Below are 45,717 nucleotides of genomic sequence, written 5' to 3' on the forward strand. Positions count from 1 at the left end.
ACCGGCCCACGGCGGGGCGGGGGATTCGTCCATCCTCACGGCGTTCGGCGTGTTCCAGGGCATGCGGGCCTCGGCCGAGCGCGTGTACGGAACGCCGTCGCTGCACGGTAAGCGCGTCGGCGTCGAAGGGGTCGGCAAGGTGGGCCACCGCCTGGTCGATCTCCTGCGCGAGGACGGCGCCGAGGTCGTGATCTGCGACGTCGACCCCAAGGCCGTCGACCGCGTGCGCCTGCGCCACCCGGAGGTCGACGTGGTGGCCGACGCGACCGAGCTGTCCGGATCCGACATCGACGTGTTCGCGCCGTGCGCACTGGGCGGCGCGCTCGACGACGCGACGGTCGCCAGGCTCCGGGCGAAGATCGTCTGCGGCGGGGCCAACAACCAGCTCGCCCACCCGGGGGTCGAGAAGCAGCTCGCCGAGCGCGGCATCCTCTACGCGCCCGACTATGTCGTCAATTCGGGAGGGGTGATCCAGGTCGCGGATGAGATCGAGGGCTTCGACATGGAACGAGCCAGGGCGAAGGCCGCCCAGATCTACGACACGACTCTGAAGATCTTCCGAATCGCTGCCGATGAGGGCGTTCCTCCCGCCGTCGCAGCGGATAGGCTAGCCGAGCGCAGAATGTCGGAAGTCGGGCGTATTCGGGCCATTTGGCTGGGCCACTGACGCCCCACGCCCATACGGCGTACCGAGCTGGGCACAAAACAGGTACGGTAATAGGCGAACGATAGGCTGACGCCCAAAGAGAAGCGGCGTCAGTGTGTGGTGCGTTAGCGACGAGGGGTCGGGGACGACCCCACACGAGGGGGTCGAGCCAATGGGGCGCGGCCGAGCAAAGGCCAAGCAGGTCAAGGTTGCTCGCCAGCTGAAGTACAACAGCGGTGGCACGGATCTTGACCGTCTTCGCGATGAACTCGGGGTCGGAGACTCCAGCAGCAATGACGACGCCGACGACCTCAACGATGAGCTGGCGGATCGCTATGCCGATTACGCCGATGACTATGGCGCCGGAGACGACGACGACGACCGTCCTCCCGGCCGTCGATAGCCGTTCCTGGTTGACGTGACGAGGGCCGGCGCCCGCGCTGGATCCTCCTTCACGCTCGTCGGGCCCCACGGGCAACCGTGGGGCTTTCGTCACGTGGTCGCCTTTCCCATGGTCGTCCTTTCCAGGAAGCCCGCGATCACCTACGCGTGGGCGCCCGGTTCGAGGAAGATCGCGTCTCCCCGCCCCCAGAGCACCAGCGCGGGCGGGCGATGCCGGCGTAGCCAGAGGTGGCGAGGGCCGGTCGGATGATCTAATGGGTCAACGCCTGGTTGTAGCATTAGCGGCATGGAGCTGCTGACAGGTGAGCCCCTGGCCCTGGACCTGGTCAACACGCGGACCCGTGACCACGACGCCCTGGCCCGGGCCGCCGACTTCAACGACTGGCTGGCCAGGCAGTCCGACCGCCTCACCCTGCCGGACGCCCCCTTCCCGGCCGCCGACCTGGCCGCCGTCCGCCGGCTGCGCGGCCACGTGGAGGCGGCCCTGGACGCCGCCCGCCAGGCCGTGCCCGCGCCGCCCGCCTCGATCGCGGCGATCAACGACGCCCTGCGGCTCGCCCCGCCGTACCCTCAGCTGGAGCCCCGGGGAGTCGTCTTTGCGAGCGTCACGCGGCGGGACGGCGCGGTTGTGAGCCACCTCCTCACGCAGCTCGCCGAGGCGGCCGTGGACCTGCTGACGGACCCCGGCGTGGGCAAGGTGCGCTCGTGCGAGGCCCCCGACTGCCGGCTGCTCTTCCTCCCGGCCCACCCCCGCCGCCGCTGGTGCTCACCGACGCTCTGCGGCAACCGGATCCGCGTCGCCCGTTACTACCAGCGGCACAAGCCGGATCACTCCCAGACGTAGAGCGCGGCGCCCAGGAGGGCGACGGCGAGCGCGCAGGCCCAGCCGCGCACGTGGTTGAAGCGGGTCCAGCGCGGCGAGTAGCCGGCCCAGTCGAGCTCGCCCGCGTCGATCGCGTTGTTCAGCGGCACGTTGACCACGCTCGTCACCACGATCGAGCCGAAGAAGGCGACCAGGGCGGCCGCGACGGCCAGGATGCCCGGCAGGCTGCCGGGCCCGGCCACGAACAGCAGGATCCCGGCGACCAGCGCGATGAGCGGCGCCAGCGTGAACGTGGACAGGAACGCCGGATTGAGGATCTTCCGGTTGACGCTGCGCATGACGGCTTCCGCCTGGTCCTTCTCGACGGCGTCGAGGGCCGGCATCACCGACGTGGAGAACGCGAAGTAGACCCCTGCCATGAGGCCGTTGAGCACGAGGGCGAGGATCGCCGCGATGGCCGCGAGTAGGTCCATGCGGCAATGATCCCCTGTGGGGGAAATCTTTTCCACGGGGTTGTCGCCGGCTGTTGCTACCCTGCCGGGCATGCTGGAGATCGGTGACGTCGTGGCCATGCCGCTGCCGCTCGGCGGGTTCGGCGCGTGCCAGGTGACGGCGGCGGGCGACGAGCTGACGGTGTGCGTGTTCGACTGGCACTCCGACGCGGTGCCCGCGCTCGACGACCTGCGCGGGGCCGGCCCGCTGATCATCGATCACCACAGCTGGGAGGGCGTGCCCCAGATCCTGTCCGTCGACGCCTCCGCCCCGCTGCCTCCCGGTTTCGTCTGGCTCGGGCGGTTTCCGGTGGGCGCCGGCATGCTGCGCTCGACCAGCGCGTACGGCGGGTGGCCCGCCCTGAGCGTCCAGGTCGTCCTCCAGCGGCAGTGGGACCTGCGGGTGCCCGACGAGGTCAAGGCCGCCTACAAGAACGCCGCTCCCGGGCAGATCGAGGCCGACTTCGGCGCCCGGCGCATCCGCAGGCCCGCCATGGTCTCCGGGCTCGACCTGCGGGAGCTCCACGGCGAGGTGCGCTGGGCCGGGCTGGACGCGCTCCCCCGGGTGACCTCGCTGACCTGGGCCGGGCCCGACCGCGGGCTCGCCGCCGCGCTGTCGTCCCGGCCGATCGTCACCGCCCTGCACTGGGCCGGCCCGCCCGAAGAGGTCGATCTGGGCGGGACGCACCTCAACGAGCTGACGTTCGCCGAGGGCTCGCCGCGCCGGCTCGTCCTGCCGCCCACCCTGACCCGCCTGCGCCTGGGCGCGGACGGGCCGCCGCCCGAGCTCGTCACGGCCGCCGCCGGCGGGCGGTGGATCCGCCTGACGACCCGCTCCGGCGTCCCCGCCGGGCTGAGCGGGGTGCGCGAGGTGGCGTTGGAGGTGGCCGGCGACGTGCCGCTCATGGCGCTGGACGGGCTCGCCGAGCTGGAGTCGCTGCGGATCCAGTGGCTGCGCCCGCACGGCGGGCTCACCGGCACGGCCGCGTTCCCCAGGCTGCACACGCTGGAGCTGATCGACGCGTACGGGGTCGAGGCGTCGATGCTGCCCCCGCCCGGCGGAGCCCTGCGGCACCTCGGCGTCGCCTCGCTCAGGAGCAGCCAGAGCGGGCCCATCAAGCAGCGCTACCGGGGCTCGTCGGTAGAGGTCCGGCTGCGTGGGGCCAAGTCGGACAAGTGGCTGGCCGCCAACATCGACAATCCGCTGCGTAACTGGGTCGACGACGACCGGCGGGCGGGGGCGGCGGCGTGCCGGGCGTACACCGTGGCCTCCGAGGCCATCGGGCGGCTGAGCGCCGACGATCCGGGCGGGGTGGCCGACGCCAGGCAGACGCTGCGGGAGTTCGTCGACAGGCTCAACGACCTCGACGGCCGGCACGGGCTGATCGACACGTTGCGGCGGGAGGAGGCGGGCGACGCGTTCGTGGCGCTGGCGACGCGGGCGGGCGTGCCCGCGGGCGAGGCCGGGTCATGGTTCGACGAGTGGCGCGATTTCTGACGCCAGCGTCTGGCCCGCCTCGACCGCCTCGCGCAGGCTCCTGGCCAGCGTGTCCGCCTGCTCGGTCAGGTCGCGCAGCCCCTCGGCGTCGCCGGTCTGCGCCAGCAGGTCCCGATACCTGTCGTTGCTCTGCTGCAGCTCCTGGGCGCGCAGGGCCGAGTCGGCCGCCTTGACGCGGCCGGCGTAGACCTCCAGCTCCCACACCCGCTCGGTGACCGCCGCCACGGATCGCCGCAGGGCCTCCCGCTGGGGTTCGAGCACGGCGGCCAGCTCGGGCGTCATCATCTCCGCCCGCGCCTCGGCCTGCTCGGCCCGCAGCTCCGTCTGCGTACGCAGGAGGCGGGCGATGTGCCACATCCGCTCGGGGAGCACGACGTCGTTGGCGACGGTGTCGAGCAGCCCCAGGCGGTTCACCCGGGAGCCGGTCACCTCCATGACCGCCTGTCTGGCCCGGGCCAGCAGGGTGAGGGCCGGGGAGTCCAGCTCGGTGGGACAGACGTGCCGCTCGCCGCCTTTCCGCTCCGGCTCGGGCAGGGAGAGGCCGATGTAGAACAGGGTGACGAGGAAGACCACCAGGCCCGCCATCGCCGCCGACTCGTGGTCGGTCCGCAGGGCCCCGACGGCGAACAGCGCCCCGCTCAGCCCCGTGACCCCCGCCGCGGCGGCGAACAGTCGTCTCATCCACCGCGGCGGCGCGGGGTCCCGGCGGCCGAGCAGCAGCGCCCGGACACCGAAGATCCGCCACCGCTCCCGCCGGGAGGCGGCGGGATCCACGATCGGCTCGTCCATACGCGACGCCTCCCCCACTAGGCTGCTCTTCGAGCACACCGCGTGCGGCCCCGCCGGATCCACCAGCCGGGTGTGCGGATGTGGTGCAGATGTCGTGCAGCTACCCTTTCAGCCGTGTCCCGACTTCCTGAGATGTACGTCGCGGTGGACGTGGAGGCCGACGGGCCGATCCCGGGCCCGTACAGCATGATCTCCCTGGGGATGGCCGTCGCAGAGCGGCCCGATCTGACCTTCTACACGGAGCTGCGGCCGATCTCCGACGACTTCGTGCCCGAGGCGCTGGCCGTCTCGGGGCTGGATCGCGACCGGCTGCTGCGCGAGGCGCCCGCGCCCGAGGTGGCCATGGCGGCGGCCGCCCGCTGGGTCGACGGCCTGCGGAAGGTCGGCCGCCCGGTGTTCCTCGCCGCGCCCGCGGTGTGGGACGGGATGTTCGTGCACTGGTATTTCGTGCGCTTCACCGGCAAGAACCCGTTCGGGGTGACCGGCTCGGGCGTCGACCTGCGGAGCTACTGGATGGGGCAGACCGGCTGCGAGTGGTCCCAGTCGGGCAAGCGGACCATCAAGCGGCGGCTGGGGCTCGAAGGGCTGCCGCACACGCATCACGCCGGGGAGGACGCGGCGGAGCTGGCGCAGGTGTTCGAGGCGGTCATTCTCACGAGATCTTCAGAATCCGCACAGGAAGCTCTGAGGGATCCCGGAGAACGTTAAGCAGAACGGACATTCCCCCCTCGCTCGTATCGGACGGTGGTCCCGCATGACCTCGACCTCGGTGAAGCCCGCTGCCCGCTCGACGGGTCCTGCGGTGGTGCGTCTCGGCCTCCTGGCGCTCGTCGCGATCGGCATCCTGGGCGCCGCGCTCGAGCTCGCCTTCGAGCGCCACTGGCAGAGCCCGGTGCAGCTGATCCCGTGGGTGGCCCTGGCGCTGCTGGGGTCCGCGCTCGTGCTGCTCGCCCTGCGCGACTCCGCCCGGGCGGTCACGGCGGTACGGGTGATCGCGGTCGTCGTGCTGCTCGCCTCGGCGTACGGCGTCTTCATGCACGTGTCCGTCAACCACGGCGCGGGCGCGGCCGACCCCACGTGGGACGCCCTCTCCCCGCTCACCCAGTGGTGGTACGCGCTCACCAAGTCGGTCGGCCAGGCGCCGCCGCTCGCCCCCGGCATGCTCGCCCAGAGCGCGCTGCTCCTCACGCTGGCCACGCTGACGTCCAGGACCCGATCGTCAGTGAACGGCGACTGAACGTTCGCAACCCGGAACCTTTCCCGCATCTTTCGCGTCACACCCAGACAAAGCGCGCGTGACTCGGGAGGCTGGTGAGGTTGGAGTGGCGTTAGGTCGTACATTCATAGCGGTGGTCGCGGTGGCGGCCACCGTGTTCAGCGCTGACGGGGCCGCGGCGAAGACGGAGCCCGCGCCCAGGGCGGAGCCCCGGCCGGCCGTTCCGGCGGTGGCCGTGTCCACGCCGGTGTCCGCGCCCGCCGCGGCGGAGCCCGAGTGCCTACGGATCAAGGGCGCGGAGGCCTGCGTGGGGCCGGACGGGAGCGACCGTCCGGGCATCACGATCGAGGACACGGCGAACGACGAGCGCCACGCCACCGTGGAGTACTACCTCAACGGTTACCTGGGCACCAAGTACGTCATCCACAACCTGGGACGTAAGGGCGAGGTCCGGGGCAACCGAGAGATCGGGAAGATCGTGACGTTCCGGGCGGCGGTTTACGAGGGCAACCACCGGGTGCGGGTCGGGCGATGGAAGACCGTCCGCAGCGTCACGAAATATCCGATAAAGCGGGAAACGCGGGTCACCCCGGCCGTCGCGCGGTCCCGGTCCAAGGCGTGCACCTCCACTAAGGGCGCCGCCACCCTGTGCTTCAACGAGCGGAATACGGTCGTCTTCGCCTGCGACACGAGCGCCGACCAGTATCAGGCCCGCGCCGAATACTTCATCGCCGGGGACCCGACCGCGCGATTCGAGATCCACCAGCTGGCAGGGACGAACACCTGCGGCAAGGCCGAGCACGGGGACCTCGCCGTCAGCATGTACCGTGCCTCGCTCTTCAACCACAACCGGCGGGTCGCCACGAGGTTGTACAAGTACAACTAGATGATCTCCCGGATGGCCGCGTCCGCGTACACCTCGAAGAAGCGGTCCGAGGTGCGGGCGGGCGCGGCGCAGGTCGCCATGAAAGTTTCAGCGTTTTTTGACGGGCGCGGCGGCGGACCTCATGATCATGATGCCTCCTGGTCAGGAGGAGGCGTCGAGTGAATTCCGCTATCCATGGCGAGGTACGCCGATGCCCAGCACGCTGTTACGAGCCGCGTCCGCCCTCCTGCTGACGCTGACCGCACTCAACGCCCCCGCGGCGTACGCCGACGACGTCACCCCGGTAGCGGTGACCGTCAACGCGCGCGCCGCTCTCGCCACCGTTCCCGGAACCGGCATCGGCTCCAACCATGCGATCTGGGACACCAATCTCGGGACCGACGACACCGCCGACCGGCTCAAGGACGCCGGTGTGAAGATGCTGCGCTATCCCGGCGGGTCGTACTCCGACATCTACCACTGGGCCGACCACACCGCCCCCGGCGGCTACGTGGCGCCCAACACGGACTTCGACACGTTCATGCGCGGCGTGCGCCGTACCGGGGCGCAGGCCATGGTGACCGCCAACTACGGCACCGGCACCGCCGAGGAGGCCGCGGCCTGGGTCCGCCAGGCCAACGTCACCAAGGGCTACGGCATCAAGTACTGGGAGATCGGCAACGAGAACTACGGCAACGGCCACTACGGCTCCGCCTGGGAGGCCGACAACCACGCCGACAAGAGCCCGGCCGAGTACGCCCGCAACGTCGTGGCCTACGCGGACGCGATGAAGGCGGTCGACCCGACCATCAAGATCGGCGCGGTGCTGACCACGGCCGCCAACTGGCCCGACGCCATCACCGCCGACGGCGACAGCGGCACCTGGAACAAGGTCGTCCTCTCGAACGCCGGATCGAAGATCGACTTCGTGATCGTGCACTGGTACCCCGGCGCCCTCGACAGGGCCGGCCACGTGACCGACATGATCCAGCTCACCCGCCAGCAGCTCGCCAAGTACGTGGGGCCCGGCTCGGAGCGGATCGGCATCGCGATGACCGAGTTCAACACCGGGTCCAGCAGCAATGGCACCAACACCCAGCCCGGCGCGCTGGCCGCCGCCGACGCGTACGCGACGCTGCTGGCCAACGGGGTGTTCACGGTCGACTGGTGGAACGTCCACAACGGCATCGGCACCGTCACCCAGGTCGAGGGGCACACCGACTACGGCGACTTCGGCCTGCTGTCGAGCGGCACGTGCACCTCCGACAACAGCGTCTGCGAACCGGCCCTCAACACGCCCTTCGCCCCGTACTACGCGCTGCAGATGGTGAGCAGGTTCGCCCGGCCTGGCGACCAGTTCGTCCGGGCCGCGACCGACCAGGCCAAGGTCGTCGCGCACGCCGCCCGCCGGCCCAACGGGGACCTGGCGGTCATGCTGATCAACACCTCGAACGACACGTCGTACCCCGTCGCGATCGACTACTCCGGCTACACCCCCGCGGCCGGCGCCCCCACCGTGCTGACCCACACCAACGGCGCGACCGGCATCACCACGTCGGCCACCGGGACCGCGACCGCCCAGACGCTGCCGCCGCTGTCCCTGACCACCCTCGTCCTGCACCCCGCGTCCCCGCAGACGGGCCTGCCCGGCGCCCCCGGCCAGCCGTCGGCCACGCAGGTGACGGACAGGACCGCCACGATCTCCTGGTCCGGCGCCTCCCCCGGCGCGCGGCCCATCGCCAAGTACGAGCTCCACCGCCAGAACGGGGCCGTCAGCGAGCAGCTCGGCGAGACCTCCGGCACCTCGCTCACCGTGGCCAACCTCAAGCCGGGCACCCGCTACACGGTCAACGTGATCGCCCGTGACAGCGGCGGCGGCCTGTCGTGGGCCTCCCCGCCGCTGACGTTCACGACCGGCACACCTGCCTCCAGCTCCTGCTCGGTACGGCTGAGCGTCACCACCGACTGGGCCAGCGGCTACGTCGGCGCCATCGACATCACCAACAACGGCGCGCCGGTCAACGGCTGGACCCTGAACTTCGCCTGGCCCAGGAGCTGGCAGAGCCTGGGCAGCGGCTGGGGCGGCGTCTGGACGCAGACCGGGTCGGACGTGAAGGTCGTCAACGAGGCGGGCAACGGCGCGCTCGCCTCGGGGGCCACCGCCACGGTCGGCTTCGTCGGCAACTACTCCGGCCCGAACGTCCTGCCCGCCGTCTTCACCCTCAACGGATCCGTCTGCACGAGCCAGTGACCGCGCGATCCGGGGCCGCTTCGGCGGCCCCGGATCTCAGGAGGTCGCGGGGCGCCAGGTGGAGAGGATGAACACCACCAGGAGTCCGAATCCCACGGCCTCGCGCCGCGCGCGGATCTGGAACCGGCTCAACAGCACGGCCATGACCAGCACCTCTACGAGGTTCCTCCCGAGCTGCCCCGCGAGTTCCCAGGGCTGCGGCGCGGCGGTGGCCACGCCGCGCAGGAGGCGGACAAAGGCTATCTCCGCATGCCGTCGATGAGTCTGGCTCATGGATGGGGTGAGCGGTCCGCCGTTGTTCCGGCGCCGGCGTCGGCCCACGATGAAGGGCATGAGGCTCTCAGATCCCCCTTGCCGCCCCGGCCGTGTCTGGCTGACGAACGCCCGGCTGTTCGACGGGACCGGCGGCCCCGTCCGGCCGGCCACCGCGATCCTCGTCGAGGACGGGGTGGTCAGGCTGGTCGGGCGGGCGGGCGACGGTGTGCCCGACGGGGCGGAGGTCGTCGACGTGGCGGGCCGTACCGTCCTGCCCGGGTTGATCGACGCCCACGCGCACGTGTTCGCGACGCCGCCCGCGCCGGCCGAGGGGGCCGAACCGCTGTGGCCGGACGTGACCGCGCACTTCCTGGCCGCGCGGTTGCGGGAGACGTTGCGGATGGGGTTCACGACGCTGCGCGACGTCGGCTCGTACGGCGACGCGGTGGTCTCGGCGAGGCAGGCGATGCGGTACGGGGCCTTCCGCGGGCCGCGGTTGCTGACCTGCGGCCGGATCGTGTCGGCCACCGCGCCCGGCGGCCGGTTCTTCGACGGGATGTACCGGGAGGCGGACGGCCCGGACGAGATGCGCAAGGCCGTGCGCGAGCAGGTACGGCGGGGCGCCGACTTCATCAAGATCATGTCCACCGGGGCGCGCTCGGTCGAGCTGGAGGACCCGCGGCCCGCGCAGGTGACCGCGGAGGAGATGGCGGCGCTGGTGGACGAGGCGCACCGGCTCGGGTACCGGGTGGCGGCGCACGCGGAGGGCCTGCCCGGCACGGAGCTGTCGATCAGGCACGGCGTGGACACCGTCGAGCACGGCATGTACCTCCACCGGCGTCCCGACCTCCTGGACATGATGGCCGCGTCCGGGCAGATCCTGGTGCCGACGCTGTCGTGCTACTACGGCGTCGCGGGCCTGTCCGAGGACGGCTCTCATGCGGCGTGGGCGCCGCCGTTGGTGGAGCTCGCCGAGCACAACCTGGCCGAGGCGGGCCGTACGCTCGCGGCGGCCCGCGCGGCCGGCGTGCCGATCGCGCTCGGCCACGACTGGCAGCCGTTCTCCGAGGCCGCCGTCGAGGTCGTGCGCATGGTCCGGCACGGGATGAGCCCCGCCGAGACGCTGGTCGCGGCGACCGCCACGGCGGCCCGCGCCCTCGGGCTGGACGAGCTGGGCACCGTCGAGCCCGGCAAGCTCGCGGACCTGGTCGTGGTGGACGGCGACCCGCTGGCCGATCCGGCGGTGCTGCGCGACCGTACGCGGATCTGGCTGGTCCTTCAGCTGGGCGAGCCCGTGGCCGGCCAGGCGCTGGAGGCGCCGCTGAGCCGCCCGGGCACCTCGGCGAACGCGCGGACCGCCGCCGTCTCCCGCTCGGCCGCCCACACCAGCGCGCTCCCCAGCGGCGGCAGCCCGCGCAACGGGATCACCGACACCCCCGGATGCGTGTAGTAGTCGGAGAGCGAGGCCCCCGTCGGATGGACGATCTCGCCGCGGGCGGCCCCGAGTTCTCCGAGATCGTACGGGTGGCGGCGGGTGATCGGGCGTCCCGCCGGGGTCAGCGGCGGGTACAGCGGGGTCAGCCGGCCGCCCACGCGCGTCTCCATGACGCGGATGGTCTGGCTCACTCGCGACTGGGACAGGTACATCCGCTCGGAGGCCCGGCCGAAATGCAGTTCCTCGGCCAGCGTCAGAAGGATCTCGATCTCCCGGAGCTCCACCGGTTCCCTCCCCTCCTTCCAGGGAGGACCAGACTAGGGAGTGCCCGGCATTTCCGCCTAGCGGCGCCACCCGCCCGTACCGGGTCACCAGCGCATCGAGAGAGCGCGTTCTCGTAATTCCGGCATTTATGAAAGGGCTCCTTCCGAGTGCCGGAAGGAGCCCTTCTCCCTACTGTCTACGCGCGTGTCCACTGCTGGTTGGCGCTGCCCGCGCAGTCCCAGATCTGCAGCCGGGTGCCGTTGGCCGAGCTGGCGTCGGTCGCGTCGAGGCATCTGCCGGACTGGGGATTGACGATCCGGCGGGTGCCGGAGTCGTAGGTCCATTGCTGGGCGCCGGTGCCGTTGCAGTCGTACAGCTGCACCTTGGTGCCGTTGGCGGTGGCGGCGCCGGTGACGTCCATGCACTTGCCGAGCGCGCGTACCGAGCCGTCGCCGTTCCACGTCCAGCTCTGGGCGGAGGTGCCGTTGCAGTCGTAGAGCTGGACGGCGGTGCCGTTGGCGGTGGCGGCGCCGGCCACGTCGACGCACTTGCCGCCGATGCCGGTGATCTGGCCGCCGGACCCGCTCGTGGGCGAGGCGTAGACGCGGACGTAGTCGACCGACATGGTCTGCGGGAAGGTCGTGGTGCCGTCGGGGTAGCCGGGCCAGTAGCCGCCGACCGCCACGTTCATGATCATGAAGAACGGGTGGTCGAAGACCCATCGGTTGCCGCCGAGGTCAGCTGGCGTCCGGCGCTGGTACTCGACGCCGTCGACGTACCAGATGATCAGGTTCGGGGACCAGTCGACGGCGAAGGTGTGGAACGCGTCGGCGAACGCGCCGCCGATCGAGTAGCCCGCGCCGATGCCTCCGGAGCCGGAGTAGCCGGGGCCGTGAATGGTGCCGTGCACGGTGCTGGGCTCGCGGCCGATGTTCTCCATGATGTCGATCTCGCCGCTGTTGGGCCAGCCGACCGATCCGATGTCGTTGCCGAGCATCCAGAAGGCCGGCCAGATGCCCTGGCCGCGCGGCAGTTTCATGCGTGCCTCGAACCGCCCGTAGGCCCTGGTGAAGGTCGCGGCGGTGAGCAGGCGGGCGGAGGTGTACTGGCAGGTGCCGTAGTGGCACTGGTAGTTGGCCGGGTTCTCGCGGCGGGCGGTGATGACCAGGTTGCCGGCGCCGTCCATGGCGGCGTTGCGGGTGCTGTTGGTGTAGTACTGCTGCTCGTTGTTGCCCCAGCCGCTGCCGCCCAGGTCGAAGCGCCACTTCGACTGGTCGACGGCACTGCCGGCGGCTCCGTTGAACTCGTCGGACCAGACCAGCGGTCCTGGGGCGGGGGCGGCGTTGGCGGTGCCCGTCATGGGGGCGAGCAGCGCGGTGAGAACGGCGCCGACGGCGACTAACGCTCTGAAACGGGGGGTGCTGCGGACCATACGGATTACCTCATCGGATCCACTGGACGTAGCTTTACGGAAACCATCCGGCAACATCACGCCGATTGTCAAGAGAGCGCTCTCTCGCGGATGCGGTTTGCCACTCCTGTGCTCGTCAGCCGTTCTCCAGGGTGAGCAGGCCGCGCCGGAACGCGGTGGCGACCGCGGCCGCCCGGTCGTTGACGCCGAGCTTCGTGTAGATGTGCAGCACGTGGCTCTTCACCGTGGCCTCGCTGATGAACAGGCGCGTGGCGACCTCGCGGTTGGTGGCGCCGTCGGCGATGAGCTGCAGCACCTCCAGCTCCCGGGCGCTCAGCGGGTCGGCTGGCGCGCGAACCTGACCGAGGAGCCGGGTGGCGACCGATGGGGAGAGCACGGCCTCGCCCCGCGCCGCCGTACGGACCGCGCGGACGAGCTCGTCGCGGCCGGTGTCCTTGAGGAGGTAGCCGGTGGCTCCGGCCTCGATGGCGGGCAGGACGTCCCTGTCGGTGTCGTAGGTGGTGAGCACGAGGACGCGGGCCGCGATGCCCAGCCTGGCGAGCTCCTTGATCGCCGCGACGCCGTCCATCCTGGGCATGCGGAGGTCCATGAGGATCACGTCGGGGGTCAGCGCCCGCGCGAGCTCGACGGCCTGGACGCCGTCTCCGGCCTCGCCGAGCACCTCGAAGTCGGGGTCGCCGGCGAACATGCCGCGGATGCCGTCGCGCACGATGGGATGATCATCGGCGATCAGCAACCGAATCGGACCCTCACCCACGGGCCACCGCCGGGACGCTCGCGGAGATCGCGGTGCCGAGGCCGGGCTCGGATTCGATCTCCAGCGTGCCCGCCAGGCGGCTCACCCGCCTGCGCATCGAGGTCAGGCCGAAGCCGCCGCCGTCACCGACCCGCTCGGGGTCGAACCCGGCGCCGTCGTCCCGCACGTCCAGGGTGACCAGGTCCTCCATGTACGACAGGGTCAGCCCGACCCGGGACGCGCCGGCGTGCTTGGCCGCGTTGGCCAGGGCCTCCTGCGCGGTGCGGAGCAACGTCTCCTCGACCTCCGGATGCATGGGACGGACCGTACCAGTGACGGTGAGATCCGCACGTACCCCGTTGAGCTCCCCCCACTGGGTGACGACCTGCTCCAGCGCGTCGGGCAGCGGCGCCGCCTCCAGCTGCCCCGGCCCCACCGCGTGCACGGAACGCCGGGCCTCGGCCAGGCTCTCCCGCGCCAGCCCCATCGCGTTGTCCACGTGGCGCCGCCAGTCCTCGGCCCGGTGCGCCGCCTGGAGCTGGGTGATGATGCCGGTCAGGCCCTGGGCGAGAGTGTCGTGGATCTCCGCGGCCATGCGCTGCCGTTCGTCGTGAACGCCTGCCTCGCGGGCCTGGACCAGCAACTGGGCGTGCAGCCCGGCGTTCTCCTGCATGGCGGCTTCGAGCTGCGCCACCATCCGCTTGCGCTCGGCGCTCCGCTCAGCCGTGACCTCGCCGACGAAGCTGAACAGGCCGACCAGGGCCACGATGGCGACGACGAAGAACAGGAAGGCCAGGATCCCGGTCGGGGTGGGCTCGGGCAGACCGCCGTTGTAGGTCGCGACGCTGATCGCCGCCGTGACGGTCACCCCGGCGAACCGCCACTTCCCCTTCAGGTACTGCCACGAGTGGAGATATCCGGCGAAACCGAAGAAGCTCGCGAACCACACCCCTTGCGTACACAGCACCCCGATCAGCACCACCAGCCCGGCCACGTAGAGCACGCCCCGCGGCACCAGCCAGATCCACACTGCAGCGAGCGCGGCCAGGGCGAGCATGGGCCACGGCCTGCCGCCTGTGAGCAGGGAGAGCACCGTGGAGGTGCCGAGCAGGACGTACGGAGCGGCCGCCATGTGGCGTTCCAGCAGCCGCTCCCATCGGTCGAGCCGCCCGGTCATACCTCACTACTCCCAGCGGAAGAACTTGGCCGCAGCGATGCTGATGACCACAGCGTACGCGGCCATCACGGCGAGCAGGACCGGGCTGGGAGCGCCGCCGTCCCAGACGTCCCGCAGGCTCTGCCGGAACGCGCCCAGAGGCGTGAACTCGCCGATGCGGGCGACGACGCCGGGCATCTGATCCGCGGGCTGGATGAGTCCGGCCAGGTAGGCCATCGGGAAGTACAGCAGGACCCCGATCCCGTTGGCGCTCCGGCCGTTCTTGGCCAGGGCCGCGATGAGCAGGCCGACGGCGAACATGGCCGCCGTACCGAACACGAAGACCAGCACCCCGGGCAGCACCTGGGCGGGCAGGTGGGCTTTGAGCACGGTGCCGGCGACGGTCACCAGCAGAGCGCACGCGGTGAGCGCGAGGACGAGTTGCAGGAGGAGCTGGACCACCAGCAGGTTCGCCGGGCGTACCGGTGTGGTGGAGAGCCTGCGCAGGATGCCCCGCTCCCGGTAGGTGGCCATGGTGGTGGGCAGCATGTACAGACCCACCAGGCCGACGGCGATCGCCAGCGCCATCGGCAGGAGCACGGTGTCACCGGGGCCGATCGAGCTTCCGAAGACGACCATGATGAACAGGGGGATGAGCAGGGAGAACATCGCGCCGGGCTCTCGGGTCAGCAGCTTCAGTTCGACAATGGCAAGCTTGGTCATGATCTTCCTCCGTACGTGGTCGGGGGGCAGGGGGACATCAGGGCGCCGAGCACCAACCGGACGGCCATCAGCCGTGCGCACCTCAGCAGGCGGCCCGCAGCCATGCGGACCTCAACAGACCGGACCTCAACGGGCGGACTCCTACGTGCTCGGCCTTTGCACGCTCGGCCTTTAGCGGGGGCCGGGTCAGCCTCTTGGCCGGGGGTTGGCTCTCGGCCGGGGGCCGGGGGCGGACCCTCGGCCGGAGGTTGGACTCTCGACCAGGGGCCGGACTCTCGGCCGGGTCTCACTTGGTCGAGTCGAACGAGCGGCCGGTCAAGGCCACGAACGCGTCATCAAGGGTGCGCTTGTCGATGCGCAGGTCACTCACCAGCACGTGGTGGCGGGCGAGCTGCGCCGTGACCGCCGTGGCGAAGTCGCCGCTCCCAGTGACAACCACCCGGTCCCCCGTCCTGGACACGCCGGTCACCCCGGGCAGCCCGCCCAGCTCGACCATGTCCCCCGCCATCAGCGTGAACCGCATCTGGTGCTCGGCGTCGATCCCGTCGACCAGCCCGGCCGGGGTGTCGAGCGCGACGACCCGGCCGCGGTCGAAGACGGCGACCCGGTCGCAGAGCTCCTCCACCTCGTCCATGAAGTGGCTGACCAGCACCACCGTCACGCCGCTCGCCCGGACCTGCTTGATCAGCTCCCAGGTGGTACGGCGAGCCTGCGGATCCAGCCCCGTGGTCAGCTCGTCGAGGAACGCCACCCGCGGATTGCCCACCAGCGCCAGCGCGATGAACAGCCGCTGCCTCTGCCCACCGGACAACTTCCCGAACCGGCCGTTGCGCTTGTCCGCCAGCCCCCACTCCTCCAGCAGCTCACGCCAGTCGCGCGGCCTGGCGTAGAAGGAGGCGTAAAGGTCGAGCGCCTCCCACACCTTGATGTTCTCCGGGAGCTGTGTGTGCTGAAGCTGCACCCCGATCTCCTCCCGCACCTTGGGCCCGTCCTTGACCGGGTCGAGCCCGAGCACCTTGACCGTCCCGCTGTCGGGCCGCCGCAGCCCCTCCACACACTCGACGGTGGTGGTCTTCCCAGCGCCGTTCGGGCCGAGGATGCCGAAGATCTCGCCCTCCTCCACAGAGAACGACACCCCATCCAGAACCGTCAGGTCCGCGTACATCTTGCGCAGGTCCGTGACCTCGATGACTGCCATGGCTCAAGCATCGTTTTCCCGAGCCCGGGGCGAATCGACCTCCCGGGTCATGCTGAAGGCGAATGCTGCTGACCCGAAAATCCACCAAACGGTTGATGCGCTACACACGCGCGAGCTGAGCCGCGGTGACCGGGCGCATGCCATCGACGAGGGCGAAAACTCGTACCCCACCCACAAACAACCCCTGAAAGGCCAGCGCCTCAGAAGCGCCACACCCGTTGCTCGGAGCGGAAAGGGGACCAGGAAGATCAGCGCGTGGTCGAGAAGCCCGCCGAGATCCAGACGCCGATCGGCACCTGCGTCCTTGGGGCAGCGTGGCGCGAATCGATCTTGGACCAGCCCGACATTCCCGAAGACCCCGATCAACTCGAACTCCAGATCACGACCACCTACCACGCCACCCTCGCCCGCACCGGCAAGCGCTGGACCGCCACAGCCGACAATCTTCCAGGCGGCCACGTCATCCAGGTTCGGGGCGCGACCTGGAGAGAAACCGCGGTCAATGCCATGGCGGCCATATTCGATCTACTCAAGTACAACCCCGACACTGTCGGCTTCTTCTTCACCCCCGCCGACGAGGAAGCGGCACACGTGACGGCGGACGTCCGCGATGCGCGCGCCGCACGCCTCCACGCCGAGCGTGATGCCCTCCGCAATGCCGTCCGCACCCTCATCGACAAGGGCTGGACCACCCGCGACATCGGCAGCGTGCTCGGCCTGTCCCATCAGCGCATCTCCCAGATCGCCCCTCGCACCACCACATAGCTGGGCCGATCGCCCCAGCCCTCCCGTGTTCGGCGCACCGTCTCTTACTGTTTCTTCGCACCTTGGCCGATTTGACGGAGCAGCCACAAATCTGAAAGAGTTACCGTCTTTGGCACACCTGCTTTACAGGGCAGGAAATGCCCTGCCGAGCCATTTAAATTCGCTAGCCACAGCAGGGTTTGCCGAGTCTATGATTTCCGCATGTCACTCAGATCCGCTGTTCCACTTCTGCTGACCCTCAATATCGCCGCCGGATGCGGGGTGGTCCAAAGCAGCGACGCGAACGGCATCGGGTCCTCTAAACCGAGGGCCGCAGTTTCGGAGAGCATCCAGGGACGTTGGTGGACGTGGGCAGCCTCAGAAGACGAGAGCACCAACCCCGTGACGGACACGACCGGAGAGTTCTGCGACCGAAACCAGCCAAAGGATGTGTGGTTTCTCGCCGGGACCTTCGGCGGCACCATTCAGCGGACATGCAACGTACCTGCGGGACGACCGGTGGTCCTCCCGCTGGTGAATCAGGTTGGCACCGAGGAGCAATGCAGGGAGTTCATGGCCACGTCGACGGGCAAGGCGACCCTTGACGGCAAGGTGATCACGCCGGAACGACTGGAGGACGACAACGTCGCCATAACGGGTGTGGCCGGCAATCCGCTGACCGGTGAGGAGGGGACCGTCACGTCCTACGCTTGCGGCGTGTGGGCGCGCCTCCCAGCTCTGAAGCCCGGCCGTCACAAACTGACCATCCGCGGGTCCTCCGGCAATTTCCGCACCGGCGTTGACTACACGCTCATCGTTCAGCCCGACCAGCAAGCATGAGCCATCATGAAAATTCGGTGGCCCTGCCCGGCGCCGACAGCTCTCCGCATTCGAGCACTTCATTAGGGGCGAGATGGACCGTATCAGCAAGATCGCGGTGCATTCCTCGCGCCCCTACCCTGGAAACATGTCGATGCGCGAACTACCGGATCCGGCTTTACCCGAACTGTCAGCACTATGGCGATCCCATTGGCCGGACTGTCCGCCAATCGGCTACGAGCTGAGCTTCGACGCTGACTGCTGGGTGCGCTTCCACAGTCTGCCGGAGTCCAAGCGCCACGCGGATACGGAATCCGAATACCAGACGATACTGCACCGCCACAACACCGTCCTGACCGAGATGTTCGCCGGCCAGGAGGTGTACGTCACCACGGTCACCTACGTCATGGATGAGGGCTTCACCGACCCGGTCGCCTTCGACGCGCACGCGCTCAATCCCGGCTCGCGCCTGTGGACCAGAATGCGGGAGAACGACGACTCAGAGCCGGTCTGCACCATGCACGTTCACGTCGGCCGGCAGCGTTGGAAACCGTACATCCTGGATCCGCTGCTACGCGCGGTCGCCGACTACTTGTGCAACGGCGTCATCATCATGGACACCGACATGCGTCGCCTCTATCACCCCTATGACGGCGGCGCCGATGTCAGCATGGCCGATGTCACCGAACGCGATCGACTCAAGGCCGCTCACGCCGACTGGCTACCGAAGAACCGACACGGGCGCTGATGAGCCCTTGATCACAAGGGCGGGGCGAATACGCGCAGCCGTCCTGCCCAAGAGGGCATGACTGCGGCATCAAGCACGGGGCTCGCTGAACCAGCGCCGAGCCGAGGGCAGGAGAAGCAGTACGACGACGGCCCAGGTGAGTATGCGAGCGCCGAGCACCGCATGCCATGTCACGCTCGAGAAGAGGACCTGGTCGAGAATGGTGGCCCCGATGGCCAGTAGATGCGCGGCGATGATCGCCCAGCGTAGATACGTTCGGCGGCTCGACCATCGGCTCAGCAGCCAGCCGAAAAGGGCGGTGCTTCCTCCTGCATGAGCAAGGCCGGGCAGGAGGCCCCATTCGAAGGTGGAGAAGAAGCCGACCAGCATGAGCGCCAGGCCCACCAGGCCGAATGCCACTTCGAGTGTGATGATGAATTGAGCCGCCTTGAGAGTGACGGGCATCGGGCGTGCGACCGTCTTGTCTGCCGGGTTTCCGACGAGCTCGTCTCCAGGGTTCGTCGCCGCCATACGGAGAAAGTCTCATATGGTCAGCTGTGACGACAACCGCCCGACCGCGACTGTCGCGGCAGACTTTCGGCGCTATACGAGATCATCGGCGGCCGAAGGTTTTGTGGTGGTGAGGCGCTCTCGCTCCTCCCTGACGATCCGGTCGGCCAGGGATTCGTCGGAGATGTCGATGGCGTCGGGGGTTGACTCGGCGAGGTGGCTGCGTCTGGCGTAGGCGTCGAACAACGTGGCCTTGGCGTGCATGATCTCCAGCAGTCGTTCGTCCATGCTGTCGGGCGTGAGAAGGCGGTGCACCTGCACTCGCCGTACCTGGCCCATGCGGTGCGCGCGGGCCACGGCCTGGCTTTCCAGAGTCGGTTTGACCTGGGGTTCGCAAATGATCACGATGGATGCCGCCTGGAGGTTGAGCCCCACTCCGCCCGCCTGGATCTGCGCGAGCAGCACCGCGTGACCGCGAGCCGCCGTGAACGCGTCGACCACCTCCTGGCGGCGTTGCGGTTCCAGGTCGCCGCTGAGTGGCCCGTGAACCGGAGAGTCGACGGCGTGGCCGACGGCGGCGAGCACGTCGCGGAAGTAGGAGAAGACCACGACCTTGAGCTCGGCGTGGGCCGCCTTGTCGACCAGTTCGCGCAGCCGTTCCAGCTTGGCGGACTTCTCCGGTACCGCGTAGGCCGCGCGGCGCATCGTCATGAACTTGCCCGACTCCACCGCGTCCCGGTAAGCGACCGCGTCGGCCGCGCTGAATTCCTCCCACTCGTCCATGTGGACCAGGTCGGGCAGCTCCGTGACCACGTCCTTCTGGTTGCGGCGCAGGTAGGCGGGCGCGACGGCGCGGCGGAACGCCTGTGCCCGATCGAGCGTGTCACCCAGCTCGACCTGGCCGACCAACCCGGGCTGGAGGTGGTTCACGAGGGAGCGGAACTCCTCGATGCGGTTCTCCATCGGCGTGCCGGTCATGAACAGCACCGTGTCGACGTCGTGGCACCATCTGGCGACGGCCTTGGAGCGGCGGGTCTGTGGGTTCTTCACGTAGTGCGCCTCGTCGACGACGAGCGTGCCCACCTGCGGCACGGTGCTCAGCGTATGAAGTCCGTCGAACGTGGTGACCGCGACTCCGCCGCGTTCGAGCCACGCGGAGTGGGCCAGGGGGCGCTCGTCGCCATGGAGCCGGTAGGCCTTGAGCGAACTGCGGGTCTCGATCTCACGCAGCCAGTTGATCAGTACGCTGGCCGGGCAGACCACCAGAGAATGCGTCGTACCCCGCGCGTGTAAATGCGCCAGGACGGCGATCGCCTGGATCGTCTTGCCCAGGCCCATGTCGTCACCGAGGATCACCCGGCGCTGCGCGAGCGCGAACCGGGCGCCGAACGCCTGGTAGCCGCGCAGCGAGACCCGCCGCAGGGTGTCGTCGAGCTCCTGCCCCCTGACCCGCTCAGCCAGGTCGTCGGGCAGGAAGCCCTCGGCCGCGGCCCGATCCGACGGCGCCAGCGCCGAGAGCTCCGCCAGCAGGTTGTAGTAGTCGGCCGCGCGGATCTCGAAATCGATCCACGCCAGCGTCCCGTCCGGCGACGGGCGCAGCAGGTCCGTGGTGGCCTGGGCGATGAGCAGCCTGGTCTCGGTCTCGTCGGTCAGCAGGCCGGCGAGCTGCTCGGCGGCCTGCGCCGCGCGGGTGCGGCGGCGGCTTCCGGACAGGAGCCTGCGGAACCAGTTGCTGATGGGTCGCGCCTGTGGGATCAGCTCGTTCAGTCGCCGCACGACCGCGTCGGCCGTACGGCGGGCGCGCGGCAGTTCGGGGCCTACGGCGACCAACCGGCACAGCGCGACGAGCAGCCGGGTGGTTTCGGCGTCCCGGTTGTCGACGTCGATGTGGGCGGTGCAGGACTGCCTCGTGGCTCGCGCGATGTGCTCGGCTGCCTTTTGCGCCTGCCATCGGGTCTGCTGTCCGACTCCGGGTAGTTTCTGCAGCTCGTACGGCGTCGCCTCCAGAACGCTGAGCACCGTGGCGTAGCCGGCCTCCTGCAGCGCTCCGATCCGCAGCCGGCCACTGGTGACGTCCTTCAGCCGGGACACCGGCATGGCAGCGAGTTCCGCCCTGGCCTGCCTCTCGCGGAGCGGTTCAAGAGCGGCGCGGACCTCTGTGACCGCTCGTTCGTGTTCGGCGATCAGGTCTCGCGCGTCGTTCAGCAGCCGCCGCGCGCGCCCCAGCAGCTCCCGGACATCCGCAGCGGACGGTGATCCCATGGGCCAGACGGTATCTCCTAGGCCCGCGGGACATACAGCATCGGCGGGATGCCCGGCAGCGGCCCCTGCCCCCGCCTGGCCCCGGGTGGTGCCATTCGGTGAGGCGACGACCTGCACGTTCATGTCGTGCACCCGGTATTTGCCGGAGAAGTACGGACGCTCTGCGGCGATCCGGTCAGTGCGGATCAGCGTGCCGTCGAGCACCAGGTAGTGCAGCGCCTGCTGTCCCGGGTTGAGCAGCCGCCGGGCCGGCCCAATCGCCTTGCGGTAGCGGCGGATCACTCCGGCGATGTAGTTCAGCGTTGAACGCGAAAAATCGACGGCGGCGCGATAGAAAGCATCCGAGGCCCCTGATTGTGGTGATCAATCCATCTACCAGGGGTTGCTTACGTCGTCAGGCGAACACCAGGCTCGCGATCATGCTGTGATCAGCAACCCGCCACCAGGCAATGTAAAAAGCCTCACTGTTGTCGCCATCTCAGCCGCGGTCATCCGACGGCCAGGTCCGACGAAGGAGGCTGCTGACCCGATCACCCCAACGCGTTCCCGTCAACACCGGAGTCAGCGATCGTCGCGGCATGAGCCAAGTTGTGGTCTTTCGCGAACGGCGCCTGCCCAGATGGTTCAGCCTGTCTGCAAAGCCGACGCGCACCTAAATACATAATTACGGGCATTCTTTTTTGATGGAACATATCCGAACCTCTGCCACCCAAACAGCACGAATATTTCCTCCCTTTAGACGCCGTCTTAGCGCATAGGGTGAGACGTCGACAATGATTCCATAGATCAATCCATCCGCTGCGGCCTGCCGGAGATCGGGCAGATTCAATCCAAATTTGCTCAGTACGCCACCGTCCGCCTCCGCTAGCTGCGACACCCAGCTACGAAACTGACTGATCGACGAATAGTCAATGCATGGATCGGGTAAGTCTTTGGTTGAACACCCTGTTTGGCCCGACCAATATATCGGCCTAGCTCCTGGCCGTTGGCGTGACAAGAACACGTCCTCTGACGGTCCATCCTCAATGCCGAGACTCCTTTCCGTCTCCGGCCTTTCGAATTCGATCAGGACCGTCGCCATCGTCCCCCGCTTGAATTCATGCGGGGGACTCTCCGCATGAACCCGCCGTACACCTGATCCGAACTCGGCGATAGCGGGCGACAGACCAGTTGGGCGAAGTCTGGTGACATCCCGTACCTCTCCGGACCGGCTGATCAACGCTTTGAACGGTGATTCAAAAGAGAAGGTCTGCCCATCGTTCGGCTTCGGCGCAGTACCCAAGAACTGAAACTCGTAACCTTCCGGCACGGGCTCGAGGTCATGACCCACAAAGCGATACTCGGGATTTGCGACCATAGCCGAGTTGCCAAGCACCGTCCGAAGATGTTCCAGCGACACCCCTACCGACTGGTCAACCGGAAGCAGATTTTCCCCGCAGGACGCCAGCAAGACGGTCAAGCCGACCGCAATTCCGGCAATGATGGTTCGCTTCATGATCCCCCCGAGCCCGTTATCGACCAGACAGTCTGGTCGATGTTCAGGGTGCGGTCCATACCCGCAGTGATCAGGATGGCCAAAATGTCATAATTCCGTGATCCGAATCTATCCGCTGAGCAACAGGCCGTGCCCGCACCCGCATAGGAGTGGATATCGAGCCAGGAAGGACACAGCGATCGATGAGTCGTACAGGGTTGGCTGGGCAATATGAGGGAAGGCCATGGCTGCACGGGGAGAATTCGTAGAGTCGGTCATGGCTTCGCCGGAGTGCCGAGGCATCTGCGGAGGTCGGCCGCCTGCGGCGCTGAGCTCCATACAAACCTCGAATGCCTGGACGACACGCAGTGACCCCCCGATAGGAAGGCCATGAGGGTCGTCCATCGGGCCTATACCATTCGCGGATCAGGTCCTTCACCTCATCCTGCGGAAATGATGTGAGCCCACCGCCCGCCTATCACCCATTCGAGCCGCCGGGCTTCCTCCGCGAGTGCGGCATCCCTCCACATCACACACGCCGCGAGATCGAGTCCAGCTGGCGACCGAGCCGACAGCGCTGGGCCGCAGGTCCTGGCCGGCCAGCTGCCGTCTGCTCCACCGCTAAATCTTAGGGCTGTGGTGAAATTTCTGGATGAATGACGTGGATCGCGATGCGCTGAAAGCCTGTTTCGAAGCCCTTGGCGCCGATGATGTTGAAGGCCGGGCACTCTCGGAAATCACCGAAAAGGTCCCCAACTCGCTCGCTTCCTGGCGTTGAAAAGCGTTTGGCCAGAACTGATCGATACCTGGGCCGCTCCCGGCTCCTTGGAGACGATCCCGGCGGCAGACGAGCTCACTGGCCGCGCGGTGGCGCGGGCAAGGTCAAACACCACGACCAGGCGACCAGCCAACTGCTCCACCGCCACAGCACCGACTACGAGCCGGACGGCGTCCTGCGCGCCCGCCGCAACAAGGTGGCGCAGGTCTGTCGCCGTGCGTCCAGCCCCTGAACGGTGATGTCCCACTCTCGATCACGAGCTGGTGCGCCTCGGCCGCGGCCTCTTAAAGAGCCCGGAGAAGGACGGACCCGATCGCGACGCCAAGGGCAGCCCCGATCGCACCGGTCCACTGAAGGGGCACAGATCCGGGAAATTGGCTACGCATCTCCAACTCTCCAATGATCTCCAGCGCTACGGTGGCCGACGTTGCTGTCAGCGGCTACGCGGGACGATCCCGCGGCCATGCTTCGATCAGCCGGGTCACCAACCAGTGACCCTTGACGAAGGCGAGGTGCTCCGCCGAGACACCTGCGCCGCCGTGCGATCGCCGTAGAGCGCCTGAAGCTTCTCTCCATCTCGACGGCAAGATGCGCGGGACTCATAACGTGGTCCAACCCACGTTCCATCGTGATGTTGCTGTCACAAGTACAAAACGCCCCCGGAGCGACTTTCGCTTCGGGGCATCTTGGCTGTTCAATGCTGGTGGTCAGAGGCACGGCCGACCTTCCGCTCTTCAAGCGGCGCCATCGTCCTGTTCGGCTGATGGAGACCATGGTCAGGCGCGTGCGGACGGTGGCACTGATGCGTCGGCGTGCAGAGAGGTTGCTGTCAGCGCTGCTGCGACCTCTCATGGTCACTCTTTACGGCAAGGCCCGATGAAAGCGATTGTCACCGCCTCACGGCTCAGGATCCTCCCAGAGAACACCGCCGGCCTCTTCCTGCACGCCAGAGCGGGGTTCCACGTGGTCGGCCCGTGAGATGGTGCTGCTCGAACGCCGCAGTGCCGTCATCGCCTGAACGAAGGCGGCCCCGGACAGGGTCGGCGCGAAGCGACTGGTGCAGATACAGGAAATAGCCGACATTTTTTTGCCGAGATGACCCGTGACTATCGGGTAGCACTAACAAAGAGGCACGCGGCAGGAAAAAGGTGTCGAGCGCCGTTTGCGGCCCCAGCGTACGGAAACCAAGCCCTCGGAAAATAGTCCGCCGGGCGCTCTCACGCAACACCAGCCCGATTCGGATAAATGTCCAATTTCAGGACTTAGTACGTCTCGGGGGAGAGTATGTCCAAATTTCCTAATATTGTCTGGCTTCTTGCGGTCGGGGCTGCTCTGACTGGTGGGATCATGCCTGCGGGTCCTCCTGCCATCGCCGCATCCGCCGTCACGAGCCACGCTACTCAGAATCCGGATCCGCTGGCCACCACGCTGGCGCCGCGGGGCGATCGGACCGCCGCGGCGATGCGCGAGTACGTCCGGGACCTGGCCAGAAAGCAGCAGTTCACCGGCTCGGTGCTGGTCGTACGGCATGGGCAGGTGCTGCTGCGTACCGCTGCCGGCGCGGCCGACGCGGAGAGGCACATCCCCAACCGGCCGGACACGGTCTTCCGCATCGCCTCGGTCACCAAGCAGTTCACCTCGATGCTCATGCTGAAGCTGCGCGACCGCGGGTTGCTCGGCCTGGACGACCCGATCTGCGCGCATCTCATCCCGGCATACATCGAGGCCTGCCCGCAGGCGTGGCGGCCCGTCACGATCCGCCAGATCCTCACGCACACGTCCGGGATCGTGAATATCCAGGACCTGCCGGGCTTCTACGCTGAGCTCTCGCAACCGACCACGACCCGGGAGCTCATCCAGCGGTTCGTGCACAGGCCGCTGGACTTCAAGCCAGGGACCAACTGGAAGTACAGCAACGGCGGCTACGTCCTGGCCGGGGCGATCATCCAGGCGGTGACGCACAAGCCGTACGGCACCGTACTGCAGGAAGAGATCACCGGCCCGCTGCATCTCCGGCACACCGGCTACAGCAGGGGCAATCCGCCCGACGGGTACGCGAAGGGCTACTTCACGGTCGGATCACCGGCCCCGCCCACCAACGGCTCCCAGGCGTTCTCCGCGACCGGCATCTACGCCACCGTCGACGACATCGCCCGCTGGGACCGCTCGTTCGGCGCGGATCTGGTCGCGCCGCCCGCCACCGTCAATCAGGCGTTCACGCCACAGGCCCCGTGTCCCCCCAACGGCTGCCTCACCCTGCCGTCGACCGCATACGCCTTCGGCTGGGCCGTCGACCGGCTCCACGGGCACCGGCTCCGGTACCACCACGGACTTCTCCAGGGCTACGCGGCGATGAACATGTACCTGCCCGATGACGACATCGAGGTCGTCGTGCTCAGCAACGTGCAGGACACCGACACGTACGGCATCGGCCGCCACCTCGCCACGATGGCCCTCGAGTCTTCGAAGGCGGGGCGATAGAGGCATGGGGGCCCTGATCGGCGGCCGCGGTGCCGTTGTCGCCTGAGCGAGAAGGCTTGGAAACGAGCTGTGGCGCCGCCCTTGGAGAGTGGCGCCGCAGCTCCGCAGTCCCAGCACTTGGGAGCCGTCGCCATTGAGGCGCGGCTCGTGTGGTGCGCGTCCTATGGCACTCGCGGATCTTGATCCTGGCGACCGGTCGTCAGGGGCGGGGTCGAACTGCCGAGGGAGACCGCGGTGAGGAAACCGCCGACGAACGCATCGCCGAGCCCGATGGTCGTGGGCGCGGCAACATCAAGATCGAAGCCAGGCAGGCAACGAACAACCCCGCCCATTCGGCCTTCCAGAGCCGCGGCGAACTCCACCGACTCCTTTCGCCTCGCCCGGTTCCGCATGAGTTCGTAGTGGTCGTTCGTGTACTCATCGCCGTGGCTGTAGCGGGTGCTGGCGATCAGGATGCCCTCGTTCAGCGGCTCCGCGTATTCGCCGGCTCTCTCGCCGAATGCCGCCGACCAGTACTTGGTATGCACCACCAGGGTCTTCACGGGAATGAGGGCCCGCAGCGATTCGAGGGCGCTCGCCACCTCCGTCACGGAGAGCAGGTTGACGGCGTAGCCCAGGTACGACTGCATCTCGTCTTCGTTCAGCCCGTGAATGTCGACGACTTCCAGAAGCGCGTCGCGGACCCGTTGGCTGAGGCCCGGCTCGTGGAATCCGGCATCCTCGTAGTAGACGACCGCCTCGGCCGGAAGTTGTCGCATGTGGCTTCTCAGCGTGGACAGACGCAGGTCAAGTGTTCGCCGGTCCCGTATCGCATTGAATCCCGAGATCAGAAAGACCCGTGCGTCGCGAAGCAACGAGCCCAGCTCGCCACTAAGCAGCATGGACTCGTTCGCCGGGTCGTTGACGTAGATCAACCTGTTCGGAAATGGCGCACGGATGTCGATGTCACCCGCTCGAACCCGCATGTCCTGGTCGTACTGCACGATCAGGTGCGGATAGAAGGTGTCCTCGTCGCCGCTGCAGATGTAGTCGCAGCCTGCCGGCAGCAGGCGGCGGACGATGTCGTTGATGCTGACCAGGTGCAGGGTGGACGGTACGCCGAACCGGCTCATCTCCATCGCCGCCCGAACGGAGGTTCCGCCCAGGGTCGTTCGTTTGGGGAATCGCCCTGCGAATGCGCTCAGGCATTCGGAGGAGGCGACGAAGTGCTCGCCTCCTCCGCCCTTTTTGAGATAGCTGAGAATCGAAATGACCAGCTCGCGCTCGTTGGTCACGGTGAGCGATGAAGTCAGCTCGGCATTGCGGATCTGGTACTCGTCGACAAGTCGCTCCAAGGTCGACGAGGACAGCTTGAGTTCGTAGTCGACGCATCCCCCCAAGCCCAGGACTACATGGCTGGTCATGTCAGTACAGAGATGCCTTGCCGGCCGCTTCGAAGAGGTCGATCTTCTGCGCGGCCACCACCTTCATCGCCTCGATGCACGGCGGCTGGATGGAGTTCGGCTCACGCAGGCTCTCATCGGCCAGGACCTCGCGCATCTTCATGTGGTAGGCCGCCTTGATGTCACTGGAGATGTTGATCTTGTTGATGCCGAGCTTGACCGACTGCGCGATCTCGTCGTCGGGATTGCCCGAGCCGCCGTGCAGCACGAGCGGGATCTGGACTGAATCCTTGATCTCCTTCAGCAGGTCGAGCTTGAGCTCCGGCTTCAGGGTCTTCGGGTAGAGGCCGTGATAGGTGCCGATGGCCACGGCGAGACTGTCCACCCCGGTTTCCCGCACGAAGGTCACGGCGTCCGCCGGGTCGGTGTAGATGATCGCGTCGCTGCCGTCTTCGGCCTCGCCGTCGGTCTTGCCGATCGTCCCCAGCTCCGCCTCGACCGACAGGCCGACCGCGTGCGCGGTTTCAGCGACCTTCTTGGAGATCGCGATGTTGTCCTCGAAGGACTTCATCGAAGCATCGATCATCACCGAGGTGAAGCCGATCCGGATCGCGGTCAGCATCTCCTGATAAGTCGCGCCGTGGTCCCAGTGAATCGAGATCGGCACGGACGAGCGATGGGCTCGCTGGGTCATCGCGGCGATCACGTCCACGCCGATGTGCCGCACCTCGTCGGGGTGGATCCCGATGAAAAGCGGCGCGTTCTTCTCCTCGCTGATGTCCACGATGCCGTTGAACATCGCGTAGTCGCTGATGTTGAAGGCGGGCACGGCGAAGTTTCTTTCGTGCGCGACAGCCAGGAGCACCTTGCCGGTCGTCAGCATTTCTCTATTTCTCCTTCTGATCAGTAGATTATCGCTGGGGGGCGGGGATGAAGTGTCAGGCTTTGACCGCGCCGGAGGTGAGGCCGCCGATGAATCGCCGTTGGAAGAGGAGGAACAACACGAGCACCGGAATGGACCCCAGGATGCTCATGGCCATCATCTGATTCCACTCGTAGGAGTGCTGGCCCATCAGGAGCTGGATACCGATGGGCACGGTTCGCATGTCATCGGTACGGGTGAGGGTCAGCGCGAACAGGTATTCGTTCCACGAGATCATGAAGGTGTAGACGCCGACGGCGACCAGCCCGGGAACCGAAATGGGCACCAGGATCCGCCAGAGAGCCGTCCAGCTCGACGCCCCGTCCACCTTGACGGATTCATCCAGTTCCCGGGGCAGGGTGTTGAAATACGCCGTCATCATGATGATCGCATAGGGCAGGGTGAACACCATATGCGTGAGGATCAATCCCGGATAAGTATTGTACAGGCCGAGCCCCACCACCAGGCCAAAGTAGGGAATGACGAGTGTGATTGGCGGCACAGCCTGAACGGTGACGATCACGGCGTTTACGGATCGTTTCAGCGGGAAGTTGTAGCGGCTGAATCCATACGCCGCGAGGATCGCCACGAACAATGTCAACACCGTCACCGAAAGCGCGACGATGTAACTGTTGACGAAAAACCTCAGCTGCGCCGCGTCGCCCAGGATCTTTCCGTAGGCGTCGAACGAGAAGTTCTCGGTGATCAGCCGCGGCGGGACCTGGAAGACTTCCCCGTTGGTCTTGAACGACGTCGACAGCATCCACACGACCGGAAGGCCGGCGAAGGCCGCGCCGACGCACAAGCCTGTGAGCACGGCGATCTTCGCGCCGAGGCGCCGCCTTTTGCGGGTGAGCACGGGTGATCACCTCTCCTTTTGCAGGCGAACGTAGAAGAAGGCCAGAATCATCGTGAGCAGCAGGACTATGACGGCGGCGGCGGACGCGGTGGCGAACTCGTAACTGCTGAAGGCTTGCTTGTAGGTGTACGTGCTGAGCATCTCGGTGACATTCAGCGGGCCACCACCGGTGGTCATCCAGATGAGGGCGAACTGCTGAGAGGTCCAGATGAGATCGAGCACGGCCATGCTGAGCAGTACCGGTTTCAGCTGCGGCAGCGTCACATTGCGGAACTGGCGGAAAGAGCTCGCGCCGTCCACGGAGGCCGCCTCGTACAGAATGGGCGAGATTCCCTGCAACCCGGCGAGGATGCTGATCATGAAGAAGGGGAAGCCGGCCCAGATGTTGATGAACGTCAACGCCCAGAGCGCCAGGTTCGGGTCGGAGAGCCAGCCCACTCCCTCCCGCATCACGCCGATCGTGGTCAGGATGTAGTTGACCACCCCCGACGGGTCCAGCATGAGCCGCCAGATGACCGCGATCACGGCGACCGTGAACAGCCAGGGCAGGATGTAGACAATGCGGAAGATGGCTTTCGTCACTCCGCTCAACAACGGCGTGTTGAGCATCGTCGCGAAGGCCAGCCCGAGGCCGAGGTGGGCGGCAGTGCTCACGGTGATGAAGATGAACGTGTTCTTCAGCGCCGCCAGGAAATCGGGATCGGTGAGCACCGTGGTGTAGTTGGCGAGGCCGGCGAAGACCGGGTTCTGCTCGACGATCACGTTGTCCTTGAACGAATAGCTGATCACCATCGCGATGGGGATGATCATCAACACAAAGATCAAGATCAGCGTCGGCGAGAGATAGCCGTACGGGACAACACGCTGCACGGGGAAGGGCCGCGTCCTTCTCCTACGGCCCGCAGAGGATCCCGATGCCGATTTTGCGGCTCCCCGGGAGGCCGCGGGATCGAGTTTCGCGGTTTCCATCGATGTCTCCTTGGCTCGGGGCCGCGCCGCACGGTCGGCGCGGCCCACGAAGTACGGAAGGTCAGAGCACCGGTGCCCAGGCCTGTTGCGCCTTGTTGAGGGCTTCGTCGACACTCTGCTTGCCGGTGAGCACGAGCTGCAGCTGCTCATCGAAGCTGCGCATCAGGTCTTCGGACTTCGGCAACCCCACGAACTCGTTGGCGGGATACCCCGCCTTGTAGATGTCGAAGGCCGTCTTGAACAGCGAGTCACTCTTGCTGAAGTCGGGCTCGGCCGTCTTGTTGCCGGGGAAGCCGTTCGCCAGCGTGCTCAGCTGCGCATTCGCCTGCTTGTCCATCAGGAACTGGACCAGCTTGAACGCCTCGGCCTTGTGCTCCGAGGACTCGGCGACGCCGATGCCCCAGGACGCGTACGGGATGCCGCGCTTGCCGCTGTAGCCGTCCTCGGCCGGGATCGGCACCACCGTGAAGTCCAGCTTCGGATCGTTCTTCTTGATCAGCGTGATGTGCGCCAAGGAGTCGATCATCATGCCGATCTGGCCGGTGGAGAACTTCTCGACCTTGTCCTGCTCTTTCATGGTCAGAGCTCCGGGCGCGATGACGCCCGCGTCGTTCAGGCTCTTGACGTACTCCACGGTGCTCTTGACGCCCGCGCCGGTCAGGTCGGGCTTCCCGTCCTTGGTGAGCATGCTGCCGCCCGATGCCCACAGCCACGACATCACGTCGTTCTGGACGCCGTTGGGAACAGCGGTGTCGAGCGGCAGGGCCCAGCCCTTGACGTTGCCGCCGAGCGCGCTGATCTTCTTGGCCGCCTCCAGGAACTCCGTGCGCGTGCTCGGAGGCGTCTTGATCCCCGCCTTCGCGAGCAGATCGTTGTTGACGAACAGGGGGTAGACGAAGTTGACCACGGGGATCATGTAGGTCTTCCCCTTGATCTGAATCTGGCTCGCGAGCTGGCTCGAGTCGTACTTCGCAGCCGTCATGAGCTCGGACAGATCAGCGATCGCGCCCTGCTTGGCGAAGTCGCTCACCCATGCGCCGTCGAGGCCCACGACATCGGGCAGCGTCCTCGACGCCGCTCCCGACACCAGCTGCTGCTTCGTGGACGCGTACGGACCACTCAGCAGCTTGACCTTGATCTTCGGGTTCTGCGCCGTGAACTCCGACATGAGCTTGTCGAACGATCCCGCCGGCAGCTCCGGCGCCCACCACTGCGCGAACTCCAGCGTGACGGTCCCGTCCCCGCTTGATCCCGCGCTCGATCCCGAGCTGGAACCGCACCCCACGGCCGTGGCACCGATCATCGCCACCGCCATGATCCCGAGTAGTCGCCTCGTCCGGCCCTGCAACCGGGTGCTGCCTCCGGTCATCGCGACCTCCTTGCTGTACAGGTATTACCGGTCTTTGCCGGTTTCCGCCACATTAACAACGCATGACGCGGGCCCACAAGACCTAGTCGTGCAAAGTCCAGCTAGAAACCGCAGAGTCCGGCATGCGAACGGGGAGAGGTGTGCTGGACCAGGAGGCTTCCAGCGCCGGATCCTCGAAGTAGGCAGCATCTTGCCTGGAAGGGGCAACATCATGCGGTAGTCTGCAGTTCTGGACCTGTATCACTCCTCTGTTGCACTGAGCCGTAGCGCAACTACCGCAGAGATGGGAGGGTCAGTGACCCTTAACGAGGACGACCGGCAGCGTCGTCTACCTGCAGGACGTAAAGCCCAACTGGCGGCATACGTCGCAGAGGCCGGGCAGGTCACGGTCAGCGCGCTCGCAGAGCGCTTCGGCGTCTCCATCGACACGATCCGGCGGGACTTGGACCAGCTCAGCGCCGACGGCGTCTTGATCCGCACCTATGGAGGAGCGGTCAGTCAGTCGACCCTTTCCCGGGTCGACCGGGCCGTGGACGTGCGGCTCAAGATGGAAGAAGGTGAGAAGGAGAAGATTGCGGTACTTGCGGCATCCTTGGTCGAAAATGGGTCAATCGTCATGATAAACGGCGGTACGACCACTCTTGCCGTGGCCAGGAACCTGCGCAACCATCGGGACCTGACAGTGGTGACGAACAGCCTGCTCGTGCCCCCGGCGCTGGCGCCCTCAGCCGTCCGCGACGTGTACGTCTTCGGCGGCGCAGTTCGCACTCTCACGCTGGCCACCATCGGCCCCGTCGGCTTCCGGGCGTCCGACGGAAGCGAGCTGGACATCAGCTGCGACCTGGCGTTGATCGGGGTCGGCGCCGTTTCGGCGGCCGCCGGGTACACGACGAGCAACCTCGCCGAGGCGGCGATGATGCGAGAGATGATCTCTCGGGCGGCGCGCGTGGCGATCCTGGCCGACTCGTCCAAGTTCGGCCGCCGGCTCTTCGCCCAGGTGTCCGAGCTCGGGGGCGCCGACTACCTCGTCACAGACTCCACCCCGCCGCCTGATCTTCTGGACGCGCTGACGGAGAACGAGGTAGAGGTGATCACGCCGGAAACCCTCGAAGGCGCCCCTGAAGCCGATCAAGATCCCCAGTAGTTGGCCGCCGCCCGGAATCACTGGCCGTTCCCTATGACATGAGAACGGCCAGTTAAGAGGGACTTGTCTGCGGGCTGTCGCACCCCCACGTGGCGATGATGTCCACGCGTTCAGGGCCGAGCCGCGAGGGGCGCCGCACGATGATGCCCAGAGCTCCGCCAGTCCCAGCCCGCTCTCGCTGGGCTCATTACGGCGCCGACCAGCGGCGGCGCGAGCGCTTGAACCCAGCTCTCAGGCTCCGCAAGCAGCAAGAGCCATTTTCCGCGCGCAGCGCACACTCAGAAGGGCGCGCGAGGCACCATCGACTGGCCGGAGGACCACGTCAGTGCTGGTCGCAGCACGTTCAGGGACGGCAGGGACAACAGGCGCCCTCGCCTCGAAACGGTATCGCTCCCAGTGACTGCGTTGTCACTGTGACGCTAGAGGCTGCACCCATCACCGCGTGATTACTTAACGTACGTGATCACAACTCTAAGTAATCACGCCAGATGAAGGGAGCTCCATGCGCAGCATCCTGACCAAGACCCTCACAGCTCTCATCGCCATCGCGACGCTCGCCGTCGCCGCCCCCGCACCCGCCCAGGCGGAAGACTCGGCCTACTTCGTGATGACCGACATCACCCGCGAGGAGTTCGTCGTCAGGCTCACCGACCCCGGCAAGATCCAGCACGCCCGCGACCTGGTGAACGGCGACACCGTAGACCGCCCGCACATCATCGGACGCATCCTCAAGCGCCAAACCGCCTACAACCCGCGCTGGAGCTACCACCTGAACAGCGACACCGTCGACTTCTTCGACGTGGCGATCGAAGTCTGCGACGCGACGATCCCCTACGTCGAGGATCACCTGGACGAGGCCGGCGGGGCCTTCCTGCCCGGCCTCATCTGGTGCGGCTGGACCACCAGGCTCTTGTACGAAATTCCTGGCCCGCGTTAGCCCCTATCGCGACCCCTGGAGAACCACTCCAGGGGTCGCCCCACGCGTTGACAAGCAGCTTCCACACAGGCTCCTGTGGCGGATCGGGGACGCGGCGTAGCATCAAAAACCCCTGAAGCTCCAGCACCTGGGCGACGGCCAGCATGCGAGCGTGGTACCGGGGCCCTCCGAATTGCTCTCAAAAGCGCCTAATGCATCAACCCGGCGGAATGGACCCCTCGGGAGCTGCGGCACAGCTTCGTCTCGCTGCTCTCAGCTCATGACGTCCCGATCGAGCACATCTCACGCCTGGTCGGCCACCCGAACACCCTCGTGACCGAGATGGTCGACCGCAAGCAGATCTGACCCGTCATGCAGGAAGCGTGATGGACGAGATCTTCCCGCTCGCTCCGGAACCGTAATCACGCAGACGCCCCGGGCGATAATCGCTCCGGGGCGTTTTTGCAGGTCAATTGATGTGGTCAGGGGCGGGGTCGAACCGCCGACCTTCCGCTTTTCAGACGGACCGATCACCTTGATCGGATGCCGGATACCGTGGCCAGAGGGTGGTGGACGGTCGCCGAAGTGAGCCCGTGTGCGGGGACGTTGCTGTCAGGGCTGCTGTCATCGCGCTTGCGGGATCATGACCTTCGTCCGCTACTGTCGCCCGAGTCGATCTACCGGCAAGCGGGAGAACGGAGAGGCCGTCGTGGCGCTGAGACCTCATGCAGAGACGCACCTCCTCGCAGAGGCACTCCGCGCCGGGGCGGTCCTGGCTGCCTCCGGACCGGTCATCTTGAAGACCTCCAGGATCAGCGCGGCAGAGCTGAACGTCGGGATCTGCCGGGGAACCGACTCCGTCGTTCCCTTCCTCATGACGACAAGTCCATGGTGGCAGCTGCTCTCGTGGGCCGAACTCCTGCTGCCGGTGGTCCTGGCCGGTCTCCTGCTGCGCGCCTCACCACGGACCACGCTCCTCGGGGTCGCGGCGATCAGCGCCGTCCTCGCGTTCCGACTGTTCGCGCTCTTCCTCCCGCCCGGCACCCACCCCCTCACCGGTCAGTCCCTTCCCGTTGACGGGCCCTGGCCGTCGATCCTCTGTTACGCCGTGGCTATCGCCGCGCTGCTCCTGGCGGCGCGTTCGCCCCTGCCGCCGGCGCGGAAGGGAGCCGTGTTCTGGGCGGGGGCCATCGTGGCGGCTGCGTGGACGGTCGGCCGGTTCTCTCTCCCGAGCGGTGAGTCCACCTCCTTCGGCTGGTTCGCTTACACACCGCCTGCGGAGCTGTTGTGGCAGCAACCGGGGGCGTGGTCCTGCAAGGCCGACGTGGACGGCGTGCTGATCGTGCTCATCGCCTTGGCTGCGGCGGCCGGCGGCGTCATGGCGGGCCGAACCCGGCACAGGGTCGCGCTGGGGATCGGTGCGCTCTTCGTCTTCGCCGCCTTCGAGGGATTCGTGGCGGTTCTCATCGTCGTGGGCGGCGAATACCTCACGGACGCGGCCATGAGGATCCGATGGCACCTACTGGTTGCAGCGGCGCTCGTCATCGCGACCACTTTCCGGGATCGAACACCGTCGACCGATCCTCAAGAGGCTCACCCGCTGTAGAAGCAGACCGAGAGACGGTGAAGACGAAAACCCCTTCATTACGAGTGAGAACACAACCATCCACAGGCATCCACCCGGGTCCAGGACAGCTGCTCAGGCGACGCGTAGAGAGGCAGCCGTTCCACAACCGTCCATGATTGTTCGGAGCCGTTGTTAGCACTCCTGTTAGCAGGATCGATGCTCAGCCCTCATGCTCCGGTGGCATGCTGCGCGTGAACATCGACCTCAAAGACCAGATCTTCGAGCTCTGCCCTGGCTGTGTGCAGTTCCTCCCTGAGGAGGTGCGGAACCTGCTTGTCGCCAACCGGAGTCGAAGCCTGCTCGGTGATCGCTTCGAGTTGCCGGCCGTATGCCGCGACCCGCCGTAACAAGGTGGCGTAGGTCTGTCGCCGTGCGTCCAGCCCCTGAACGGTGATGTCCCACTCGCGATCACGAGTTCTACGGGCTTGCTCTCTCTTGTGCTCGCGCGCCTCGGCTGCGGCCTCCTGGCGTGCCCGGAGAAAGACGGAGGCGATCGCGACCAGACTTCCGATCGCGGCGCCAAGAGCAGTCCCGATCACACCGATCCACTGAGGGGTCACAAATCCCGGAAATTAGCTACGCATCTCCAACCCGTCAATGATCGCCAGCGCTACAGTGGCCGACGTCGCTGTCAGCGGCTACTCGGGATGGTCCCGCAGCCCTGCTTCGAGTAGCCGAGTCGCCAACCAGTGACCGTTGACGAAGGCGAAGTGCTCCGCCGAGACACCTGCGCCGGCGTGCGATCGCCGCCGTGGATCTGCTCCGTTGGCGAGCAGGAGCGCCGTCATGTCGACATGGAGCCGATCACCTGTCTGCGCGTGGCTGTCCACTTCCACATCGATCGCGTGGTGAAGCAGCGTGAGTCCACCGTGTTCCTCGTGAACACTCACACCTTCATCGAGGAGCCTCTGAAGCTTCTCAGCGTCCTCCATCTCGACGGCGAGACGCGCGGGAGTCATGCCGTGGTCCAACCCGTGCTCCATCACGACGCTGCTGTCACTGTTGCTGTCAGAGACAACCAAAAAGCCCCGAACGATAATCCGTTCGAGGCGTTTTTGCAGGTCAATTGATGTGGTCAGGGGCGGGGTCGAACCGCCGACCTTCCGCTTTTCAGGCAAGCCGAGCACCCGTTCCCGCCAGGCTCATGACGGCGCTGACCAGGCCCCGACCGTCCCCAAGCGTCCGTCAACGTCCGTGATCGTCTGCCGCGGTTGTCACTCAGTTTGTCACTCAGTCACTCCACCAAAGAGGGTAAGCATTCACCGCCTGACGTTCCGGAGCCGGTCGTACCGTTGCACACCTCTGATCGATCACACAACGCGATCAACAGAACCCGAAACGTACAGGCCGTGAATGCTGCCCCATGGTGACCAGCTTGCCGTGTCACCGCGACACCCTCGCCTCTATTTCAGCGTTTCGTAAATCCCCTTCGCCGTCATAGACGGCACCGGCCGACCGGACGCCGCCTCAGTGGCGAAATCAAACCTGCTCAGCTCCGCAGTTCCCGTCCCCGCCTGGTAAGACAACAGATAACACTTACCGTACAGCTCGAACGGAGCGAGCGTCGTCCACCCCGTCGCCCAGTTCTGCTGCCACACATTGCTGTACGAGCCGTCCTGGTCGAACTTGTCAAGACTCGCTTCGCCCGACCCGTTCTTGTACGACAGGAGGTAATACTCGCCGTACGCCTTGAAGGGGACGAGTGTCGTCCACCCCGTCGTCCACCCCTGCTGCCATATCCCGCTGTATGAGCCGTCCTTGTGGAATTTACTGAGGTCCGCGTTTCCCGACCCGTTCTTGTACGACAAGAGGTACGGCTCGCCGTACAGCTCGAACGGAGCGAGCGTCGTCCACCCCGTCGCCCAGTTCTGCTGCCACACATTGCTGTACGAGCCGTCCTGGTCGAACTTGTCAAGACTCGCTTCGCCCGACCCGTTCTTGTACGACAGGAGGTAATACTCGCCGTACGCCTTGAAGGGGACGAGCGTCGTCCACCCCGTCGTCCACCCCTGCTGCCATATCCCGCTGTATGAGCCGTCCTTGTGGAATTTACTGAGGTCCGCGTTTCCCGACCCGTTCTTGTACGACAAGAGGTACGGCTCGCCGTACAGCTCAAACGGAGCGAGCGTCGTCCACCCCGTCGTCCACCCCCGCTGCCATACCCCGCTGTATGAGCCGTCCTTGTGGAACTTGCTGAGGTCCGCGTTTCCCGACCCGTTCTTGTACGACAGGAGATAATACTCGCCGCATAGCTCAAACGGAGTGAGCGTTGTCCAGCCTGTCGTCCACTGTTCTTCCCAAACTTGGGTTATTTGCATAATGGGAGTCTTACTTGATGGTCGGACGGTGTCAACCGGCATGAGCGATCGGCATGATCCGCCTTTCCCGGTCGAGTGAATCCGATGTAAGCATTCACGTCGTGCACAGGCCCGCGGAGGAGGTTTGTGACTCCCCAACGCCACCTGATCGTGCTCGCCAGTCGTGAGCACGGCCGGATGGCACCGCCGCCGACCGCCCATGGCCCTCACAGCCGGCGCCCGCTGGGCCGCTCAGCCGATGCCGATGCCTGTCACACGGTCATTGCGAACAGGTCAAAGCTGTCCAAGGCTCAGGTCACCGCGCAGGACCCACCTCGATGGTGTAACCGACCTCGTAGTCCCACTCACTCCACACGCCTGGCCCTTCAATGATGTTCGGATACTTATCCGCGAACTTCCACGTGAACGGCCCGCTATTATCTTCCGGATAATCGGCTACATTCACTCTCTTTTGCACCACCCCTAGGACGCCACCCTCGGTGAAGGCCGCCGGAGCCTTGGCCAGCGCCCGCGGCGTGGAGGCAAGAATCGCGCCGGCGACCGCGTCCTCAACGGAAGCGACCAGGGGGCCGACCGCAGTTCCGAAGTCTGCGGTAAACGCAGAAAGTACCGCCGGGCGATTCTCGACGTAATAACGATCACTGTAGTCGCTGCTGGCGCGCCGGAATTGAAGGCCGAGTTCGATGAAGTCATCGACATATACGTTGTTGTCGAAAATTGCAGACTCGTCATGAGCGAAAGTATTTCCCCCGTCGCTGCTAACGGCATCCGGGGTGGTCAGAACCGTCATGCTCTTGGAGCCGGACCGGGGGCCGGTGGCCGCTCCGCCCACGACGTAGAACATGTCGGATCCGTATTTGTATTGGGCTTGGTTGCAGTTCACGGATAGCAGCTTGATGATGACACGTTTCTGATTGTCGTTCGACTCTGCCATGAGTTTCTCCTGTCAGGAAATCATCTGAAGCGCGTCCCTACGGTCGACATTCTGTGGGCCCATCTGGCGTTGGACGGTGCCGGACCGCCTTGACGGGGCCGATGAAGCCGGCCCTCCGGCGCCGCGAGCGGCAAGAGCCGTTCTCCGGTTGGCCAAGGGCTTACATGATCGTGCCTAGTCCGATCGATGATTGCAAGGAGTACCCAATCGATGACCCAGCGACTCATCTTGCTGAGGCTGTAATCAAGACAAAGGTCAGCGAGCTTGCTGGTGGGAGCAGGAGGTGAGCACGCGCTCTGGCCGTGGTATCGGGCGGAAGATGGAGCACCCCCATTGGCCCTGATCGCCCGCCTGGCGGGCGTCTCTCCGGGGCGGCCCGCCAGGGCCGAACCTGCTGTAACACCGAGGGCTGCCCCCAGGGTGTTACAGCCGGTCTTCCGCGCGCAGCGCGCTCAGGAGGGCGCGCGAAGCACCATGGACTGGTCGGAGCATAGTTCACTCCCCTGGGATCGCGGCTTGGGAGCGGCTGTTGAGGTCGTCACCGGCTCATGGAGACAACAGGGACAGCCCTCCAGAAGGTCTGTCCCTTGTCTTGGACTGCGTTAGTGCTGGTCGCAGCGGACTCAGGGACAGTAGGGACGGCAGGGACACTGACTGTCGAAGTCGCGTGCTCCAGCTAGCTAGAGGCCCATGGGCTTCATGCCATGAAGCTCCAGCACCTGGGCGACGGCCAGCGTGCGAGGGTGGTACCGGGGCGCGTCCCATGGAACGAAGACGTTGTGCGCGGTCGGGATCGGTTCACGGAAGATCCCCGGTCGATAGAGGTCAGCCAGCACACCGACGGTTTCCACGGCCCTCACGGTGTACAAGGTGAAGTCAACCTGGAGCATGGGGCATTGCTCCAGAGCCTTGGGGACGCAGGTCCAGCACGTCGGCGGAGCGTTGGTCCGGCCGCTGTCCAGGCCAGTGCGCTCAAATACGGTCTTGGTCAGTAGCCAAGGGATCAGACGCGACTCCGGGTCTACCGCCGGACCGCCACACACCTGACAGAGAAGCTTGTTCATGCACCGCCACTCTCGCCGCAGGTTGAGCTTCCTCATTCGCTCGGAGCCACGCAGGTCGGGCTTGTCCAGCAGGTCACGCACTCTGGCGCGGAGGATTCCCAACTCCCAAGGTTTAGCGGTGGGAGGCTTGATCCAGTCGCCAGGCTGGGATGGCTGGTAGGCCAGGCGCAGTCCGCCCGCGCAGGGCTCGAAGGCGATCGGATCTTTCACTAGTTCGTTGGCGAAGGCGATCGTGTACGGGATGGTCGTGTACCCGGTCATGACTGAACTTCTCCGTGTGGAGTCAGCCTGGAGACAAGCTCAAGAACGAAGACGCCCTGGCCGAGGAGTTCGGCACCGGCAAGGCCACTGTTCGCCAGGCGTTGCGGCTGCTGCGTGCCGAAGGGCTCATCGACACGGAGAACCGGCGGGGAAGCACCATACGGACGCCGCCGGAGCTCGCGGTGGTGGGCCTGGAGAAGCCCGCGCGGATCACGGCCCGGATGCCGACTGTCGCGGAGCGAACAACCCTGGGCCTCCCCGAAGGGGAACCTGTACTGGTCGTCACCTACACCGACGGCCGAACTGTGGTGCTTGCGCGGTCGGCGATCGATGCTGGTCCGGCCATGAGCGATCCAGGCGACGACTGAGCCCCGAGCCACCTTGAGAGGCAGGATCGAGGTTGCCCCGACGGCTGGTCGGCCACACGAACACGGTGGTCACTGAGACCGTCTATCGCAAGCAGATCCGCCCCGTCATGCAGGAGGGAGCGACAGTCATGGATGAGATCTTCCCGCTGACTCCAGAGCCGTAATCACGACGGATGTCACGCAGTTTGTCACGCAGACGCCCCGGGCGATAATCGCTCCGGGGCGTTTTTGCAGGTCAATTGATGTGGTCAGGGGCGGGGTCGAACCGCCGACCTTCCGCTTTTCAGGCGGACGCTCGTACCGACTGAGCTACCTGACCTAGAGCGGTCCTGACGGGACTTGAACCCGCGACCTCCACCTTGACAGGGTGGCGAGCACTCCAAACTGCTCTACAGGACCTTGCTTGTCTTGCGTTTCTTGCTGTTTGCGCTCGTTTAGCTTACCAGCTCTTCGGTGGTCTTCGACCAGCCGTTTTCCGGTGCGCTAACCGCTCGCAGTGCCCCCAACGGGATTCGAACCCGTGCCGCCGCCTTGAAAGGGCGGTGTCCTAGGCCGCTAGACGATGGGGGCTCAGGATTCCCTGTCGCCTTCCGTCGGAGACCTCTGAAGCATAGGGGACGATTGCCCTTGATGCCAAAGTGGCTTACCGGCGGACGGCGTTTGTGTGCCAATGTCCGGTCCCGTTGGCGACGGGGCGGTCGTTGGCTCCGGGGAAATCATACGTTGTGGGTCGGGCTCCACGTGACGTTGGATGTACACCGACTGCTCCCCCAGCCCGCCCAGCGTGATGTCATCCCAGGCCTGCATGCGTTTCGTCTCCCTGTCGAAGTACAGGACCGAGGCCTGGACCGGCGTGGGCTGGGCGTGTTCGAGGGCGCGCAGGCCGGCGCCGCCGGTCGAGCCCTGGACGAGGAGGCGGGTTCCGGTTGGGAGCATGCTCGTCTTTCGGCTGTGGGTGTGGCCGGCGAGGATCAGGGGGGCCGCGCCGGAGAAGCCCTTGCCGACGTCCGGGTCGTGTACGGCGATCACGTCCGGCTTCTTCACCTTGGCGAGGTGCGAGCGGGCGTACTGGCCGAGCACGGCCGGGTCAGAGTCGGCGGCCACGGACTTGTCCGGGGTGAAGCGGGGGTCGCCCAGGCCGTAGATCTTCAGGCCCGCCACGGTTTCGGTGGTGTTGTCCAGGACGACGGAGTTCTTCTGCTTCTCGACCGCTTTCTGGGTGACCATCGAGTCGTGGTTGCCGCGTACGTACACGTACGGGACCCCGAGGCGGCCGATCTCGTCCACGAACTTGTTCTCGGCCTTGGTGCCATGGTCGGAAATGTCGCCCGTGTCGATGATCATGTCCACGCTGAACTGGTCTTTGAGCGAGCGGATGACGTTCCAGGCGATGGGGTTGATGTGGATGTCCGAGACGTGCAGAACCCGGATGGTCTTGGGATCGGTCTGGTACAGCGGCAGGTTGGACACCGTGTCGTACAGCTTCGAGACGTTCGTGACAAGTTTGGTGAGTTGCGACCGGTACGACTCGAAGCGGGTCACGATCGACTCGGCGCTGCCCACGAGCGACGGCGCGGCGGCGATGAGGCCCGAGTAGCGGGGCTCGACGAGAGAGCTGGGGCGGAACGTCAGAGCGGCGAGGGCCCCGGTGCCCGCCAGCGCCACGGAGGCGGCCAGAAGGCCCGTCAGGGCCACTCTGGGGCGCCTGAAGACCATCAGGACCGCGATCAACGCCCCGGCCCCCGCACAGAGGAGTGAGCGGATCGCCAGCGCGCGCACGCCGTAGAGGAGGTCGTCCTCGATGAGCTCGGGCAGGCGGTCGGCCAGCCGCGGGTCCTCTATGAGGGCTTTGGCGCGCTCCTGGTCGATGTTCTCGAGCGTGATGCGCAGGCGCAGCGGCGCGTCGTGCGTGCGGAACGTGAGCGTGCCGAGCGGGCTGGCGTCCACGACCGTCTCGCCGTCCCAGGCCGGTCGGAGCGACATCCCGGTCTCGACGGGCCCGACCTGGGCCCGTACGGTGCCGCTGAGGAAGATGCCCAGCCAGGCGCCGACCGCGGCCACGAGGAGCACCGCCGCGGCCCTCGCAGCCCTGGACCGAATGACGGCCTTTGACCCGTGAACGAACTTCATACGCTTTCTTGCCTACCCGAGTGACGGGGCAGAATGGCAAGTGTGATCGAGGTTTCGCGGGAGAAATTCGAGGAACTCGTGGCTGAGGCACTGGACACGATCCCCCCAGACCTCACGCGCGCCATGAGCAACGTCGTCGTCACGGTCGTCGATGATCCGCCGGAGCCCCACCTGCTCGGCCTGTACACCGGTGTCCCCCTCACGGAACGCGGCGACTGGTACTCAGGGGTCCTGCCCGACCGCATCGAGATCTACCGCAATCCGATATGCCAGATTTGCGATACGGAAGCCGACGTCGTCGACGAGGTGCGCATCACGGTGGTCCACGAGGTCGGCCATCACTTCGGCATCGACGACGCTAGACTTCACGAGCTGGGCTGGTAACCCTTTGCTTTTGGTTGGCTTCTTTGGGTTGCGGGTTGCCATAATGATCGGGCACCTTAGGTGACGTAGCGAACACTGTAAGTCAGGCACAGCGGAGTCCAATGGGGGCAATGCGGGCAAGTCGTCCGCCGGGGCGGCATCGCCGTGCTGAGGGACACGCCACATATCGGGAAGTCATCGCCATCAAGGAGTTCAGGGCTCTCTGGTACGGCCAGGGCCTTTCCCTCCTTGGTGACCAACTCGCTCAGGTGGCACTCGCCGTACTCGTCTACGACCGAACACGTTCACCGCTCGCCACGGCGGCCGTGTACGCGCTGACGTACCTTCCGTCGATCGTGGGCGGGCCGTTGCTGGCCGGGCTGGCGGACAGGTTCGCGCGCCGGGCCGTGATGCTGACCTGCGACCTGATCCGGGCGGCGCTGGTGGCCGCGATGGCGGTGCCGGGCATGCCGTTCTGGTCGCTGTGCGCGCTGGTGTTCCTGGTGGTGCTGCTCAGCGCGCCGTTCTCGGCCGCGCGCGCGGCGCTGCTGCCAGAGGTGCTCGAAGGCGACCGGTACGTCATCGGCTCTGCCATCCAGAACATGACGAACCAGGCCGTGCAGATGCTCGGTTTCGCGGCGGGCGGAGCGGTGATCGCGACCATGGGCCCCTACCGGGCGCTCGCTCTGGACGCCGCGACGTTCCTCGGCTCCGCGCTGATCCTGGTGTCAGGGGTGCGCCGCCGGCCTTCCGCGAGCCCCGACGGCTCGAAACCGTCCATGTGGACCATGACCAGGGCGGGAGCCCGGCTCGTGTTCGGGTCGCGGCAGCTGCGGACGCTTGTCCTGTTCGCGTGGTTGTGCGGCTTCTACATCCTGCCTGAGGGCATCGCCGTGCCGTACGCGGCCAAGCTCTCCACGGGGACGCTGTTCGCCACGTGGACACTGCCGGTCCCGGTGATCACCGGGCTGCTGATGGCGGCGATGCCTACCGGGACGGTTCTGGGGGCGTTCCTTTTCAGCAGGTTCGTGCCGCCGCCGCGCCGGCTGCGGCTCATGGGGTGGCTGGCCATGCTGAGCTGCGCGCCCCTGATGGTGACGGCACTGCGGCCGCCGCTGGAGGTGGTGCTCGCCGCATGGCTTCTGTCGGGAGTCGGCGGGGCGTACCAGCTTGCGGCCAATGCCGCTTTCGTCCAGCGCGTACCGGCCGAACGTCGCGCCCAGGCGTTCGGCCTCGTGCAGTCGGGGCTGATGGCCGCGCAGGGGATCGGGATCTTGGCGGGCGGGTTCGCGGCGGAGAGACTCGGTCCTGAGCCGGTGGTCGCGCTGGCCGGGCTCACCGGCTTGATCTGCGCGGCCGTCCTCGCCCTGCTCTGGACCGAGCCCCGCGAACGCGTGCCCGCTCCGGCCTGATCACGACTGCGGCTTCTGCTCGCCGCTCCAGTCCGTCCGGCCGTGGTCCTGCTGCTTGCTGATGAGGTCCTGCACGATGGAGGTGTCGCTGTACTCGTCGGGCATGAGGAGCCAGCCGATCGCGTAGACGCCGACGCCCAGCCCGCCGAACAGCGTCGCGATCGCGAGCGCGATGCGCACCAGGTTGGCGTCGATCCCGACGTACTCGCCGATGCCGGAGCAGACGCCCGCGACGATCCTGCCCTTGTGAGTCCGACGCAGCTTCTTGACGTTGTATTCGCTCATGTCTCAAGACTGCCCCCGGGCCCGGTATTAGCACATCAGGATTCCCCCTGGTAGAACCCTGGTAACCCCCTATATGACGAAGGGACCCGAGATGGACGACCTGCTCCGCCTGGACGACCGGCTCGACGCCGACCAGCGGCTGATCCGCGACACGGTCAAGTCGTTCGTCGCCGACCGCGTCCTGCCGTACGTGGGCGACTGGTTCGAGGAGGCGGTCTTCCCTGCGCGCGAGCTCGCGCCCGAGCTCGGCGCCCTCGGGCTACTGGGGATGCACCTGCAGGGGTACGGCTGCGCCGGGACGGACGCGGTGTCGTACGGGGTGGCCTGCCGCGAGCTGGAGGCCGGGGACTCGGGCCTGCGCTCTTTCGTGTCGGTCCAGGGTTCGCTGGCCATGTTCCCCATCTGGCGGTATGGCTCCGACGAGCAGAAAGAGGAGTGGCTGCCGCGGATGGCTGCCGGGTCCGCCATCGGCTGCTTCGGCCTGACCGAGCCGGACCACGGCTCCGACCCCTCCAACATGCGTACTTATGCCAAGAAAGACGGATCCGACTGGATCCTCAACGGCTCCAAGATGTGGATCACCAACGGCTCCGTCGCCGACGTCGCCGTGGTCTGGGCGCAGACCGACGAAGGCGTCCGCGGCTTCGTCGTACCGACCTCCACCCCCGGCTTCTCCGCCCCTGAGATCCACAAGAAACTGTCCCTTAGGGCCTCGGTCACCTCGTCCCTCTACTTCGACGACGTACGCCTGCCCGCCTCGGCCGCCCTCCCCGGCGTCGTCGGCCTCCGCGGCCCCCTCTCCTGCCTCTCGGAGGCCCGCTTCGGCATCGTCTGGGGCGTCGTGGGCGCCGCCCGCGCCTGCCTGGAGGCCGCGGTGGACTACGCCAAGACCAGGATCCAGTTCGACAAGCCGATCGGGTCGTTCCAGCTGACGCAGGAGAAACTCGCCTGGATGTACGTCGGCACCGCCCAGGCCCAGCTCACCGCCCTCCATCTGGGCACCCTGAAGGACGCCGGCCAACTGGAGCCCCGGCAGATCAGCTTCGGCAAGCTGGCCAACGTACGCGCCGCCCTGGACATCGCCCGCCAGGCCCGCTCCATCCTGGGCGGGAACGGGATCACCCTGGAGTACCCTGTGATCAGGCACATGAACAACCTTGAGTCTGTGCTGACGTACGAAGGGACCCAGGAGATCCATACGCTGGTGCTGGGAGAGGCGCTGACGGGTCTGGCCGCTTACCGGTGATGCAGGCGTCGCGGTCGGGGCGGTAATCTCTGTACCCTTGCTGTTGCGAGGGGCGTTAGCTCAATTGGCAGAGCTGCGGACTTTTAATCCGTAGGTTCCGGGTTCGAGCCCCGGGCGCCCTACCACCTCACACCCCATCCGACCTGCACTTTCTCGATTCTCGACCGTCTTCA

Annotated in this window: 45 protein-coding genes, 5 tRNA genes and 2 pseudogenes (1 of these 52 cut by a window edge); 24 read left to right on the plus strand and 28 right to left on the minus strand. The window is 66.6% G+C overall.

What is annotated here, in order from left to right; translation table 11 throughout:
- The 3 genes from ABZS69_RS53670 to ABZS69_RS53680 form a co-directional block, all read left to right on the plus strand.
- A protein-coding gene (locus tag ABZS69_RS53670; protein ID WP_355388798.1) for a Glu/Leu/Phe/Val dehydrogenase crosses the window boundary here: on the plus strand, positions 1-667 show its 3' portion. It extends 413 nt beyond the left edge of the window; only the last 667 of its 1,080 coding nucleotides appear in the window; the start codon falls outside the window, past its left edge; its stop codon occupies positions 665-667.
- 151 nt (positions 668-818) lie between these two features.
- On the plus strand, positions 819-1,049 hold the full coding sequence (locus ABZS69_RS53675; RefSeq protein WP_355388800.1) for a DUF3073 domain-containing protein: 231 nt from the start codon (positions 819-821) through the stop codon (positions 1,047-1,049).
- A gap of 285 nt (positions 1,050-1,334) precedes the next feature.
- A complete protein-coding gene (locus tag ABZS69_RS53680) occupies positions 1,335-1,892 on the plus strand; it encodes an ABATE domain-containing protein (protein ID WP_355388802.1) in 558 nt (185 codons plus the stop codon).
- Here ABZS69_RS53680 and ABZS69_RS53685 read toward each other — a convergent pair.
- A complete protein-coding gene (locus ABZS69_RS53685) occupies positions 1,877-2,344 on the minus strand; it encodes an anthrone oxygenase family protein (RefSeq protein WP_355388804.1) in 468 nt (155 codons plus the stop codon). The genes ABZS69_RS53680 and ABZS69_RS53685 overlap by 16 nt on opposite strands.
- A 70-nt stretch (positions 2,345-2,414) precedes the next feature.
- Between ABZS69_RS53685 and ABZS69_RS53690 the strand changes: the two genes are divergently transcribed.
- Positions 2,415-3,860 (plus strand): hypothetical protein, encoded by a 1,446-nt coding sequence (locus tag ABZS69_RS53690; RefSeq protein ID WP_355388807.1) that lies wholly within the window; start codon positions 2,415-2,417, stop codon positions 3,858-3,860.
- Here ABZS69_RS53690 and ABZS69_RS53695 read toward each other — a convergent pair.
- Positions 3,831-4,649: a hypothetical protein gene (locus ABZS69_RS53695; RefSeq protein WP_355388809.1), complete on the minus strand. Its 819-nt coding sequence runs from the start codon at positions 4,647-4,649 to the stop codon at positions 3,831-3,833. The two genes, ABZS69_RS53690 and ABZS69_RS53695, sit on opposite strands and share 30 nt — an antisense overlap.
- Before the next feature lie 114 nt (positions 4,650-4,763).
- Here ABZS69_RS53695 and ABZS69_RS53700 point away from each other — a divergent pair, with 114 nt between their 5' ends.
- From ABZS69_RS53700 to ABZS69_RS53715, 4 genes are all read left to right on the plus strand, one after another.
- Complete coding sequence (locus ABZS69_RS53700; RefSeq protein WP_355388811.1) at positions 4,764-5,357, plus strand: exonuclease; 594 nt, start codon at positions 4,764-4,766, stop codon at positions 5,355-5,357.
- Between the two features lie 46 nt (positions 5,358-5,403).
- Entirely contained in the window at positions 5,404-5,886 is a 483-nt protein-coding gene (locus ABZS69_RS53705; RefSeq protein ID WP_355388813.1) for a hypothetical protein, read from the plus strand.
- A gap of 112 nt (positions 5,887-5,998) precedes the next feature.
- The gene (locus ABZS69_RS53710; RefSeq protein WP_355388815.1) at positions 5,999-6,751 is read left to right on the plus strand and encodes a hypothetical protein; all 753 of its coding nucleotides are present in this window, start codon (positions 5,999-6,001) and stop codon (positions 6,749-6,751) included.
- A 190-nt stretch (positions 6,752-6,941) separates the two neighbouring features.
- Complete coding sequence (locus tag ABZS69_RS53715; RefSeq protein WP_355388817.1) at positions 6,942-8,981, plus strand: cellulose binding domain-containing protein; 2,040 nt, start codon at positions 6,942-6,944, stop codon at positions 8,979-8,981.
- Between the two features lie 36 nt (positions 8,982-9,017).
- Here the strand turns inward: ABZS69_RS53715 and ABZS69_RS53720 are convergent, their stop codons facing one another.
- Positions 9,018-9,314, minus strand: a complete 297-nt coding sequence (locus ABZS69_RS53720; RefSeq protein WP_355388819.1) for a hypothetical protein — start codon at positions 9,312-9,314, stop codon at positions 9,018-9,020.
- Between ABZS69_RS53720 and ABZS69_RS53725 the strand changes: the two are divergent.
- Positions 9,313-10,482, plus strand: a pseudogene (locus ABZS69_RS53725) (amidohydrolase family protein); the annotation flags it as partial. The gene ABZS69_RS53720 and the pseudogene ABZS69_RS53725 sit on opposite strands and share 2 nt — an antisense overlap.
- A gap of 32 nt (positions 10,483-10,514) precedes the next feature.
- Here the strand turns inward: ABZS69_RS53725 and ABZS69_RS53730 are convergent.
- From ABZS69_RS53730 to ABZS69_RS53755, 6 genes are all read right to left on the minus strand, one after another.
- Positions 10,515-10,955: a LysR family transcriptional regulator gene (locus ABZS69_RS53730; protein WP_355388821.1), complete on the minus strand. Its 441-nt coding sequence runs from the start codon at positions 10,953-10,955 to the stop codon at positions 10,515-10,517.
- Between the two features lie 176 nt (positions 10,956-11,131).
- Positions 11,132-12,367, minus strand: coding sequence for a family 16 glycosylhydrolase (locus tag ABZS69_RS53735; protein WP_355388823.1), 1,236 nt, complete (start codon positions 12,365-12,367; stop codon positions 11,132-11,134).
- Between the two features lie 115 nt (positions 12,368-12,482).
- On the minus strand, positions 12,483-13,124 hold the full coding sequence (locus tag ABZS69_RS53740; protein WP_355388825.1) for a response regulator transcription factor: 642 nt from the start codon (positions 13,122-13,124) through the stop codon (positions 12,483-12,485).
- The gene (locus tag ABZS69_RS53745) at positions 13,117-14,280 is read right to left on the minus strand and encodes a sensor histidine kinase (protein ID WP_355388827.1); all 1,164 of its coding nucleotides are present in this window, start codon (positions 14,278-14,280) and stop codon (positions 13,117-13,119) included. The genes ABZS69_RS53740 and ABZS69_RS53745 overlap by 8 nt, the downstream gene beginning before the upstream one ends.
- Before the next feature lie 6 nt (positions 14,281-14,286).
- Entirely contained in the window at positions 14,287-14,982 is a 696-nt protein-coding gene (locus ABZS69_RS53750; protein ID WP_355388828.1) for an ABC transporter permease, read from the minus strand.
- Positions 14,983-15,268: 286 nt separating this feature from the next.
- Positions 15,269-16,180: an ABC transporter ATP-binding protein gene (locus tag ABZS69_RS53755; protein ID WP_355388830.1), complete on the minus strand. Its 912-nt coding sequence runs from the start codon at positions 16,178-16,180 to the stop codon at positions 15,269-15,271.
- Between the two features lie 255 nt (positions 16,181-16,435).
- Between ABZS69_RS53755 and ABZS69_RS53760 the strand changes: the two genes are divergently transcribed.
- The 3 genes from ABZS69_RS53760 to ABZS69_RS53770 all read left to right on the plus strand — a co-directional run bounded on the left by ABZS69_RS53760 (position 16,436) and on the right by ABZS69_RS53770 (position 18,491).
- Positions 16,436-16,945: a hypothetical protein gene (locus ABZS69_RS53760; protein WP_355388832.1), complete on the plus strand. Its 510-nt coding sequence runs from the start codon at positions 16,436-16,438 to the stop codon at positions 16,943-16,945.
- Positions 16,946-17,146: 201 nt separating this feature from the next.
- Positions 17,147-17,764 carry a signal protein gene (locus tag ABZS69_RS53765; RefSeq protein ID WP_355388834.1) on the plus strand — a complete coding sequence of 206 codons (618 nt, stop codon included), beginning with the start codon at positions 17,147-17,149 and terminating at the stop codon, positions 17,762-17,764.
- A gap of 127 nt (positions 17,765-17,891) precedes the next feature.
- Entirely contained in the window at positions 17,892-18,491 is a 600-nt protein-coding gene (locus ABZS69_RS53770; RefSeq protein WP_355388835.1) for a hypothetical protein, read from the plus strand.
- A gap of 69 nt (positions 18,492-18,560) precedes the next feature.
- Here ABZS69_RS53770 and ABZS69_RS53775 read toward each other — a convergent pair whose 3' ends face one another.
- From ABZS69_RS53775 to ABZS69_RS53790, 4 genes and pseudogenes are all read right to left on the minus strand, one after another.
- Positions 18,561-19,001, minus strand: coding sequence for a hypothetical protein (locus ABZS69_RS53775; RefSeq protein ID WP_355388837.1), 441 nt, complete (start codon positions 18,999-19,001; stop codon positions 18,561-18,563).
- Positions 19,002-19,073: 72 nt separating this feature from the next.
- The gene (locus tag ABZS69_RS53780; protein WP_355388888.1) at positions 19,074-21,242 is read right to left on the minus strand and encodes a DEAD/DEAH box helicase; all 2,169 of its coding nucleotides are present in this window, start codon (positions 21,240-21,242) and stop codon (positions 19,074-19,076) included.
- 90 nt (positions 21,243-21,332) lie between these two features.
- Positions 21,333-21,452: pseudogene (locus tag ABZS69_RS53785) on the minus strand (IS5/IS1182 family transposase); the annotation flags it as partial.
- Positions 21,453-21,906: 454 nt separating this feature from the next.
- On the minus strand, positions 21,907-22,737 hold the full coding sequence (locus ABZS69_RS53790) for a hypothetical protein (RefSeq protein WP_355388839.1): 831 nt from the start codon (positions 22,735-22,737) through the stop codon (positions 21,907-21,909).
- Positions 22,738-23,368: 631 nt separating this feature from the next.
- On the opposite strand from ABZS69_RS53790, the gene ABZS69_RS53795 reads away from it, so the two are divergent.
- The 3 genes from ABZS69_RS53795 to ABZS69_RS53805 all read left to right on the plus strand — a co-directional run bounded on the left by ABZS69_RS53795 (position 23,369) and on the right by ABZS69_RS53805 (position 25,975).
- Entirely contained in the window at positions 23,369-23,494 is a 126-nt protein-coding gene (locus ABZS69_RS53795; protein WP_355388841.1) for a hypothetical protein, read from the plus strand.
- A gap of 7 nt (positions 23,495-23,501) precedes the next feature.
- Positions 23,502-23,726: a hypothetical protein gene (locus ABZS69_RS53800; RefSeq protein ID WP_355388843.1), complete on the plus strand. Its 225-nt coding sequence runs from the start codon at positions 23,502-23,504 to the stop codon at positions 23,724-23,726.
- 1,115 nt (positions 23,727-24,841) lie between these two features.
- A complete protein-coding gene (locus ABZS69_RS53805; RefSeq protein WP_355388845.1) occupies positions 24,842-25,975 on the plus strand; it encodes a serine hydrolase domain-containing protein in 1,134 nt (377 codons plus the stop codon).
- 161 nt (positions 25,976-26,136) lie between these two features.
- Here the strand turns inward: ABZS69_RS53805 and ABZS69_RS53810 are convergent, their stop codons facing one another.
- From ABZS69_RS53810 to ABZS69_RS53830, 5 genes are all read right to left on the minus strand, one after another.
- A complete protein-coding gene (locus ABZS69_RS53810; protein ID WP_355388847.1) occupies positions 26,137-27,378 on the minus strand; it encodes an ADP-dependent glucokinase/phosphofructokinase in 1,242 nt (413 codons plus the stop codon).
- A 1-nt stretch (position 27,379) separates the two neighbouring features.
- A complete protein-coding gene (locus ABZS69_RS53815; RefSeq protein WP_355388849.1) occupies positions 27,380-28,240 on the minus strand; it encodes a ketose-bisphosphate aldolase in 861 nt (286 codons plus the stop codon).
- Between the two features lie 55 nt (positions 28,241-28,295).
- Positions 28,296-29,138 carry a carbohydrate ABC transporter permease gene (locus tag ABZS69_RS53820; RefSeq protein ID WP_355388850.1) on the minus strand — a complete coding sequence of 281 codons (843 nt, stop codon included), beginning with the start codon at positions 29,136-29,138 and terminating at the stop codon, positions 28,296-28,298.
- A 6-nt stretch (positions 29,139-29,144) separates the two neighbouring features.
- Positions 29,145-30,107 (minus strand): sugar ABC transporter permease, encoded by a 963-nt coding sequence (locus ABZS69_RS53825; protein WP_355388852.1) that lies wholly within the window; start codon positions 30,105-30,107, stop codon positions 29,145-29,147.
- Positions 30,108-30,168: 61 nt separating this feature from the next.
- The gene (locus ABZS69_RS53830; protein ID WP_355388854.1) at positions 30,169-31,476 is read right to left on the minus strand and encodes a sugar ABC transporter substrate-binding protein; all 1,308 of its coding nucleotides are present in this window, start codon (positions 31,474-31,476) and stop codon (positions 30,169-30,171) included.
- Between the two features lie 295 nt (positions 31,477-31,771).
- On the opposite strand from ABZS69_RS53830, the gene ABZS69_RS53835 reads away from it, so the two are divergent.
- Both ABZS69_RS53835 and ABZS69_RS53840 read left to right on the plus strand, forming a co-directional pair.
- Positions 31,772-32,620 carry a DeoR/GlpR family DNA-binding transcription regulator gene (locus ABZS69_RS53835; protein ID WP_355388856.1) on the plus strand — a complete coding sequence of 283 codons (849 nt, stop codon included), beginning with the start codon at positions 31,772-31,774 and terminating at the stop codon, positions 32,618-32,620.
- A 502-nt stretch (positions 32,621-33,122) separates the two neighbouring features.
- Complete coding sequence (locus tag ABZS69_RS53840; RefSeq protein WP_355388858.1) at positions 33,123-33,557, plus strand: calmodulin-binding protein; 435 nt, start codon at positions 33,123-33,125, stop codon at positions 33,555-33,557.
- 458 nt (positions 33,558-34,015) lie between these two features.
- On the opposite strand, the gene ABZS69_RS53845 is transcribed toward ABZS69_RS53840, so the two are convergent.
- A tRNA-Phe gene (locus ABZS69_RS53845) sits at positions 34,016-34,079 on the minus strand.
- 331 nt (positions 34,080-34,410) lie between these two features.
- On the opposite strand from ABZS69_RS53845, the gene ABZS69_RS53850 reads away from it, so the two are divergent.
- The gene (locus tag ABZS69_RS53850) at positions 34,411-35,142 is read left to right on the plus strand and encodes a hypothetical protein (protein ID WP_355388860.1); all 732 of its coding nucleotides are present in this window, start codon (positions 34,411-34,413) and stop codon (positions 35,140-35,142) included.
- Between the two features lie 188 nt (positions 35,143-35,330).
- Here ABZS69_RS53850 and ABZS69_RS53855 read toward each other — a convergent pair whose 3' ends face one another.
- Positions 35,331-35,702, minus strand: coding sequence for a hypothetical protein (locus ABZS69_RS53855; protein ID WP_355388862.1), 372 nt, complete (start codon positions 35,700-35,702; stop codon positions 35,331-35,333).
- Between the two features lie 150 nt (positions 35,703-35,852).
- Here ABZS69_RS53855 and ABZS69_RS53860 point away from each other — a divergent pair, with 150 nt between their 5' ends.
- On the plus strand, positions 35,853-36,233 hold the full coding sequence (locus ABZS69_RS53860) for a hypothetical protein (protein ID WP_355388864.1): 381 nt from the start codon (positions 35,853-35,855) through the stop codon (positions 36,231-36,233).
- A gap of 333 nt (positions 36,234-36,566) precedes the next feature.
- Here ABZS69_RS53860 and ABZS69_RS53865 read toward each other — a convergent pair whose 3' ends face one another.
- From ABZS69_RS53865 to ABZS69_RS53875, 3 genes are all read right to left on the minus strand, one after another.
- The gene (locus tag ABZS69_RS53865; RefSeq protein WP_355388866.1) at positions 36,567-37,523 is read right to left on the minus strand and encodes a hypothetical protein; all 957 of its coding nucleotides are present in this window, start codon (positions 37,521-37,523) and stop codon (positions 36,567-36,569) included.
- Between the two features lie 253 nt (positions 37,524-37,776).
- Positions 37,777-38,415: a hypothetical protein gene (locus tag ABZS69_RS53870; protein ID WP_355388868.1), complete on the minus strand. Its 639-nt coding sequence runs from the start codon at positions 38,413-38,415 to the stop codon at positions 37,777-37,779.
- Between the two features lie 680 nt (positions 38,416-39,095).
- Positions 39,096-39,740, minus strand: coding sequence for a hypothetical protein (locus ABZS69_RS53875; protein WP_355388870.1), 645 nt, complete (start codon positions 39,738-39,740; stop codon positions 39,096-39,098).
- A 14-nt stretch (positions 39,741-39,754) separates the two neighbouring features.
- Between ABZS69_RS53875 and ABZS69_RS53880 the strand changes: the two genes are divergently transcribed.
- Positions 39,755-40,108 carry a GntR family transcriptional regulator gene (locus ABZS69_RS53880; protein WP_355388872.1) on the plus strand — a complete coding sequence of 118 codons (354 nt, stop codon included), beginning with the start codon at positions 39,755-39,757 and terminating at the stop codon, positions 40,106-40,108.
- A gap of 245 nt (positions 40,109-40,353) precedes the next feature.
- On the opposite strand, the gene ABZS69_RS53885 is transcribed toward ABZS69_RS53880, so the two are convergent.
- The 4 genes from ABZS69_RS53885 to ABZS69_RS53900 all read right to left on the minus strand — a co-directional run bounded on the left by ABZS69_RS53885 (position 40,354) and on the right by ABZS69_RS53900 (position 42,178).
- Positions 40,354-40,427: transfer RNA gene (locus tag ABZS69_RS53885), tRNA-Phe, on the minus strand.
- 5 nt (positions 40,428-40,432) lie between these two features.
- Positions 40,433-40,507 (minus strand) — tRNA-Asp (locus ABZS69_RS53890).
- Between the two features lie 98 nt (positions 40,508-40,605).
- Positions 40,606-40,678 (minus strand) — tRNA-Glu (locus ABZS69_RS53895).
- On the minus strand, positions 40,679-42,178 hold the full coding sequence (locus tag ABZS69_RS53900) for a metallophosphoesterase (RefSeq protein ID WP_355388874.1): 1,500 nt from the start codon (positions 42,176-42,178) through the stop codon (positions 40,679-40,681).
- 102 nt (positions 42,179-42,280) lie between these two features.
- Between ABZS69_RS53900 and ABZS69_RS53905 the strand changes: the two genes are divergently transcribed.
- Both ABZS69_RS53905 and ABZS69_RS53910 read left to right on the plus strand, forming a co-directional pair.
- Positions 42,281-42,622, plus strand: coding sequence for a metallopeptidase family protein (locus ABZS69_RS53905; protein WP_355388876.1), 342 nt, complete (start codon positions 42,281-42,283; stop codon positions 42,620-42,622).
- A gap of 110 nt (positions 42,623-42,732) precedes the next feature.
- Positions 42,733-44,013, plus strand: coding sequence for an MFS transporter (locus tag ABZS69_RS53910; protein WP_355388878.1), 1,281 nt, complete (start codon positions 42,733-42,735; stop codon positions 44,011-44,013).
- Here ABZS69_RS53910 and ABZS69_RS53915 read toward each other — a convergent pair whose 3' ends face one another.
- Positions 44,014-44,298 (minus strand): PspC domain-containing protein, encoded by a 285-nt coding sequence (locus ABZS69_RS53915; RefSeq protein ID WP_355388880.1) that lies wholly within the window; start codon positions 44,296-44,298, stop codon positions 44,014-44,016. It abuts the gene before it with no gap.
- Positions 44,299-44,389: 91 nt separating this feature from the next.
- On the opposite strand from ABZS69_RS53915, the gene ABZS69_RS53920 reads away from it, so the two are divergent.
- Together ABZS69_RS53920 and ABZS69_RS53925 are read left to right on the plus strand one after the other, a co-directional pair.
- Positions 44,390-45,544, plus strand: a complete 1,155-nt coding sequence (locus tag ABZS69_RS53920) for an acyl-CoA dehydrogenase family protein (protein ID WP_355388882.1) — start codon at positions 44,390-44,392, stop codon at positions 45,542-45,544.
- A gap of 49 nt (positions 45,545-45,593) precedes the next feature.
- A tRNA-Lys gene (locus ABZS69_RS53925) sits at positions 45,594-45,669 on the plus strand.
- The last annotated feature ends 48 nt before the right edge of the window (positions 45,670-45,717 follow it).

It is taken from the genome of Nonomuraea sp. NPDC005650, from assembly GCF_040605375.1.
GTDB lineage: Bacteria > Actinomycetota > Actinomycetes > Streptosporangiales > Streptosporangiaceae > Nonomuraea.

Excerpts from the sequence above, each read along its gene's own strand:
- ABZS69_RS53675 (WP_355388800.1), top strand. The coding sequence starts at position 819 with ATGGGGCGCGGCCGAGCAAAGGCCAAGCAGGTCAAGGTTGCTCGCCAG.
- ABZS69_RS53680 (WP_355388802.1), top strand. The coding sequence starts at position 1,335 with ATGGAGCTGCTGACAGGTGAGCCCCTGGCCCTGGACCTGGTCAACACG.
- ABZS69_RS53685 (WP_355388804.1), bottom strand. The coding sequence starts at position 2,344 with ATGGACCTACTCGCGGCCATCGCGGCGATCCTCGCCCTCGTGCTCAAC.
- ABZS69_RS53690 (WP_355388807.1), top strand. The coding sequence starts at position 2,415 with ATGCTGGAGATCGGTGACGTCGTGGCCATGCCGCTGCCGCTCGGCGGG.
- ABZS69_RS53695 (WP_355388809.1), bottom strand. The coding sequence starts at position 4,649 with ATGGACGAGCCGATCGTGGATCCCGCCGCCTCCCGGCGGGAGCGGTGG.
- ABZS69_RS53705 (WP_355388813.1), top strand. The coding sequence starts at position 5,404 with ATGACCTCGACCTCGGTGAAGCCCGCTGCCCGCTCGACGGGTCCTGCG.
- ABZS69_RS53715 (WP_355388817.1), top strand. The coding sequence starts at position 6,942 with ATGCCCAGCACGCTGTTACGAGCCGCGTCCGCCCTCCTGCTGACGCTG.
- ABZS69_RS53720 (WP_355388819.1), bottom strand. The coding sequence starts at position 9,314 with ATGCCCTTCATCGTGGGCCGACGCCGGCGCCGGAACAACGGCGGACCG.
- ABZS69_RS53735 (WP_355388823.1), bottom strand. The coding sequence starts at position 12,367 with ATGGTCCGCAGCACCCCCCGTTTCAGAGCGTTAGTCGCCGTCGGCGCC.
- ABZS69_RS53745 (WP_355388827.1), bottom strand. The coding sequence starts at position 14,280 with ATGACCGGGCGGCTCGACCGATGGGAGCGGCTGCTGGAACGCCACATG.
- ABZS69_RS53750 (WP_355388828.1), bottom strand. The coding sequence starts at position 14,982 with ATGACCAAGCTTGCCATTGTCGAACTGAAGCTGCTGACCCGAGAGCCC.
- ABZS69_RS53755 (WP_355388830.1), bottom strand. The coding sequence starts at position 16,180 with ATGGCAGTCATCGAGGTCACGGACCTGCGCAAGATGTACGCGGACCTG.
- ABZS69_RS53765 (WP_355388834.1), top strand. The coding sequence starts at position 17,147 with ATGTCACTCAGATCCGCTGTTCCACTTCTGCTGACCCTCAATATCGCC.
- ABZS69_RS53770 (WP_355388835.1), top strand. The coding sequence starts at position 17,892 with ATGTCGATGCGCGAACTACCGGATCCGGCTTTACCCGAACTGTCAGCA.
- ABZS69_RS53775 (WP_355388837.1), bottom strand. The coding sequence starts at position 19,001 with ATGGCGGCGACGAACCCTGGAGACGAGCTCGTCGGAAACCCGGCAGAC.
- ABZS69_RS53780 (WP_355388888.1), bottom strand. The coding sequence starts at position 21,242 with ATGGGATCACCGTCCGCTGCGGATGTCCGGGAGCTGCTGGGGCGCGCG.
- ABZS69_RS53790 (WP_355388839.1), bottom strand. The coding sequence starts at position 22,737 with ATGAAGCGAACCATCATTGCCGGAATTGCGGTCGGCTTGACCGTCTTG.
- ABZS69_RS53795 (WP_355388841.1), top strand. The coding sequence starts at position 23,369 with ATGAATGACGTGGATCGCGATGCGCTGAAAGCCTGTTTCGAAGCCCTT.
- ABZS69_RS53805 (WP_355388845.1), top strand. The coding sequence starts at position 24,842 with ATGCCTGCGGGTCCTCCTGCCATCGCCGCATCCGCCGTCACGAGCCAC.
- ABZS69_RS53810 (WP_355388847.1), bottom strand. The coding sequence starts at position 27,378 with ATGACCAGCCATGTAGTCCTGGGCTTGGGGGGATGCGTCGACTACGAA.
- ABZS69_RS53815 (WP_355388849.1), bottom strand. The coding sequence starts at position 28,240 with ATGCTGACGACCGGCAAGGTGCTCCTGGCTGTCGCGCACGAAAGAAAC.
- ABZS69_RS53825 (WP_355388852.1), bottom strand. The coding sequence starts at position 30,107 with ATGGAAACCGCGAAACTCGATCCCGCGGCCTCCCGGGGAGCCGCAAAA.
- ABZS69_RS53830 (WP_355388854.1), bottom strand. The coding sequence starts at position 31,476 with ATGACCGGAGGCAGCACCCGGTTGCAGGGCCGGACGAGGCGACTACTC.
- ABZS69_RS53840 (WP_355388858.1), top strand. The coding sequence starts at position 33,123 with ATGCGCAGCATCCTGACCAAGACCCTCACAGCTCTCATCGCCATCGCG.
- ABZS69_RS53850 (WP_355388860.1), top strand. The coding sequence starts at position 34,411 with ATGACGACAAGTCCATGGTGGCAGCTGCTCTCGTGGGCCGAACTCCTG.
- ABZS69_RS53865 (WP_355388866.1), bottom strand. The coding sequence starts at position 37,523 with ATGCCGGTTGACACCGTCCGACCATCAAGTAAGACTCCCATTATGCAA.
- ABZS69_RS53870 (WP_355388868.1), bottom strand. The coding sequence starts at position 38,415 with ATGGCAGAGTCGAACGACAATCAGAAACGTGTCATCATCAAGCTGCTA.
- ABZS69_RS53875 (WP_355388870.1), bottom strand. The coding sequence starts at position 39,740 with ATGACCGGGTACACGACCATCCCGTACACGATCGCCTTCGCCAACGAA.
- ABZS69_RS53910 (WP_355388878.1), top strand. The coding sequence starts at position 42,733 with ATGCGGGCAAGTCGTCCGCCGGGGCGGCATCGCCGTGCTGAGGGACAC.
- ABZS69_RS53915 (WP_355388880.1), bottom strand. The coding sequence starts at position 44,298 with ATGAGCGAATACAACGTCAAGAAGCTGCGTCGGACTCACAAGGGCAGG.
- ABZS69_RS53920 (WP_355388882.1), top strand. The coding sequence starts at position 44,390 with ATGGACGACCTGCTCCGCCTGGACGACCGGCTCGACGCCGACCAGCGG.